Source organism: Candidatus Neomarinimicrobiota bacterium, assembly GCA_018651745.1.
Lineage (GTDB): Bacteria > Fidelibacterota > Marinisomatia > Marinisomatales > TCS55 > JAAZYX01.
The window spans coordinates 1-42,878 of the sequence record JABIDL010000002.1 but is presented as its reverse complement, the minus strand read 5'-3'; the positions used below and the strand labels follow the sequence as shown (position 1 = coordinate 42,878).

38 protein-coding genes are annotated in these 42,878 nt (G+C 39.3%); 1 reads left to right on the top strand and 37 read right to left on the bottom strand.

All coding sequences use genetic code 11. The features are described 5' to 3' along the window. Positions 1 to 363: hypothetical protein (locus HOD97_00305; protein MBT4280056.1), on the top strand; the 363-nt coding region annotated here is incomplete at its 5' end. Positions 364 to 593: 230 nt separating this feature from the next. Here the strand turns inward: HOD97_00305 and mutL are convergent. From mutL to HOD97_00120, 37 genes are all read right to left on the bottom strand, one after another. Next, complete coding sequence (mutL, locus tag HOD97_00300; protein MBT4280055.1) at positions 594 to 2,321, bottom strand: DNA mismatch repair endonuclease MutL; 1,728 nt, start codon at positions 2,319 to 2,321, stop codon at positions 594 to 596. A gap of 7 nt (positions 2,322 to 2,328) precedes the next feature. Beyond that, positions 2,329 to 4,029 (bottom strand): glutamate formimidoyltransferase, encoded by a 1,701-nt coding sequence (gene ftcD, locus HOD97_00295; protein MBT4280054.1) that lies wholly within the window; start codon positions 4,027 to 4,029, stop codon positions 2,329 to 2,331. A gap of 136 nt (positions 4,030 to 4,165) precedes the next feature. Further along, positions 4,166 to 4,816, bottom strand: a complete 651-nt coding sequence (locus tag HOD97_00290; protein ID MBT4280053.1) for a site-2 protease family protein — start codon at positions 4,814 to 4,816, stop codon at positions 4,166 to 4,168. Then, positions 4,817 to 5,680: a site-specific tyrosine recombinase XerD gene (gene xerD / locus HOD97_00285; GenBank protein ID MBT4280052.1), complete on the bottom strand. Its 864-nt coding sequence runs from the start codon at positions 5,678 to 5,680 to the stop codon at positions 4,817 to 4,819. It abuts the gene before it with no gap. A 37-nt stretch (positions 5,681 to 5,717) separates the two neighbouring features. After that, on the bottom strand, positions 5,718 to 6,296 hold the full coding sequence (locus HOD97_00280) for an SIS domain-containing protein (protein MBT4280051.1): 579 nt from the start codon (positions 6,294 to 6,296) through the stop codon (positions 5,718 to 5,720). 3 nt (positions 6,297 to 6,299) lie between these two features. Next, positions 6,300 to 7,052, bottom strand: coding sequence for a geranylgeranylglyceryl/heptaprenylglyceryl phosphate synthase (locus HOD97_00275; GenBank protein ID MBT4280050.1), 753 nt, complete (start codon positions 7,050 to 7,052; stop codon positions 6,300 to 6,302). A gap of 9 nt (positions 7,053 to 7,061) precedes the next feature. Next, on the bottom strand, positions 7,062 to 7,448 hold the full coding sequence (gene gcvH / locus HOD97_00270) for a glycine cleavage system protein GcvH (GenBank protein MBT4280049.1): 387 nt from the start codon (positions 7,446 to 7,448) through the stop codon (positions 7,062 to 7,064). A gap of 11 nt (positions 7,449 to 7,459) precedes the next feature. After that, positions 7,460 to 8,815, bottom strand: coding sequence for an acetyl-CoA carboxylase biotin carboxylase subunit (accC, locus tag HOD97_00265; protein ID MBT4280048.1), 1,356 nt, complete (start codon positions 8,813 to 8,815; stop codon positions 7,460 to 7,462). Between the two features lie 26 nt (positions 8,816 to 8,841). Beyond that, entirely contained in the window at positions 8,842 to 9,300 is a 459-nt protein-coding gene (gene accB, locus HOD97_00260) for an acetyl-CoA carboxylase biotin carboxyl carrier protein (protein MBT4280047.1), read from the bottom strand. A 28-nt stretch (positions 9,301 to 9,328) separates the two neighbouring features. After that, positions 9,329 to 9,892 (bottom strand): elongation factor P, encoded by a 564-nt coding sequence (gene efp, locus HOD97_00255; protein MBT4280046.1) that lies wholly within the window; start codon positions 9,890 to 9,892, stop codon positions 9,329 to 9,331. Positions 9,893 to 9,942: 50 nt separating this feature from the next. Further along, positions 9,943 to 10,893: a hypothetical protein gene (locus HOD97_00250; protein ID MBT4280045.1), complete on the bottom strand. Its 951-nt coding sequence runs from the start codon at positions 10,891 to 10,893 to the stop codon at positions 9,943 to 9,945. Positions 10,894 to 10,910: 17 nt separating this feature from the next. Then, on the bottom strand, positions 10,911 to 11,786 hold the full coding sequence (locus HOD97_00245) for a DUF58 domain-containing protein (GenBank protein MBT4280044.1): 876 nt from the start codon (positions 11,784 to 11,786) through the stop codon (positions 10,911 to 10,913). 12 nt (positions 11,787 to 11,798) lie between these two features. Further along, positions 11,799 to 12,794, bottom strand: a complete 996-nt coding sequence (locus HOD97_00240; protein ID MBT4280043.1) for a MoxR family ATPase — start codon at positions 12,792 to 12,794, stop codon at positions 11,799 to 11,801. A 16-nt stretch (positions 12,795 to 12,810) separates the two neighbouring features. Further along, entirely contained in the window at positions 12,811 to 13,302 is a 492-nt protein-coding gene (locus tag HOD97_00235; protein MBT4280042.1) for a tetratricopeptide repeat protein, read from the bottom strand. A 96-nt stretch (positions 13,303 to 13,398) separates the two neighbouring features. Beyond that, the gene (locus HOD97_00230; GenBank protein ID MBT4280041.1) at positions 13,399 to 15,216 is read right to left on the bottom strand and encodes a BamA/TamA family outer membrane protein; all 1,818 of its coding nucleotides are present in this window, start codon (positions 15,214 to 15,216) and stop codon (positions 13,399 to 13,401) included. A gap of 9 nt (positions 15,217 to 15,225) precedes the next feature. Continuing rightward, a complete protein-coding gene (locus HOD97_00225; GenBank protein ID MBT4280040.1) occupies positions 15,226 to 19,002 on the bottom strand; it encodes a hypothetical protein in 3,777 nt (1,258 codons plus the stop codon). A gap of 103 nt (positions 19,003 to 19,105) precedes the next feature. Continuing rightward, the gene (dnaK, locus tag HOD97_00220; GenBank protein MBT4280039.1) at positions 19,106 to 21,001 is read right to left on the bottom strand and encodes a molecular chaperone DnaK; all 1,896 of its coding nucleotides are present in this window, start codon (positions 20,999 to 21,001) and stop codon (positions 19,106 to 19,108) included. Positions 21,002 to 21,139: 138 nt separating this feature from the next. Further along, entirely contained in the window at positions 21,140 to 23,638 is a 2,499-nt protein-coding gene (locus HOD97_00215; GenBank protein ID MBT4280038.1) for an ATP-dependent Clp protease ATP-binding subunit, read from the bottom strand. 30 nt (positions 23,639 to 23,668) lie between these two features. Further along, positions 23,669 to 24,343, bottom strand: coding sequence for an ABC transporter ATP-binding protein (locus HOD97_00210; protein MBT4280037.1), 675 nt, complete (start codon positions 24,341 to 24,343; stop codon positions 23,669 to 23,671). Beyond that, complete coding sequence (locus HOD97_00205) at positions 24,343 to 25,536, bottom strand: FtsX-like permease family protein (protein MBT4280036.1); 1,194 nt, start codon at positions 25,534 to 25,536, stop codon at positions 24,343 to 24,345. Before HOD97_00205 ends, HOD97_00210 begins: the two co-directional genes overlap by 1 nt. Next, on the bottom strand, positions 25,533 to 26,747 hold the full coding sequence (locus tag HOD97_00200) for an ABC transporter permease (GenBank protein ID MBT4280035.1): 1,215 nt from the start codon (positions 26,745 to 26,747) through the stop codon (positions 25,533 to 25,535). The genes HOD97_00205 and HOD97_00200 overlap by 4 nt, the downstream gene beginning before the upstream one ends. Positions 26,748 to 26,785: 38 nt before the next feature. Continuing rightward, positions 26,786 to 28,282, bottom strand: coding sequence for a lysine--tRNA ligase (lysS, locus tag HOD97_00195; GenBank protein ID MBT4280034.1), 1,497 nt, complete (start codon positions 28,280 to 28,282; stop codon positions 26,786 to 26,788). Positions 28,283 to 28,286: 4 nt separating this feature from the next. Then, complete coding sequence (locus tag HOD97_00190) at positions 28,287 to 29,339, bottom strand: peptide chain release factor 2 (protein ID MBT4280033.1); 1,053 nt, start codon at positions 29,337 to 29,339, stop codon at positions 28,287 to 28,289. Between the two features lie 126 nt (positions 29,340 to 29,465). Continuing rightward, positions 29,466 to 30,245 carry a TIGR00159 family protein gene (locus HOD97_00185; protein MBT4280032.1) on the bottom strand — a complete coding sequence of 260 codons (780 nt, stop codon included), beginning with the start codon at positions 30,243 to 30,245 and terminating at the stop codon, positions 29,466 to 29,468. Next, positions 30,245 to 31,081 carry a dihydropteroate synthase gene (gene folP / locus HOD97_00180; protein ID MBT4280031.1) on the bottom strand — a complete coding sequence of 279 codons (837 nt, stop codon included), beginning with the start codon at positions 31,079 to 31,081 and terminating at the stop codon, positions 30,245 to 30,247. The genes HOD97_00185 and folP overlap by 1 nt, the downstream gene beginning before the upstream one ends. 84 nt (positions 31,082 to 31,165) lie before the next feature. Beyond that, positions 31,166 to 33,136 carry an ATP-dependent metallopeptidase FtsH/Yme1/Tma family protein gene (locus HOD97_00175; protein MBT4280030.1) on the bottom strand — a complete coding sequence of 657 codons (1,971 nt, stop codon included), beginning with the start codon at positions 33,134 to 33,136 and terminating at the stop codon, positions 31,166 to 31,168. Between the two features lie 57 nt (positions 33,137 to 33,193). Continuing rightward, positions 33,194 to 33,724: a hypoxanthine phosphoribosyltransferase gene (gene hpt / locus HOD97_00170; GenBank protein ID MBT4280029.1), complete on the bottom strand. Its 531-nt coding sequence runs from the start codon at positions 33,722 to 33,724 to the stop codon at positions 33,194 to 33,196. A gap of 10 nt (positions 33,725 to 33,734) precedes the next feature. Further along, on the bottom strand, positions 33,735 to 35,093 hold the full coding sequence (gene tilS, locus HOD97_00165) for a tRNA lysidine(34) synthetase TilS (protein MBT4280028.1): 1,359 nt from the start codon (positions 35,091 to 35,093) through the stop codon (positions 33,735 to 33,737). Between the two features lie 10 nt (positions 35,094 to 35,103). Next, positions 35,104 to 36,048 (bottom strand): methylenetetrahydrofolate reductase [NAD(P)H], encoded by a 945-nt coding sequence (locus HOD97_00160; protein MBT4280027.1) that lies wholly within the window; start codon positions 36,046 to 36,048, stop codon positions 35,104 to 35,106. 2 nt (positions 36,049 to 36,050) lie between these two features. After that, complete coding sequence (locus HOD97_00155) at positions 36,051 to 36,698, bottom strand: MBL fold metallo-hydrolase (GenBank protein MBT4280026.1); 648 nt, start codon at positions 36,696 to 36,698, stop codon at positions 36,051 to 36,053. Then, a complete protein-coding gene (locus HOD97_00150; GenBank protein MBT4280025.1) occupies positions 36,695 to 37,759 on the bottom strand; it encodes a hypothetical protein in 1,065 nt (354 codons plus the stop codon). The genes HOD97_00155 and HOD97_00150 overlap by 4 nt, the downstream gene beginning before the upstream one ends. A gap of 117 nt (positions 37,760 to 37,876) precedes the next feature. Beyond that, positions 37,877 to 38,551: a cytochrome c biogenesis protein CcsA gene (gene ccsA, locus HOD97_00145; GenBank protein ID MBT4280024.1), complete on the bottom strand. Its 675-nt coding sequence runs from the start codon at positions 38,549 to 38,551 to the stop codon at positions 37,877 to 37,879. Beyond that, on the bottom strand, positions 38,551 to 39,213 hold the full coding sequence (locus HOD97_00140) for an ABC transporter permease (protein MBT4280023.1): 663 nt from the start codon (positions 39,211 to 39,213) through the stop codon (positions 38,551 to 38,553). The genes ccsA and HOD97_00140 overlap by 1 nt, the downstream gene beginning before the upstream one ends. Beyond that, entirely contained in the window at positions 39,213 to 39,824 is a 612-nt protein-coding gene (locus HOD97_00135; GenBank protein ID MBT4280022.1) for an ABC transporter ATP-binding protein, read from the bottom strand. Before HOD97_00135 ends, HOD97_00140 begins: the two co-directional genes overlap by 1 nt. Positions 39,825 to 39,826: 2 nt before the next feature. Next, positions 39,827 to 40,105: a hypothetical protein gene (locus tag HOD97_00130; protein ID MBT4280021.1), complete on the bottom strand. Its 279-nt coding sequence runs from the start codon at positions 40,103 to 40,105 to the stop codon at positions 39,827 to 39,829. Then, entirely contained in the window at positions 40,102 to 42,069 is a 1,968-nt protein-coding gene (locus HOD97_00125) for a heme lyase CcmF/NrfE family subunit (GenBank protein MBT4280020.1), read from the bottom strand. The genes HOD97_00130 and HOD97_00125 overlap by 4 nt, the downstream gene beginning before the upstream one ends. Further along, a complete protein-coding gene (locus HOD97_00120; GenBank protein ID MBT4280019.1) occupies positions 42,066 to 42,500 on the bottom strand; it encodes a cytochrome c maturation protein CcmE in 435 nt (144 codons plus the stop codon). Before HOD97_00120 ends, HOD97_00125 begins: the two co-directional genes overlap by 4 nt. Between the last annotated feature and the right edge of the window lie 378 nt (positions 42,501 to 42,878).

The following is a 42,878-nucleotide window of genomic DNA, read 5'->3' as shown; positions in this document are numbered from 1 at the left end:
CATTTTGAATGGACTATAAGGAGAGCAATAATAGCATTGGGATATTCATCTAATAAGGAAATACGGATAAAACTATTTTGTTGTCACGGTTTAGATAACTATAAACAACTATGGAAGGATGAAGTGGTTAATCACCAAAATTTTCCTTTATTGTCTAAAATTATAAACAATTGGTCAAATTTTAAAACTGCATTTGAAGAAAGACATCGCTTGGTTCACGGTGTAAGTTCCTGTTCGGAAATATTTGCAACACCAAAAGTAGAATTAATTCTTTTGGGCGCAAATGATGTTAGAGAATTTTGTGAAGGCAATGGTATTGACCTGTATGAAAGAATACCAGTTCGTAAAGTAAATAGTGTATGACTAAAGAACGGGTAAATATAACCCCCAGTCAACCTGACACAAAAACTTGGCAGCGTGGTTTTGGAAATTAGAAAGATTTGATAATCATTATGTTCATCGGTCAACAAAAGTTCAGCCAAGTTTGTGCAGGTTACTTTTTCCGTTAGATAATATTTGGGTTACGGTGCTTAATCATTCACCAAGCCCATTACTAACGATACGAGCCATTCCAGCGTAATCTTTATTAGACTTTAGCTTCGTTCAAACCGCTGATCGAGTTCATCCAGAGAGAGTTGAATGATCACCGGGCGGCCATGCGGGCAATAGTAAGGATGTTCAGTTCCAAACAAACGATTCACAAGTGAAGACATTTCCTCATGGGTCAGTTGGTCGCCGGCTTTTACAGCGGCATGACAAGCAAAAGATGCAGCTAGTGCTTCCTGAAATGATGCATGTTTTTTTTGATATTCCTGATAATTATCAATCATTTCTTTGATGACAAGTCGTTCTGTTCCCCACGCCATTTCGGATGGAATAGCCTCAACCATAACCGATGTTTCACCAAATTCTTTCATCCGAAATCCCATTTTTTCTAAATAGGGCAAAATTTCTAAAAGAACAGAAAAATCATCCGGACTAAATTCTTCCACTTCCGGAAAAAGTAACGTTTGAGCAGCAAGTGCATCACCGTCAAAGGAAGCAAGCGCTTCTTCAAACAATACCCGCTCGTGTGCTACATGTTGATCAATAATTACCAACCCGCTTTGAATCTGCGACACGATATATTTTTTATGCACCTGCCACATTGATTCAAAATCAAACGATTCTTCCTGCGCCTCACCACCTGCCAGGTTCGAAGCATAGGATTTAGCGCGATCAAGTTGAGGTAATTCTATCGGGCTTCCAAACCCCATCGATGCCTGATTTTCATGTTCAGAAGCGGTTGGGTTTGCGAAAAATGAAATTCCGGGTTCTTGCGCAGAAAAATCCGGTATCGTGGATAAAATTGGTTCGAGTGCCTGTTCAGCGGCAGAGCGCACCACATGATACAGTCGCCATTCATCTTTAAAACGAACTTCGGTTTTCATTGGATGAACATTCACATCAACTTGGTCGAACGGCAGCGATAAATTGATAACAAAAAAGGGATATTCTCCTCGGTTTATGAGAGATCGAAAAGCATTGTACACTGCAGAATTCATCATCCTATTGTGGATAAACCGCCTATTCAAAAACAAAAACTGTTCACCCGGTTTTTTTCGTACAAGAGTCAAATTCCCAACGAACCCGGTCACTAGATAATCACCTTTCGCAAGGCTAACCGATAAAATATTATTTTTGTATAACGGATCTGTTACGGCTGAGATGCGATCTTCCAGCGATTCTGATTTGAGATCCAAAACGTTTCGATTTTCCGAAATAAGTTTAAATCCGTTTTCGGGATACATGAGAGAAAATCGTCGCACCATATCTACAATCTTTCGGAATTCGGTACGCGGTTTTTTCAGGAATTTTTTACGGGCAGGCGTATTGTAAAACAGGTTGCGAACCGTCACTTGGGTTCCCCTAACACCAGCAGCCGGTTCAATCGCGCCTGCTTGCCCGTTTTTTACTTTGATGGTATGCCCCTCTTCATTCGTACAAGATGCTAATTCTATTTCAGCCACGGCAGCAATACTTGCAAGTCCCTCTCCCCGGAATCCCAGAGTCTGGATATTAAATAAATCGTCTGCTTCTTCAATTTTGCTCGTAGTATATCGCTGGACTGCAAGCGTCAATTCCTCCGATGGAATTCCCGAACCATCGTCCGTTACCTGAATGAGTTTTTCTCCACCTTGTTCAACCACAATCGTAATAGTTTTCGCATTAGCATCAAGACTATTTTCTACCAATTCCTTTACAACAGATGCCGGACGTTCCACCACCTCGCCGGCGGCAATTTTATTTTGAAGATCTTCAGAAAGTGGCTTTATTTGCATAGGTCGATTAGGATGATTGAATAGTATTCATAGTCTTTGAATAAATTTCATCTTGCAGTGAATCTGCTTTGCGTATAAGTGTTTCAGATTTTTCGATCGCTTCCTTCACGAATTCCTGATCACCAATACCGGAAAGATTGATCCGTACATTCATAATTCCACCTCGAACTGCACCGTGTGCCATTTCGGCTGCTACTCCGGCATCGCTTACCGAATTCGGGTTTCCTTTTTCCACAAGTACAGCGGTCATTTCTAGAATTTTTAATGCTGATTCAGCCGTTTCCATCGGGATATTGACGCCGTTTTTTGCGGCTTTTTCCATTGCTGATTTTTTATCAGATTTTTCTGTTTCTGTTTTGCTTGGCAGTCGCCCGGCATCCATCATTTGATTAAAGGCTGACGTATCTTCATCCACAAGTGCAATGAACCGATCTTTTAAATGTTGCGCTTCAAGCCCAATGGATTCCATTTCATCTTTAGTCAGTTCGAATCCTTTTTTCTCATGGGTAAGCGCTGAGACCATTGCAGCGAGTCCCGCGGCCAAACTTCCTGCCAAAGCAGCGACACTACCACCACCCGGCGCAGGGCTATTGGTTGATAATTCCTCCACAAATTCGTTCATCGTTGAATTCATGAGATTTGCCTCCTCATTTTGAATAGCATATTCAATTATTTTTTCTTCCGGATCAAAGTGTGCAACATCGTGCAACCCCAACGACTGGATAGCCGTTTCAATAATTTCTGATTCAGGAACACCCGGTGTATGCCCCTGTTTTTTTAAATAATGGATCCCCGCTTCTTTTACCGCAGCCATCGGAATAAGCCCAACAAGTTCACTCCCCGTTACTCTAAGTCCCCTTTCATTTGCTAACGTACATGCAGCGTCAAATACTTCGTGCACAGGAGATTGTTTATAATTGGTAAAATTAATGGATATTTGAGCTCGGTGATACGATTCAATAATCCACCCGACAGCTTTTACATTCTTAAACATCCCGGGGATTTTTACAGGTTTCCCGTTATCTTTTCGAACGATTTCTCCATCCAATAAATTTTTTGAGAGAGGATTTGGAAACCGTTTGCTTCGTCCTTTTTCACGAAGTTCAAATGCAATATCCGTAGCAAGTCTCTTATCCTTAGTATTTAAATTGATATTGTATGCAATCAGGAATTCCCGCGCACCGACTGCTGTTGCCCCAGTTTTTGGGTTAAAGTCTGCAGGACCATAATCCGGTTTCCATTCAGGATTTTTTAACTTTTTTTCTAATCCTTCGTATTCCCCCTGACGGACGGTTGCTAAATTTCCTCGTTCCACTTTTTGGGCTGATTTCTCGTATAAATAAATTGGAATACCCAACTCGTTTCCAACACGAGCGCCAACGTGTTTGGAAACTTCAATACATTCATCCATGGTGACCTCAGAAATAGGAATAAATGGGCATACATCTGTAGCGCCCATACGTGCATGTGCACCGGTGTGAGACCTCATATCCAACACGTTTGCTGCCGATTGAATTCCAATAAATGCAGCTTCGGCGACAGCTTCCGGTTCCCCGACAATCGTAACAACGGTACGATTTGTATCTTCACCCGGATCCACATCTAAAACTGTAATACCCGCTACGTTTATAATTGCATCGGTAATAATTTTGATTTTATTAAGGTCACGCCCTTCGCTAAAATTGGGTACACATTCAATCAGTTTCATTTTTACCTGCCTAAACTGACGCCGTTCAGATACATGATTAAAAATAGAACAGCAAGTAAAACGATCACAGTCCATAATAGAGATCGGGACGTCTGATGCCGTTTTGGAATAATTCTCCTAAACAAATGTCCGGTCATTATAATAATCCCGCAGTAAATAAACTTGATAAAAGTCCAATTATCGGTCCCATAATCACCCAAATGACGCTGAAGCCCGTCATCCAACCAAATGCTATCAATCCAATTAAAACCATCGGTCCATAATGTTCCATTTTGTGCACAATGTGACGATGTTCAATTGGAATAAAACCTTCTAATATTCGTGATCCATCTAAAGGTGGAATTGGAAGGAAATTGAAAACGCCTAAGGATATATTGATGAATAGACCAACTTGTAGAACCTTCATGACAACTGTTGGTACTTCTGTTCCATTTGCCATCATTCTAAATAAAACTGAAAAACCAATACCGCAGATTAGTGCAAGTAAAAAATTGGAAGCAGGTCCGGCAAGTGCAACCCACGTGGCATCGCGTCTGGGATTGTTCAACTTTCCCACATCAACCGGGACAGGCTTTGCCCAACCAAATCCCATGAAATACAACGCCAAAGTTCCGAACATATCCAAATGGGCAATTGGATTGAGAGTTAAGCGTCCATATTGTTGCGCAGTCGGATCACCAAGCCGAAATGCTACCCAACCATGTGAAAATTCGTGAAATGAAAGTGAAAATAAAATCACAGGGATTAGAATAATTTGAACAGACGGATCTAGAGAAGCAATGCCCATTTACCACCTCGGATGGAATTTTTTATGAACTTCAGCTAAATATTGTCGGTCCAAATGCGTGTATAATTCGGTTGTGGTAATGCTCTCATGTCCAAGCATTTCCTGAATGGCGCGAAGATCTGCACCGCCTTCCAATAAATGCGTCGCAAACGAATGGCGGAATGTGTGGGGACTTATATTCTTTGTAATTCCCGCCTGGGCCGTCCATTTTTTTAGTATTTGCCAAACAGCGGCACGGGTAAGTGGGCGACCATTTAGGCTTAAAAATATTTTTCCTTTATCCAACTTTTTTTCACCCAATTTTTTTCTCAGGTTTTTTAGGTATTCTTCAAGCATATCTACGGCATTTCTTCCAATCGGAACCAAACGTTCCTTGTTTCCTTTTCCCTTTATACGAAGAACCCCGTAGTTATTCTGAATATCTACCAATTCAAGTTCGCATAATTCCGACACCCGTAACCCTGTAGAATAAAGCATTTCTAACATTGATTTATCACGGAGATACGACGACGAATCTTCCGTCACTGCATTGATGATGGATTCAATTTCATTTGCAGTTAAAACATCAGGAAGTTTTTTGGTCATTCGGGGGGGATCTAATAATTGTGCAGGATTATGCTTGGTTAGTTCGGACTCGACAAGAAAAGAATGGTACGAGCGGATAGCAGAAAAATTTCGGTGAAGCGTTGATGGAGCAAGTTTCAAATCGGAAAGAACTCTTATAAATGCTCTAATTTCATCATCCTTTACTCGCAAAATGGAAGTAACATTTTGTTCCTCTTCAAGAAACTTTAAATACCGACCAATATCTCTTTTGTATGCTTCCACTGTTTTGATTGCCAGGTTTTTTTCGACCTGGATCATGGTGATATAATCCTGGATATGTGTTTCCACGAATCGTTTATTGTATGAACTCCATCTCAACGAGTTCGCACATGATGTGTCCCGCGAGAATATGTCCCTCTTGAATACGCTGACAATCATCACTTGGAATTGAAATAACAACGTCTCCCATTGGTTTTAAGAATCCGCCGGAATTCCCTGTAAACACGATTACTTTCATACCGATGGTTTGTGCTTTTTTAACGGCTTCAATCACGTTTACAGAATTCCCACTGGTTGAAATGGCAACCAACACATCTCCAGCCATACCTAAAGCACCAACTTGCTGGGAAAATACTGAGTCAAATCCGACATCATTTGCCCATGCTGTAATAAAGGAAGAATCAACTGTAAGAGAAATGGATGGAGATCCTTTCCACGTGTGATCTCTAAGACCGCCAATAAGTTCTGTAGATAAATGCTGTGCTTGTCCGGCGCTACCACCATTTCCAACCCACAACACTTTATGTCCGTCTTTCAAGGCTGAAATTAAAAGAGTGGCGCTCATTTCTATAGAATCCGCACAAAGAGAAACCATTTCTTGTTTAACCTGAGCACTTGCTTCTAATTGCCGAATTATTTCTTCACGTTTGTTCATTGTTTACTCCTTTACATGAACAGCATTTGAAAAAGCTTGCATCAAATCTGATGAATCACTTTCTTCTACAGCTGTTCCGGTAACAATAAAGGTTGCACCTGCTTCAACTTTTCGACGTGCATCTTCAGGCGTTTTGATACCACCTCCAACAATAACTGGAACAGACACCTGACTGCATATGCGTTTAATGGTTTCATCCGGAACAGATTCATGCGCTCCGCTACCCGCTTCAAGATAAATTAATTTTTTGCCTAAATATTCTGATGCCAAAGCATGTGCAACCGCAATATCAGGACGATGCAGCGGTAAAGGTTGGGTGCCACTCATAAATTCAACGGTAGAATGTGCCCCTCCATCAAACAGTAAATAACTTGTCGGGATGACTTCCAATCCAAGATCTTTAACAATCGGCGCTGCAATCACTTGCTCTCCAATCAAGTAATGAGGATTCCTCCCGGATAAAACTGCTGTAAATAGGATGGCGTCAAAATGTTCATTCAACTGATTTGCGCCGCCCGGGAAAAAAATGACCGGTACGGTTGAAGATTCTTTAATCCGTTTGATCCGCTCATGATATTTACCATCCATCATCAAACTTCCACCGACAAAAATAGCATCTACGCCAGCGTCATGAGCCGCCTTCAATCTTGCTTCTAATGTATGTTCATTCTTCCTATCAGGATCAAGAAGGATAATGTAGCAAGCGCCGCGTTTTTCAGCAGTTTTTAATAAGGTTTTGAAAACAGATGAGTTCATTAAAATATCCTAAGAATCGTTCTTTAAATAGTTTTCGTAATCTGATGCGGACATAAGAAGGTTCCATTCAGATTCGTCCGGAATTTTTATTTTTACCAACCAACCGTCACCATAAGGATCGGAATTTACGAAATCAGGAGCATCCTCAATTTCATCATTTATGTTGATAATTTCGCCGGATAAAGGTGCGAAAAGATCTGCAACCGTTTTTACAGCCTCGATGGTTCCAAATGGTTCGTCTTTTGTTATGTGGTCATTTAATTCCGGAAATTCGACAAAAACGATATCTCCTAATTCTTTTTGTGCATAATCGGTTATGCCAACCGTAACAGATCCGTCGTGCATTTTAACCCATTCGTGATCTTTCGTGTACTTTAAATCGTTAGGTATAGTCATTAAATTTTCTTTTAATTGTTTGGAGGATTGTATTCAAATGTTTCTAAAAATCCGGTATCAAATTCGCCAGATTGAAATTGCTTATCTTTCATGATGGCTTGGTGGAATGGAATCGTGGTTTTTGGTCCTTCAATGATGCATTCTTCCAAGGCTCTTTGCATTCGGTTAATGGCTTTTCCCCGATCAGAAGCATGCACGATGAGTTTGCCAATCATAGAATCATAATAAGTCGGAATTTCATATCCAGCATATGCGTGGGTATCCACACGAACTCCTTTACCACCCGGGAGATGAAAACTAGAAATGGTCGCCGGAGATGGAATAAAATTCTTGGCAGGGTCTTCTGCATTAATCCTGCATTCGATAGCATGTCCACGAATTTGTAGATCATTTACATATTCCGGAAGAGGTTCGCCCCAATGCATACGAATTTGTTGTTTAATAAGGTCGGCGCCCATTACCATTTCCGTCACGGGATGCTCTACTTGAATACGAGTGTTCATTTCCATGAAATAAAAATCTTTATTTTTATCCATTAAAAATTCCATCGTTCCAACGCCAACATAATTAACGGCTTCTGTACCTTTAACGGCCAAGGCGCCCATCTTTGCTCGCATTTCTGTATCCACTGCAACTGAGGGAGATTCTTCAATCAATTTTTGATGACGCCGTTGAATCGTACATTCTCTTTCTCCCAAGTGAACAACATTTCCATTGGAATCTGCTAATATTTGAACTTCAATATGCCTTGGGTTAACAAGAAATTTTTCCAGATAAACATCGCCGTCTCCAAAAGAAACCAATGCTTCATTCTTTGCAGTATCAAATGCATTGTCAAATGCTGCTTCATTTTCTACAAACCTCATTCCCTTCCCACCACCGCCGGATGATGCTTTTATCATAACCGGGTAACCCATTTCACTCGCAAGTTTTTTTCCTTCCGAAACGTCTTTGATAATGCCGTCACTGCCTGGAATTACGGGAATGCCGGCAGCTTTCATGGTGTCTTTTGCATGAGATTTATTTCCCATTGCTAAAATCGTTTCAGGCGTTGGTCCGATAAATGTAAAATCGTTGTCCTCAGTGATACGAGAAAATTCAGCATTTTCCGAAAGAAATCCATATCCCGGGTGAATAGCATCCGCATTGGTAATTTCTCCCGCTGCTATAATTCGAGGGATATTAAGGTAACTGTCTTTGCTGGAAGGCGGTCCAATACAAACAGCTTCATCCGCAAATTTGACATGGAGAGATAATTCATCAGCTGTAGAATAAACTGCAACTGTTTTTATTCCCAACTCGTGACAAGCACGAATAATTCGCAAGGCGATTTCCCCGCGGTTGGCTATCAGGATTTTTTTAAACATGACAGTTCAGAAAATGTTAGATAATATCAAGATGGCTTGATCACGAAGAGAGGTTGATTAAACTCCACGGGATTTCCATCTTGTGCCGTTATTTTTTGGATGACACCATCCTGCTCCGCTTCAATTTCATTCATGATTTTCATCGCTTCAATAATACATAAAGTCTGACCCATTTTTACAATATCGCCCTCATTAATAAACGGGTCCGCTTCCGGCGTTGGTGAGCGATAAAATGTTCCGGGCATAGGCGATAAAATTGACTCTCCATCTATAGATTCCGCCGGAGATTCCGATTGTGGCACCAGTGGTTTATCCGATAAACCAGGCGACAATTCAATGGCATTTTCAACTGGGGGACCCGACATTTTGTAAGATCCTCCCGATTTGGATACGCGGATCCGTTTCCCCCAAAAAGTTATGTCGATTTCTTCAACATCACTATTCTCAAGGATATAAATAATTTCTTTAACTTTATCTTTCCACATTTGATTTCCTCAAATTACGACAAATCGTTTATAATTTCGCCCGTTCAACATACGCACCCGTTCGCGTGTCAACTTTTAATTTATCACCTTCATCCACAAATAACGGCACCTGAACCTCATAACCTGTTTCAAGCGTTGCCGGTTTGGTAGCGCCTGTTGCCGTATTTCCTCGGATGCCTGGTTCCGTGTGTGTTACCTCAAGAATTGCATGCGCAGGGAGGCGAATATCAAGAATTTCGCTCCCGTCGAACAATAGATCCGCTTCCTGACCGGCAATGAGATAATGCTTTGCCTCGCCAACAGTATTACCAGCAACCAAAAGTTGCTCATATGTGTGATTATCCATGAAGATAAAATCTTCACCATCAGCATATAAATATTGCATCGTTTTTGCATCTACTCGAATCAATTCAATTTTTGCGCTGGCGTTAAACGTTTCATCAAATATCTTTCCCGTCTGGATATCTTTCATTTTCGTACGAACAAATGCTCCACCCTTTCCAGGTTTTACGTGAAGGAATTCAATCACTTTCATTCTCTTCCCCTTGTGGAGTAAAACTGCACCCTTTTTAATTTCTGATGTGGTTGCCATAATATCTTTCTATTATTAAACAATAAACTTACGAAATTTTCATTTAAAATTTACGGAAGACTCGTATCGATTCGCTTCCAAAATATTGTCGTGTTTTTAATGAATTTTTGGGTAGAATCAATATCCAATTGGATTGTTTCAACGTCCGAGGTTTCTTTTGCATACTTCACGAGATCCGCTCGTTCAAGTATATTCTTCCACGCACCCTTTCCCGTAGATCCAAAGGGCAAATCGTCAGTATGCTTAACAATATCCTCCGTAGTCATTTCTAGGGTCTTAATAAAAAAACTAAATTCAATATATTCTCGGATGATGTGGGACAATGAAGTATAATATTCCTTTACCGTCCGTCCGTCTTGCTTGATCTGTTTACGAAGGTCTGTCAATTTTTTTAATGCTAACTCGTCCGGCGGCGGAATATCAAGCAATGGCTCCGAGAAACGGAAACGATCCGGAACACGACGAAACCATATACCAATTATCAAAACTAATAATATCAGGAATGTTGTTCCGAACAAAAGAGTCCGAAAGGGGAAACCTTTTTCAATGGAAACCGGATTTTTAGCCGGCTTTAAATTTATCGAACCAGCTGCGCGAAAAAGAGAATCCTCTGCAATGGAAGAAAAAACAAAAACCTGAAGGCTATCCATTGTCATCGTCTTTGCCAAAGTAGAATCACTGTTCAAAAGATTTACTTCGATTGGCGGTATATAGTGAAATCCCGTATCCCACAAAACCAATGTAAAATCAATGGAGTCTAATCTTGTTCCATCAGCATTCAACAATGTATGTCTAATTTCAAGGGGATCGTTATTTCGAATTTCAGAAAATTGAAGCATCTTATTTTTCGGCGCAGATGCTACAACTTTATAATGGAAAACATCTCCAATGCCGACACGATTTGTATCCAGCTTTGCAAATGCCTGGAAGGTTTTTTCTTGATCGGTTTCTGAACATCCATTCAGCAATAAAGAAATCGCAATTATATAGAAGAAAACCATTTGTAGTTGTGAATCCCTTAAAACCGCTTTTCTCTTAAACGGAAATAATTCATGAGCGGTTCTACATAATCATCCTGAGTAGAAATCGGAATTAAATCGAACCGATTCTTACGACATGTTTTCAGAAAATCATCCTTAGATTTTTGACGCAATTCTTTAATCGCTTGCCGATCCGAAGTTGAACTTGTATCTATCCAAAAAACTTCACTCGTCTCCGGATCTTTCACTTTTACCATTCCAAGGTTTGGAATATTATCCTCGGCGTGGTCGTGAATTTGAATTCCGATTAAATCATGTTTTCTATTAGCTATCTTTAATGATTTCCAATATCCTTCATTCATAAAATCCGATATCAGAAACACAACGGATCGCCGATGAGACGTGTGGAGAAGAAAATCTAATGCATTTTGCAAAGATGTCCCCTTTTTCTCTGGTTTAAAATAGAGAATTTCTCGAATGACACGTAATATATGTGATCGTCCTTTTTTGGGAGGAATGTATTTTTCAACATCATCGGTGAAAAAAATAACTCCGACTTTATCATTATTTTTTATAGCGGAGAAACCAAGAACAGATGCCAACTCTGCTGCAAGCTCAGTTTTAAGTCGAGATTTTGAACCGAATTGACCGGACCCGCTCATATCCACCATAAGAATTACTGAAAGTTCACGTTCCTCTTCAAAAATTTTAATAAAAGGTGCGCCGGTGCGGGCAGTAACATTCCAATCAATTAGCCTGATGTCGTCACCGGGGACATATTCTCGAACTTCGGAGAAAGCCATTCCCCTTCCTTTAAATACCGAATGATATTCTCCGCCGAAGAGATCATTCACCAAACCACGGGTTCGGATTTCAATTTGGCGAACTTTTTTGAGGATTTCCCGGGGTATCATGTTGCCCGAGAATTAAGGAATAATGACAGTTTCCAAGAGACGTTGAATAATATCTTCAGGGGTAAGTTCTTCCGCTTCGGCTTCAAAGTTAAGAATAATGCGATGGCGCAAAACATCCATTGCAATATATCTCACATCTTCAGGAGTAATATAACCGCGATGTTGAAGGAATGCCCTTGCTTTGGCACCAAGAACCAGATTAATCGTAGCACGCGGGGAAGCACCGTATTCAATTAATCCACCTAAGTCACCCATTCCGGAACCTTCCGGATCCCGTGTTGCGAAAATGAGATTTAAAACATATTCCTCAACTTTTTCATCTACATAAATTTCATTCAGTAAAGATTGCGCATCCAATATTTCATCCGAACTAATGACAGGTTTGACTAAATCGACAACGTGGGTTTTAGCGGATTTACGTAAAATGATTCGTTCCTCTTCTTTGGAAGGATAATCCACCTTTAGTTTCAGCATAAACCGATCGACTTGCGCTTCAGGAAGCGGGTAAGTCCCCTCTTGTTCAATTGGATTTTGTGTTGCTAAAACAAGAAAAGGTTGATCGAGAATGAATGATTCTTCTCCAATGGTAATTTGCCTTTCCTGCATGGCTTCTAATAAAGCACTTTGTACTTTTGAAGGTGCACGATTGATTTCATCTGCCAATATGATATTAGAAAAAATAGGCCCTTTTCGTATTTCAAAGGAGCTCGTTTTCTGGTTAAAAATGAGCGTTCCCAGCAAGTCTGCCGGTAACATATCTGGAGTAAATTGAATGCGCTGAAACTGAGTATCAATCAGCTGCGAAATTGTTTTTACAATCAGAGTTTTAGCTAACCCCGGAACGCCTTCCAATAAAATATGACCATTTGCCAACAAACTAATGATTATTTTTTCAACCAGTTCAGTTTGCCCAACAATAACCTGTCCAAGACCTTTTTTTAATTCATCTACAAATCCAGACCGGGCAGATATTTTTTCGTTTATTTCTGATAAACTAAAATCTGACATTCAAGAGAAACTTTTATTAGGATGCGATATTTTTTAACGCATCAATCTGATTGATATCCTTGCCAAGATATTGCAGTTCAAATTGTACATCATCATATAAATCATGATCTGGAAATTGATTCAAAAATTGATCATATTCTTTTTTGGCGCTATCAAGATTCTGAATATAATTGGCATAAATAAATCCAACCATAAATTGGGCATTAGCTTCTAAGCCACTTCCAGAATAAGATTCGACAACTTTTTTATAGGCCGTAATTGCTGCCTCGAAATCTTTAATATTGTTCATATAAATATCCCCAATGAAATACTGGGTTTTAGACGCAAGATCATGATCTGGATACAATTCCAATAATTTAGATAAATCTTCAATTGCACCGGAATTATTGCTCACGTTTCGTTTTGTTTCTGCCTGTGTAAACAAGGCCTCAGCTGTTAATGGTTTCCCACAATTCATTCCCACCAAAAGTAGCCCGCTAACTGCGATTATTATGTGTATGTTTTTCATAGTCCTCTCGAAAAAAGTTTGTGAATTTATTCGTTCCATCATCCTCTCGCAAGTGAGAATTGAACTTTATACATTAAGGAAGTTAACGGGTTCCGATTAAAATGCATATAATACTCCTAGATGAATGCGCCATTCGGATGGATCTTTTAATTGGGATGCATATTCCAACCGCACGGGTCCTAAAGGTGTTTTTAAGGTCGCGCCAAACCCGCCATCCCATTGAAAATCTGCGAGGGAATTCCATTTTTCCGCGACATCCAATTTTCCGCCATCCATAAAAATAACACCTCCAATCAATCCATAAATGGGAAATCGAATTTCTGAATTAATAAAAAACCGAAATGTTTCACCTTTTGGAGTATTGGTTGAATTTCCCAACGAATCTGTTACAACTGAAAATTCCAAAGGGTCCCATGCTCTTAAGTTTGTGCTCCCACCTAAATAAAATTTATCAAAAAGTATTTCTTCATATTGTTCATCCGAATTATCCCATCCCTGCAGAATTCCATAATTTCCACGAAGCGCCAAAATAGTTTTTCCAAAAATATTTATATATTTTCTAGCATCGAGTTCAAATTTTAAAAATTCCCTGTTACCACCTAAAAAACCACCAGTGCTATTAATCTTAATAGAAATAATGGATCCTTTAGAAGGGAAGAAAGGATTATTAGTTTGATCCAGTTTGTAATGAATGTCCACCTTTTTTTGCTCGATATTTTCCTTTAGTTCTTCCGGCTCTTCAAATTTCTCCCATTTAACTCCCATGCTGATATAAGACCGTTCGCCAAATTTGTGAATGGTGGTAATTTGCATTCCATATCGAAATATAAATGGCCCCTCAAGATCAGCGAAATTTTTAAACATGTGAAAAAAACTTTTGAATCGTGTTGGAATTCTGAGCGAGCCAATCCATTGATTTGAAAGATTTGCATCCACTCGAAGTCGAGGGTAATGGAATTGCTCTTCAATCGGAAGATCAGCAGATATTTTGGAACTTATTCTATTGGTTGATCCAAAAATACTTCTGTTTAGCCATTCCAAGTTTCCTCCAATTCCCGGAACGGGGAGCAACCCATCACTAATTTCAATTTTATCAAACCCACCATCAGACTGAATAACTCTTCGTTCCTTAAACGGTTTTACGTGGACACTTACTTCAACTGAAGAATCAGAAGGTGTTCCTAAGTCGGGGACAATGCTTACAAAAGAAAAAATACCAGTTTCAAGAATCCTTCGTTTTGAATTATCTATGGTTGATTTCTTGAGATTTTCACCTTCATTAATAAGTAATTCTCTACCGACCAAGTACTGTTCAGACGAATCAATATTGTCGATTGATATTTTATCCACCGTTAAATTCGGTCCTTCTTCTATTAGCAATAAAGCATTAACTGAATCCTTTATTTCTGGTAAGAAATCGAAAGAAACATAATATTTACCATGTTCTTGGTACGTTTCTTCCAACGTTTGCATTTGAGAATTAACCTTAATCGGATTAAACGGTTCATCAATTATTAATCCTAGAATTGAGGTGATTATTCCTGTGGGAATTGCCTTATTACCTTTTACATCTATTGACTGTAAAAAATATTGTTTCCCTTCATTGATTGTATAATTAAGAGTGGCTTTATCATCTATAATTGAAAAAGAATCATTTACAGTTGCTGATAAAAATCCGTTTGAAACGTAATATGTCCTGAGAGAAATGGCATCTAATTTTTGGATACGCGGGTCAAACTCTTTTTGGGAAAATATTCGTGGTTCATGCAATTCTATAACTGAATGCAACTGTTTTGCTTTAATTGAACCATTACCCAAAAATTGCACTTGCGAAACAAAAATTGACGACGGTTCGCTCCGCACGAAATTCGAAAATATCAGTAGAGTCACAGACCCTACGCTTAACCAACTCATTTGAAATCCTTAGTAAGAGTACCTTAAACGGTATTTAACACTCATGAAACCTTCCTCATCTACGCTGCCCACAAGTGAAAAATACGGATTTAATTTCAATTCTACACCCATCTTACTTTGATTAGGATTCACAAGAGAAAAAGATCTTTTATAAGAATAATTAAGCGATAAATTACCCGAAATTTTCCGTCCGGCTTTTATGGTAAATTCTTCATCACTATCCTGATCAATTAAACTTCCCACTCCGGAAACACTAACATCATCCACAAGACCCATATCTTCAATACCACTGATTTGAAATAAATTCTTTTCAAGCTGACTCTCAAGATAGGCGCTCAAAAGTGTTTGGGCTTGTGCACCAAAACCCTCAGATGAAATTTCCTGATCTTCGAACCTGCGGTGAAAGGTTAATAATTCTAAAATATCACTTTGGGAGAATCCACTTGCTGATTCTAGAAATAAATCTGGGTTTTCGAGTGGTCCAACAAGAGAAATGCTTATTACTTCTTTTCCTATAGTTGTTGATGCGGAAATATCCATCGTTGGATGAAAGCCTTTCCCATCAAAAACAAGCGGACCTTTTAATTCTTTAAAAACATCATGGTAATAATAAAACTTTCCATCACTTACCAAAAGCTCACCGGAAAAATCCATATCAGAATCGCCGAATTTTGAAATAAATATGTCGCCTGTAACTATCGCATCTACCTGGCTATTTTGAAGTAAAAAATCCTGCTCAATTGGGAATTGAATTTGATAAGATATTATGACCTTCCCGGGCTTATCTAAAGCTTTCCCAACGGCTGATGAAGTAAATTCTTTTCTCATTACTCCCTCCACTGGTGCAATATCACCTGCAATTACAATTGTGTCGCGCCCGGTGATAGATAAATTTAAATTGGCCGTTCCCTCAATATCTCCCAATAAAGTCTTGATGAAAACCTGCGATCCAGATAAATCAATTTGATATTTGGGTTTAAAAAATGAATCTAAATTTATTAAACCGGTTAAATTCACGTTTGAATTCATAAGATCCTTATCTGTCATTTCCGCAGAAAATGATAGAATATCAAACGAATTATTCTTGATATCCGCTTGAGAATTAACATGTATTACCGGGTCTCGAAGCAAGGTCGTATAAATGGAAGCGTCCTTGCTAACAATGTATCCATTTCGAATCAAATTATCAGGGATACCATCAATTAATAATTCAAAGTCAAAATTCCCTAATATCGAATCAACGGTACTCATATAAGGTGTTAAATAATGCAAGGAATTAAGCTCTCCCTGAGTAGCAATATGAATAGAATCCGTTTTATTGTAATGTCCAAAATTTTGAGAGCCAATATTTAAATCTAGGGGAAGAAACCCGATCCCTTTCATTTGATTTCCTCGATAACGGGAAGAATAATCGCTAAAGATCAACTTTTGGCCGGTATAAAATCCTTTCCCATTTACAATCCCAAGTGGAATTAAATCGTAAAAACTATCTGTTATATTCAAATCAAATTGAAATCTGGTATCTTTGGTATTACCCCCAAATTTCAATGTCCCCGTTGCCAATCCCTTCACCGGCAGATTCCCTAGCAGCAAAGTTGACATCAGTTGCATACTAATTTGATTTAGATCTGCAATTAAAGTAATCTCAAGAGGATCGTTTCGCTGTTCCGGCAATGGAAAATCTCCTTTTACTTCTAAAGAAGTCCGTCCATTCTCTTCCAATTTGAAACGTTCGATTGAAAATACATTATCCTTAAAAATTACGGATAAATCAAGATTATCATATGCATGATTAAAAAAGGTACCATTTTTCATCGATCCATCTAATTGAAAAACGACTTTTGAAGAATCCATGTTAAATACTGCATTCCCAAAAGCGTTTCCGGTAATGGGAAATTCATCCATACCCAGAATAGATTGAACAATATCAGCGTCAATATTGGAAAGGCTTAACCTACCAGCTAAAGAATCACCACGATAAAATTCACCCTTCATAATTCCATCATCAATATGAATCTTAAAGGGATCCAGTTTTATGTCATCTTCAATAAAATGAACCATCAACGGTTCTGTGCTAACCAGATAATGTCCTCTATAAGCAATTTGAATACGTTGTAGTTCCGCAAAGTCACCAATGGCTACAAATCCGCTCAACCCAAGGAAGTCATCCCCATCGTTAAACTCTAAACTCGTAATTTCCCAAATTTCTGGTTGAAATGAAACATCAACCGTACCATTATCAAAACCATACTCATTCCAAACTCCTTTACCTATTTTCATTTGAACCCACCCACTTGATAAATCTTGAATTTGATTGATTTGACACGCCATTTCAACATACTTTAAGTGAATATTTTGCAATCCAACATCCTTACAAATCAATTCTGCTTTCACAGTTGGAACATCCATAGGACCCTTTAGCTTTAGGGACCCTGTAGCAGTTCCGCTAGTGAGAGAATCTGACCAAAATTTATTAATAAGAAATACATCAGCATCTTTTAAATCAAGACTGATATCTACAAATTCTGATGCAAAATCTGCTTCGCCTTGCACTATAATAGAACTCGGGCCGATGGCAAGAGTTAAGGGGTGGGAAATAGAAATAAGATTATCATGAAATTGAATAGACCCAGACATGGTGATATCCTTTTCACTATATAATTCGGTCTCTTGAATCTCTGCAGTTAAATCAAGGTCACTTACTTGACCTGAATCGATCAATCCTTCAAAAAGTACAAATCCGGTTAAATCGGTATTTTGCTCTTGTAACATCCATTCACTTAAATCCAAATGAGTTAAGCTAACGGTGCCGTTAAAATGTCCAGCATATTCAAAAATTCCCTGCAGAGTAAGCTGAGCAGTTTCACTTTTCATATTGATTTGGTTAATGACGATATGGTCCGATTCATTACTAAGTGATATTTTTCCTTTCATATCAAGCCCAAGATCATTTCGTACAGAAACATCGCCATCCATTGTATGGAAATCAGAAGAGAGATGAACTTTAGTCTTTAAACTGGAAAATTTAGGTTGAAGGGGAAGTTTTTCGAAAAGTCTTTCAGGGATAATGTATTCGTCAAATTCTAAATCCAACTTTAAGGAAGGTATTTCATCAAACGTTGCATTAATAGACCCATTAAACCCAATGCCCATTACAATGCCATTTTCGGTAAACATGTGAAATCGAGATGAATCCAATTCTGCCAATACATTATAAACAGAAAAACCAACCGGTGTTTTACTTGAGCTTCCAGAAAATTCATCAATCTGGAGTAGAGCTTTTCCATCATCTTGACTGTAATCACCCTTAAAGAAAATTGAATAAAGGCGCATTTCATCCTTGATCGTTAACGGAACAGATCCATCTAATTCAAAATTCTTTAAATCAAATTTTATATCTGGTAGTTGAAAATTAGGAATTTGAAATTCGTCTGTTGGTTTTTTCAAAGAAATGTTACCTGGTTTTACCTGAAGTCCATTTATCATGATGCGATCCATATTGATCCCGCCAAAAAGAATCGATCGCCAGATATTGATATTGGTCTCCGTATAAGAAACAATCACCTGTGTACTATCACGATGTTCAAATTGAATATTGTGTGCGGATACGGTTGAAAGTAAATGCCCGTCTAAAGATCCAATGGTTGCTTTCCATCCACCTTGTTTAATGTTTCCGTTGAGGAATGCTTCAATGTTAGCTTCCCATAAACTGACTCTAGACAGAAAACCTCCGGCAATAACAATTGCTAGAATGAATAAAATAAATGTTGTTTTAGTTTTTTTCAATGAAATGTTAGGTTTTCCTTATTAACGAATATACTGAAGAGCAGTTCCAAATACAAAAAAAGCGTCCGGGTGGACGCTTTTTTATGTTTGGTCGAAATTGATGTTATTCTACGACTTCAAAGTCAGCATCTTCTATCTCTCCATCCTTCTTATCTTTCGATTTTTTATCAGGTTCTTCATCCTGCGAGGGAGATTCCTTTTTCGAATCATCATACATCTTGGTTGCAATCGCATTCCAAAGCTGATTCACTTCATCTATTGAGGATTTAATATCATCAAGATTCGAAGCTTTATGTGCATTTTTGAGCTTTTCAACAGCAGCTTTAAGAGGATCAGCTTCTGCATCATCAAGCTTTTCCTTGAATTCTTCAAGGTTTTTTTCCGTTTGGTAAATCAACTGTTCAGCCTGATTATGAACATCTACGTCCTCGCGTTTTTTCTGATCCTCTGATTCATTCTTTTTTGCATCTTGAACCATTTTATCAATTTCATTTTCAGAAAGCCCGCTGGATGCTTCAATCCGAATACTTTGTTCTTTACCAGTAGCCTTATCCTTTGCATTCACATTTAGAATTCCGTTTGCATCTATGTCAAACGATACTTCAATTTGTGGCACACCTCTTGGAGCAGAGGGAATTCCGTCCAAATGGAATCTTCCAATGGTTTTATTATCCAATGCCATCTCTCTTTCACCTTGAAGAACGTGAATTTCCACCGTAGTCTGACCATCTGCAGCTGTGCTGAAGACCTCTGACTTTTTTGATGGGATGGTAGTATTTCTTTCAATTAAAGACGTTCTTACGCCTCCAAGAGTTTCAATACCCAAAGTCAGTGGAGTGACATCCAACAACAAAATATCATCCACGTCACCTGCAAGCACGCCACCCTGAATGGCAGCACCAACAGCTACAACCTCGTCTGGGTTTACGCTTCGGTTAGGGTCTTTTCCAAAAATTTCTTTTACTTTTTCCTGAATTTTTGGGATGCGTGTGGATCCACCAACAAGAATGACTTCATCAATTTCCTTTGCGGAAAGACCAGCATCGCTAATCGCTTTGATGCAAGGATCAACTGTTCGATTTATTAAATCATCAACTAAATCTTCAAATTTCGCACGCGTCAAATTTAAATTTAAATGTTTCGGACCAGAAGCATCTGCAGTAACAAACGGTAAATTGATATCCGTTTGCTTCGAGCTTGACAATTCTTTCTTAGCATTTTCCGCTGATTCTCTTAATCTCTGGAGCGCCATTGGATCTTTTTTCAGATCAATTCCATCACTTTTTTTGAATTCATCTGCCATCCAGTTAATGATTCGTTGATCGAAATCATCGCCGCCCAAATGTGTATCGCCATTAGTAGATTTTACCTCACATACGCCATCGCCAAGCTCTAAAATGGAAATATCAAAGGTTCCACCACCTAAGTCAAACACGGCAATTTTTTCTTCTTTCTTGCTATCAATTCCGTATGCAAGCGATGCTGCTGTGGGTTCATTAATGATTCTACGAACATTGAGTCCGGCAATTTTTCCGGCATCTTTCGTAGCCTGCCTTTGAGTATCATTAAAGTAAGCCGGGACCGTAATAACGGCTTCTTCCACGCTGGTTCCCAAATGATCTTCAGCCATTTGTTTCAATTTTTGAAGCGTCATTGCACTAATTTCGGGTGGAGAATATTGGTTATCCCCAGCTTCAATTACCAAACCGCCACCAGCTTTTTGGGATACTTTATATGGAACTTCTTCGAGTTCCGTCCCGACTTCTTCAAAATTCCGACCCATAAATCGCTTAATTGAAAAAACGGTATTTTCAGGATTGGTAACCGCCTGACGTTTTGCAGGCTGACCAACCATTCGTTCTCCATCTTTCGTAAATGCGACGACGGACGGAGTGGTTCTCCCGCCTTCCGGGCTTGTAATTACTGTAGGCTCTCCGCCTTCTAATACAGCCACACAAGAGTTTGTTGTTCCTAAATCAATTCCTATAATTTTACCCATGTTTGTTCTCCAATCGTATTTGAATAATGTTTGTTGCTAATCATTACTCAATAAATATGCCAATTGTAATAGTTAACCTATATGGCAGAATGTGCTATAATTTAGTCGAATTATGCCTACATATGGCAGAATTTCCGGTTAAATCTTGGTTGTTTTAGTTTTGGGGTTTCGTTTTAAAACGGGACGAGATGATTTAGATGAAGGTTTTCTTTTTACATTTGAAAATGTCATTTCTGATTTTTTTACATCCACCTTTATGGCATCGCCATCCAAAAATGTACGTTCGAGCAATTTTTCTGAAAGTGGATCCTCAAGCAATGATTGGATTTCTCTGCGAAGTCGTCGGACGCCGTATTCGACGCTGTATCCTTTTTTCAATACAAGCTGCTTTGCTTTTTTTGTAATCGTTAAATGAATGGATTTTTTGTCAAGATTCTCCATTAAATCGTTTAGTTGAAGATCAATTATCTCTAACACATCTTTTTCAGAAAGGGGGTGAAAAACTACTGTTTCGTCAATTCTATTTAAAAATTCCGGATTAAAAGTGGTCTTCACTTGATCCAAAACACGTTCCTTGATTCCTTGATAATTATTATCCGCTGAATTTTCGATAAAACCATAAGTTCCACCACCTTGTATCTCTTTTGTCGCAAGATTAGAAGTCATAATAATAATAGCATTCTTAAAATCTACTTTTCTTCCTAACCCATCGGTTAGTATACCTTCATCAAAAAGCTGGAGTAACACATTAAAAATATCAGGATGGGCTTTTTCTATTTCATCAAATAAAATTACAGAATAAGGGTTTCGCCGAATTCTTTCAGTTAATTCGCCACCTTCTTCATACCCTACATAGCCGGGAGGCGCACCAATTAAGCGAGAAACCGAAAAGCGCTCACCATATTCCGACATATCTATTTTGACTAGGGAATCTGCATGATTAAAGAGATATTTTGCGAGCACTTTTGCCAATTCTGTTTTTCCCACTCCCGTTGGACCCAGAAATAGAAAAACGCCAATCGGACGATTTGGACTTTTCAATCCCGCACGTGTTCGCTGAATTGATTTCGTCACACTGCTAATGGCTTCCGCTTGACCTACAATTTCTAAACTGAGTTTATCCTTCATTTTTAATAATCTTTGGGATTCTGACTGGGCCACCTTATTGACCGGAATTCCCGTAATCATAGCCACTACATCCGCAATTTTTTCTTCGGTGATTACGACTGGATTCAACCGTTCTTGTTTTTGCCATTTTTTCTGATGAGAAGCTAAAATCGATAAAAGGCTTTTTTCTGTATCCCGTAATAATGCGGCTGCTTCAAAATCCTGATCAGCGACTCTTAATTCTTTTTCTGACCGAACTTTTTCAAGTTCTAGTTCTATATCTATTACTTCCTGCGGAACGTTCATATTCATCATGTGAGCCCTAGAGCCGGATTCATCCATAATATCAATTGCTTTGTCAGGCAAAAATTTATCTGAAATATACCGATTTGAAAGATGGACACAGGCGTCAATAGCAGTTTCATCGTACACCACATTGTGATGCTCTTCATATTTTTCTTTTAATCCATTTAATATCTGAATGGATTCTTCTACCGTAGGAGGATTAATCATTACCTTTTGGAAGCGGCGTTCAAGCGCACCATCTTTTTCGATATACTTTCGAAATTCATCTAGTGTTGTTGCTCCTATGCAATGAATATCTCCACGGGCAAGAGCAGGTTTAAACATATTTGAAGCATCCAACGATCCTGAAGCACCACCTGCACCAACCAATGTATGAACTTCATCAATGAACAAAATAACATTGTCCACCGTTTCTAATTCCACCATAATAGTTTTCATCCGTTCTTCGAATTGTCCACGATATTTCGTGCCCGCTACAACAGCCGCAAGATCGATTGCAAGAATTCGTTTATTATACAACAATCGAGGGATTTCTTTTTTATGGATGCGTTGCGCTAGTCCTTCAATGATGGCGGTTTTCCCAACACCGGGCTCACCAATAAGTACTGGATTATTTTTCTTTCGCCTGGTCAAAATTTGTGCGGCTCGCTCAATTTCATCGGTACGCCCGATAACCGGATCCAATTTCCCCTCTATCGCCATTTTAGTAATATTACGAGAAAAATGATCTAATGCCGGCGTCTTTGACTTTTTGGATTTTTTCAACTTTTCAGGAGCGATTGGCGCTGGTTCATTTCCTTCATCCTGAATGAGATCTCCTACACTATCATAATCGATATTAAACGAATTGAGGACTTCGAATGCAATTCCATCAGATTCCTTTAGCATGGCCAATAACAAATGTTCATCATCTGCCACCGATGAACCCATCGCCGCTGATTCGTTAAATGCATTTCGAAGTATTCGTTCTGCACGGCGGGTGAGCGGAAGATGTCCAAGCGTCATGGTGCCACCGGATGTTTTGATCATATCAATAATCATCGTACGCATATCATTTACATCGCAATTGTAAATATCAAATATTTTTGCAGCGACTCCGTCTTCATTTTTAAACAAACCCAAAAGCAAGTGCTCAGAACCCACATAACTATGCCCCAATCGAACCGCCTCTTCTTTGGCCGATTTCATAACTGCCTGAACTCGCTTGGAAAAATTTTCTTTCATTTTTGTTGGTTAATCTATTTTTTCTTCCCTCTAAATTACATCACTTTCAGAAAGTCGTCTATCTTTTAATACCAATTTGCGCGTTCCGATGTCCGCGACATTTGCATTATGCGTTGCAATCACAAATGCCTTATGTGTATCCTTGTGCAGCTTTTGAATCAGTTCTGTTAATTTTTTTGCGTTCTCCGCATCAAGGTTTCCTGTCGGTTCATCCGCAAACACGATTTCCGGATTATTGATGAGCGCACGCAACACCGCCACACGGGATCGTTCACCTCCGGAGAGTTCGGACGGATAATGATCTTTTCGATCCGAAAGTCCGACATAATCCAATAGTTCCAACGCTTTTTGTTTAGGTGAATCCTGTCTTGGGTTGATCTCAGCGGGGATTACAATATTTTCCAACGCGGTGAATTCAGGAAGTAAATGATGGAATTGAAATACAAATCCCATGGACGTATTCCTCACCGCTGCAAGGTCTGCGTCATTCAGGCCGTTTGTGTTTTTCCCGTGAATGGACACGGTCCCTGAATCCGGTGTATCCAGCGTACCAAGTACATTAAGCAAGGTAGATTTCCCAGCACCCGATGGACCCATTATTGTAATAAGATCACCGGCATCTACTACCAAATTAAGGTCCTGAAATACAGAAATTGTTTCCGATCCTTTTGAAAATGATTTGGATATGTTATCTGCGGATAAAATCATTTTTCGTATTGCAAAGATTCAAATAAGGGCATTCTGTTTGCTTTCCATGAGGTAATGATAATAAATCCAAGAATTAAAATCAACGAAATCGCTATAATCCAAAAAACGTCAGCCGACAACAATATCATAGGGACAGAATCTAGAAAATAGATATCGGACGGCAGCGGAATGAATCCGATGGCTTGCTGAGTCCATACCAAAATTAACCCAAAGGTGGACCCGGCAGCAATACCTACAAAACCGATCAGTATTCCCTGTGTAAATATGATCGAGCGAACATTTGCCTGCGGTAGCCCCATTGCTCTTAAGATGCCAAACTCTTTTGTCTTCCGGATGATAATGAGAAATAGAGTTGATGCCAGGTTAAACCCGGAAACAATGATAATAAGGCTGAGGACAACCAATGCGCCGATACGTTCCAGTTTCATGGCATTCAGTAAACTCGGATGCGCCGATTCCCATGTTGTAACAGAAAGCGATTGTGGAAAGATTTGCGTAAGAGCGAGTTGTACTTTTTTTACATTTTCACCGGAGGTCAAGCGGACGTCAATGCCATCCAAAAGTTGTTTTCTTGTAAACAGTTTCTTGCCGACGGCCAATGGAATAAACACGAGCCTGTCATCATAATCAAGCACATCAGTTTGGAAAATATTAGAAATCACAACTTTCTGTGATAGCGGAAGTCCGAACAATGCAGGTTGGTCCACGGGACTCAGCAAACTCAATTCTGAGCCGATGCCTGCATTGAGTCGTTGTGCGAGATGTTTTCCCACTGCAATTCCATAAGTTTCTTCTGCAATGGATATTGAAATACCGTAAACTGATTCTAACTGTGACATGTCTAGCGCCTTCATCGTGACCATTTTATGGTATTTTCCGTCAAACGTAATCAATCCTTTTCGTTCCATAAATCCAGCGAATGATTTGACAGATTTTTGTTGAGATAATACCGTAAAAGCGTTGGAAATTTCGCCTTCTGAATTAAATCCGGTGATGCGCAAATCGCCTTCGATGGATGCCAGTCGTTCGGTTACTTTTTCCTCAAATCCCCTCAGCACCGCCGTAGCAACAATCATGGAAAAACATCCAACCGAAAGACCAATTACGGCAATCCAAGCCGATAATTTCCCCGGCCTATTTTCTCTCTGGCTTAAAAGGAATCTTGATGCGAGTTTTAAATTTAGCTTCATTCGTAACGCAATACACTTGAGGGTTTTAAGTTTGAAGCGGATGAGGCCGGCCAAAAAGATGCCAGAGCAGAACCAAGTACAGCAAAACCGAGAATGATTGCGGTGGATTTCAGGCTGAAATCTATCGGAATCTTGTCCATGAAATAGACATCCTCCGGAATAGGAATGAGTCCAAATTCAGATTGTAAATAGCCGATTCCAAAGGCCAGTACGCATCCAATTATAGCGCCGCCAAATCCAATCAACATCCCTTTCATTAGGAATATCGCGCGTAATCCTTTTTTTGGAATGCCAAGAGCGAGCAAAACTCCCATATTGCTAATTTTCTCCAACACAACCATAGACAATGCCGATATGATATTTACTAAGCCAACCAAAGTAATCAGCCCAAACAAAATGTAAATAGGCCACTGCTGCACTTTAATCCACTGAAACAGTATATAATGTTTATCAATAAAGGACTGCGTAAAGTATGGGTACGGCAATTTTTCGTCCAGCGTAGCTACAATCGATTCTACTTGGTCCGGATTGGTACCGTGAGTCGTCCACCCGGATACATTATTATCGTACTTAAATAGCGCCCCCGCTGAAGATAAATTTGTGAATACTAGTGATTTATCATATTCCTGAAGCCCGGAGTGGAAGAACCCGGAAATGGTAAATGTTTTTGCGCGGCGGTAACCCAAAGATCCCGAAATAGAAGCCATATCAAATAACACAACTGATTGCCCAACGGATAAATCAAATTTGTCAGCAAGTGTTTTTCCTATAATAATTTCGGATTCAGATTGGATCCACGTGCCTTCAACCAGCAATTGTGCAGCTGTCGGCAGAGTACTTCCGGATTCGATCCCTTCCACCAAAACTCCTTCTGCTTTTTTCCCGATACGAAGCAGTGCGGGATTTTGGATGAATGCTCGCAATTCTGCGCGCGGGTCGCGATTCATTAATATAGTTTTCGCCATTTCCATTTCCGCGCTATTCCGGTTGAGTGGATGGTTTAAAAAATGTTGAATTCTTATATCTCCATCAAAATCGGATATTTTTTCGGATAATACTTTTTCAAATCCATTGAGAATGCCAGATGTCAGTAACAAAGAGGCAACGCCGATGGATAACCCAATCATAGCAAAAATCCCGGCAAAGGATGAAAAGGTTTTAATCCCGGGTGTTCTTAAATATCTAAGTGCTATCTTAAATGAAAATTGCATTTACAATTACTCCCGGAACCCATAAGCCGGGATTCGATTTAATCGTCTCCTGACGACCGCATAATTGGAAATAATATAACATCGCGAATCCACCGCTGATCGGTTAGCAGCATTACGAGGCGGTCCATACCGATGCCGACACCGCCGGTTGGCGGCATGCCGCATTCCATCGCTTGGATAAAATTTTCGTCTACCGGCTGGGCTTCTTCGTCTCCTTTTTCTTTCAGTTCGGCTTGCGCCTCCAACCTTTTCCGCTGGTCAACTGGATCATTCAATTCAGAAAATGCATTGGCAAATTCCGCGCCTCCAATAAACAACTCAAACCTCTCTACCATATTCGGGTCGCCATTTCTGTGCACTTTCGCAAGTGGCGAAATTGCCCGCGGGTAATCCGTTACAAATGTCGGCTGCAGTAGGTCTGGTTCAATGAGGCGTTTCATGAGCTCATCTAAAAGCTGGCCATAATTTGAATCTTCACTCACTTCAAGGCGTTGAGCTTTGCAAATAGTTTTAAGTTCATCTTCGTTAGCTTCGGAAATATCTTCCCCGAGTTTTTCCTGTAGCAATTCAAACATCGGTTTCCGGGTAAACGTTTTAGAAAGGTCAATTTCAATATCCTGCCAAGAAATCTTCAAAGGTCCAACAGCCACCGCCGCTGCGCGAAACATGGATTCCACCAGCGTCATATTGTCCTCATAATCGGCGTATGCTTGATAATATTCAAGCATCGTAAATTCCGGATTGTGGTTCCGGTCCATTCCTTCGTTCCTGAAATCTTTTGCAATTTCGTACACCTTTTCAAATCCACCGATAATGAGACGCTTCAAATAAAGTTCATCAGCGATCCGAAGATAAAGCTGTCGATCCAGCGCATTGTGATGTGTCGTAAACGGGCGAGCATTCGCACCACCATAGATGGGTTGAAGTACCGGCGTTTCTACTTCCAAAAATCCTTGCGCATCTAAAAATGACCGAACTGCCTGGATAATTTTCGTCCGTTTTACAAACACTTCTTTTGATTCCGGATTGACAATTAAATCCAAATGTCTATTTTTATACCGCAATTCTTTATCGGCAAATGCATCAAACACTTCGCCTTCTTTTTCTTTCACAACCGGAATGGGTCGGATGCTTTTTGCAAGTACAGTTAACGCAGCCGCATGAATGGATGTTTCTTCAGTTTTTGTTTTGAAGACTTTGCCGGTCACACCCGCAATATCTCCAATATCCAATAGTTTGAAATGAGCATACGAGTCTTCTCCAACTTCATCCTTTTTAATGTAAATCTGGATTCGCCCAACCCCATCTTGCACATTAAAAAAAGATGCTTTCCCCATTTTCCGCATAGACATTATTCGTCCTGCTACCGTAACAGTTTCGCCTTCATATTTTGAATAGTCCTCATGGATTTCACGACTATGATGTGTTGGTTCAAAATTATGCGGATAAGGGTCAACTCCGGCTTCTCTTAGGGAATTCAGTTTTTCCATTCGAAATTTCATAATTTCATTTAAACTTTTCTTTTCGTCACTCATTTTTTTATCCCGTTAATTTTTTCTGATGTTCTGAAACTTCACTCATTAAAAATGTTCTCATAAATCGGTCAAGGTCGCCGTCCATAACAGCCTGCGCATTCCCAGTTTCTTCCTTAGTTCGATGATCCTTTACCATCATATAAGGATGAAATACGTACGACCTGATTTGGCTTCCCCAGCCAATATCTTTTTTCTCGCCTTCCAATTCCTTCATTGCTTCTTTTTCTTTTTCCAATTCAAGTTGGTACAATCGTGACTTCAACACTTTCATCGCCTGCGATTTATTTTTATGCTGAGATCGTTCATTTTGGCACGTAGCCACGATGCCGGTTGGCACATGTGTAATCCTGACAGCGGAATCCGTCCTATTTACATGTTGTCCGCCCGCGCCGCTGGCACGATACGTGTCGATCCGGAGTTCGTTTGGATCAATGTCAATTTCAATTTCTTCATCTATAGATGGATACACAAATACCGATGCAAATGATGTATGTCGTTTATGATTCGAATCAAAGGGTGAAATACGAACAAGGCGGTGAATCCCTGCTTCGGATTTAAGTAACCCATACGCAAAATCACCTTTAACTTCAAATGTTACATCCTTAATACCTGCTTCGTCACCTGTTTGATAACTCAAGACATTTTTGGAGAAGTCTTTTTTCTCAATCCACCGCGTGTACATTCTGTAAAGCATGTCAGCCCAATCCTGACTTTCTGTTCCGCCGGCACCGGGATGAATGGTAACAATGGCATCTTTATCATCCTGCTCGCCGCTAAGCAACAGTCTTAGTTCAAGATCGTCTACGCGGGTAGTAAATTTTTTGAGTTCTGCGCTCACTTCTTCAGATGTTGATTCACCTGCATCTCCAAATTCGAACAAGACTTCAATATCATCATTCAATAGATTCAGGTTTTGCCAAAGTTCAATTTCTTTTTCAATTCGGGATATTTGTTTTAGTGTACCGGAAGCTTTGGCATTATTTGACCAAAAATCCGTTTTAAGAGATAATTCACGGTGTTTTTTTAAATTCGACTGCAAAGCATCCAAGTCAAAGATACCTCCTAAACTCTAGATAGCGTTCCCGGGTGTTTTGAAAAACTTCTTTTAGTTCTGATAAATCCATAGGACGAATCTACACCTCTTTTCGAATAACTGAAAAACCGATTAAAAGTTTATGGTTATTCAATCACCGGACGAAATGAACAGGCGTTCATTTAGGTATTTCCGGAAATCCATTTCATTCATATTAAGTTTTACGAATCGGCCTTCTTCGGCAACAGTCACATTTTTCTTTTCTTCGGATACAACAATCACTATTGCGTCTGTTTCTTCACTTAGTCCAAGGGCGGCACGGTGACGTGTTCCCATTTCCGGATCAATCATTTTACTTTCGGTAAGCGGTAAAATACAGGAGGCAGCTTCGATTATATTATTTTGAAGAATGATCGCACCATCGTGAAGCGGTGAAGTGGGATTAAAAATGGAAACAAGCAACGGTGCAGATACTTCTGCTTTCAACGGAGTACCCGCTTCTTTATAGGTTCTGAGCCCGGTTTCTCGCTGAACCACAATGAGGGCGCCCCAACCCTTTTTCATAAGGGACTGAGATGCCTCAACAAGAGATTCAATGGTACGACTTGACCCTACGCGGAAAATTTTCTGAAAAAACCGAGTTTGACCTACATAAATAAGAAGCCGCCGTAACTCCGGCTGGAACAATATTACAAACGCAACTACCCAAACTGTTTGAAATTGATTAACAAGCCATGATGATGCGCTTAATCCAAATGCATTAAACAAAAACGATATGATAAGCAAAATAATCAAACCTACCAGCATCTGACCTGCACGAGTCCCGTGAAAATATAGGTACACTTTGTAAAAAAGCCAGCTAACGAGCGCAAGGTCAATCACATCCATAAATGTGACTGATAAAAAACCGATGTTAAATATTTCTATCATTAGGCAATGCCCCGTATATGATCTGCAATTGTGGCAACCCGTTTCATTTCTTTTACATCATGAACTCGCACAATATTGGCGCCATTCAAAATGCCGGCGGTTACTGCAGCAGACGTACCCTCCATCCGATTTTGCTCGGAAAGATCTAATGCAATCCCAAGAAATGATTTACGTGAAGGACCGACGAGAATGGGTTTTCCTAGAGATAAAAAAGTGTTTAACCGTCTCAGTAGTTTAAAATTATCATCGGGTGTTTTCCCAAAGCCTATACCCGGATCAACAATTATCATATCTGAACTTACACCATCTTGTACGGCGGCATCAATTTGGTTTTGTAAAAATGATGCAATATCGTTAATCATATTACGATAGGTTGGGTCAATTTGCATTGTTTTGGGTGAACCTTTCATGTGCATAATTACAACAGGTACGGATCTTTCTGCCACCACTTTCCTCATCTCCCCCGACCTTAACCCATTCACATCATTTACCATTCCTGATCCGGCATTTAATGCAGCTGAAACAACTTCATGTTTCATGGAATCAATTGAAATAAGACAATTTGATTTTTTCCTGATTCCCTTAATAACAGGAATGACACGATTTAATTCCTCTTCCACCAAAACAATATCCGAACCAGGACGCGTAGATTCACCACCAATATCAAGAATGTCGGCGCCCTCTTCGATGAGGGACAATCCGTGGGCAACTGCTTTTTCAGGCTCGATGTATTTCCCGCCGTCGCTAAATGAATCCGGGGTAACATTCACAATCCCCATTACAAGAGAAGGTTTATTGTCCAATTGGATCCATGATTTAAATTGAGTTTCGTTCATGTTTAAAATTACGAGCGTAAACAGGAATTATTTTGCCTCAAAAAAGATCAATGAAGCTGAAGAAAATAAATAAAAATTGGACTATTATGTTTTTTTAGGGGATTTTTTAACCGAAGGATTTTTCCGCTTACCCGTTTTGGGTTTAGCCGAACCATTTTTAGAACGGCGAATCGATTTACCATCCAATATTTTCTCAATATCAGATGCATCAAGCGTTTCATGCTTCAGGAGTTCTTTTGCCATCGAATGTAGCATGTCCAAATTTTTCAATAAAATCTGATCTGCATTTGATTCTGCTTTTCGAATAATTTTCACAACTTCCTCATCAATCAACGTTGCAGTTTCATCGCTATAATTATGTTGAGAATGAAAATCTCGACCTAAAAATACTTCTTCATTTTTCTTTCCAAAGGTCATGGGGCCTAGTTTTCCACTCATTCCCCATTCGCAAACCATTTTTCGGGCAATGTTGGTTGCTTTCTCAATATCATCTCCTGCGCCGGTAGTCATTTCTTTAAAAATTATCATTTCAGCGGCACGACCACCCATCATAACATTTAACATCCCCTCAATATATTTTTTTCTGTAGGTATGTTGCTCGTTGATAGGAAGCTGCATCGTGAGTCCAAGCGCTTGTCCGCGAGGTATAATCGTCACCTTATGAACAGGATCGGCGCCGGGTGTTTTCATGGCAACCAAAGCGTGTCCAGACTCATGATATGCTGTTAGCTCTTTTTCTTTTTCTGACAAAATAACGCTTTTCCTTTGGACTCCCATCATAACCTTGTCTTTCGCTTCATCAAAATCAGACATATCCACAGATTTCTTCCGCTTTCGTGCAGCCAAAAGTGCTGCTTCATTTACGATATTTGCAAGATCGGCGCCCACTAATCCGGGAGTTCCTTTTGCGAGATCCATTAATTTAACTTTTCTCTTATTTAATACTATTTTTTTTGCGTGGACTTTTAATATACCCAATCGACCCTGCGCATCCGGAACATCAACAACAACTTGCCTGTCAAATCTACCCGGCCGCAGTAATGCGTGGTCTAATACATCAGGACGGTTGGTCGCAGCCATTATTATGATATTTTGATGGGGTTCAAATCCATCCATTTCAACCAGCAATTGATTTAATGTTTGCTCCCGTTCATCATGTCCTCCACCGAGACCAGCACCTCGTTGACGGCCAACAGCGTCTAGTTCATCAATAAAAATAATACAAGGAGCAGTTTTTTTGCCTTCTTCAAAAAGATCCCGAACACGAGACGCACCAACACCAACAAACATCTCCACAAAATCTGCGCCACTTAAACTGTAAAACGGAACACCTGCTTCTCCGGCAACAGCGCGGGCAAGCAATGTCTTTCCTGTCCCCGGGCGGCCGACTAAAAGAACACCTTTAGGAATAGTAGCCCCCAATTTCTGAAAACGGTTTGGTTTCTTCAAAAAATCTATAACTTCATTCAATTCTTCTTTGGCTTCCACACATCCGGCAACATCGTCAAAAGTGACTTTTGGTTTATCAGACGTCCAAATCTTGGCTCTACTTTTGCCAAAATTAAAGATACTTTTCATTCCGCCGCCGCCACCTTGCATCCGTCTCATGAGGAAAATCCAAAATCCTATTATAAGTAGCCATGGTAGGATATTTAAAAAATAGCCTGTCCAGTCAAGGCTTTGTTCCTTAAAAGTGTACTCTACACCATACCCTTCCCATTCTGCCATTACCTCTTTATCTACAAAGGGAAGAATGACTTCAAATTGTGAAATTTCTTTTGATATTCCACTTTCAGTCGTAATTGATTGAGGAGGTGCCAACTCTCCGGTAATGATCTTATCCACTACAGCAACATTTACAATTTTCCTATCTTCAAGAAATTCGCGGTACTGCTTGTAGGTAATTGCAGATTTATTTTGTCCTTCATTGGTAAAAAGATTGGACATAAATAATGCAGCGCTGAATATAAAAACCCAAATCAAAGATGTCCGAGCTGCTCTTTTCCATTGAAACTCGTTTTTTGAATTTTTATTGTGATCCTTCCCGGGCTTCATTGACCCGTTAGGATTGGAATTGTTTTTCTTTTGTTTATTGTCCATTATTGCTTGTCCCTAAATATCTTCTAACCCTTCCTTCAAACGATATATTCCATCGAAGTTCCTATATTTCTGTTCATAATCCAACCCGTAACCTACAACAAATTCAGGAGATATTTCAAACCCGACTATATCTATAGGGAAATCGAGTTTTGCAAGGTCCGGCTTGAGTAAAAATGTAACTAGTGTAAGAGAAGCAGGGTCTGCCTTAGACATCCTTTCTTTTATAAATCCTATCGTCAAGCCCGAATCCACAATATCCTCAACAATAACAACATGTTTCCCGGTAATGTCAGCTGAAATATCTTTTAACAATCTCACTGTACCACTGGATTTCGAACCATGATAGCTAGATAATTTGATAAAATCCAATTCACAATCAATAGAAATCTGACGAATTAAATCAGCCATAAACATGAAACTTCCATTCAAAACTCCTATAAAAATAGGCGTTTCATCCTTGAATTTTTCATCCAATTCGGTGGCAATTTCCTGCACCTTTTCAGCAATTTTATCCGAAGAAATTAGTAGTTCAAATTGATCCATTTCATCTCTCTCACACTTCTGAAAATCCCATTGTTAGTGATACAAATGCTTGTGACTGACGTGTTACCTTCACCTGATTGCTAATTCTCAATCCACAAACCCAAATAATGTCATTCCCCACTTCAAGGACAAGCTGGTTTTCTTTATCAAATCGGTTTATTTTTTCATCCGTCAAAAAATCACTTAATTTTTTAGAATGCTTCATTCCGTATGGCTGAAATCGGTCGCCCGATCTCCAATGTCTTAAAATGGCAGCATTATCTTTGAGCAGGCTTCCATCAATAATCTCAGTCATCGGATTTTTTGAAAATTCCCTTTTAGCAGACGTCCAGTCCCATTCAAAACAAACATCATTTACCTGAATAGATTCTCCCGGATTCATCAGAGTTTTTCCGAAAGAAAATTTTTGGTTTGATAAAATCCAATTGTCTCTATCTCTAAGAAGTCTGAATCCGGACTGCAATGTAAGTATATCTCCAGTGCCAGCGGAAATTAAAAATCTTGAGAGGTCTTTCCATTGGTACTTTCGCCAAGGAGTAACCGAATATCCTGCTAGAGTTTTGATGACTCTTGATTGAATCAGATCCGGCAACGACGAAAGGGAGTTGCACTGAATAACATAATTGCCAGCATTTTGGCAACGAACATTTGAGCTAATAAACTCCGATGTAATCTGGTTCATAAAACGAACCAATTGATCTGATTCTTGGCTGATTGTTACTAAAGAGTCAATGAAATAGGGATCTTTTTCGTCCCACGGTTTTAGGATTTGGTGGCGGATAAAGTTGCGTGGGAAAGATGTGTCAACGTTTGTTTCATCTTCTACATATGGAATAGAATTTTCACGAATATAAGAATCAATTTCGTTCCTATTAAACCGAAGCAACGGTCGAATAATTTCCCCCTGCTTCTCATGAATGCCTCTTAAACCATCTAATCCAGATTTTTGCTGAAGTCTGAACAAAATAGTTTCAGCTTGATCGTTCGCATGATGCGCTGTAACGATGCAATCTCCATTCACAGTCTTGAGTAAATCTCTCAATACTTTATATCGCTCTTCTCTAGCCCATGCTTCTGGACTTTTTTTTCTAACTTTGGTAGAGGGATCAAGTTTCATTCCATGAAAAGGAATTCCCCATTGTACACATTGACTTTCGACAAATTTTGCATCAGCATCGGATAAACCTCGTAAACCATGGTTTACATGTCCGACGTGTAGGGAAAAATGAAACTGTTCTTGTACTAAATTAAGTAAATACAATAATGCCATAGAATCGCGCCCACCGGAAACAGCGACAAGGATCGTGGACCCTGTTCGAATCAAGTTTGATTCTTGAAGATGTTTAAAAAACGAATGATTCAAATCCATACAAATTTTCTTAGAATTGGGATACAATCTCTGTCACTGCTTTTGCAGATGACATGATATAAAAATGAACGCAAGGTACGTTTGCATCAACGAGTTCTTGCACTTGTTGCATAGCCCAGTCAATGCCGGCAGAGGCAATTTCATTTTTTGATTTACCTCGAATCTTCGACTGCAATACTTCCGGAATATCAATATGAAAAATGTCCGGAATAATTTCAAGATGGTTTTCCAGGGTAATAATTTTTATTCCCGGAATGATGGGAACATTTATTCCCGCACTACGAGCACGATCTACAAAATCAAAATAAACTTGATTATCATAAAACATTTGTGTCACAATATAGTCGGCACCCTGATCCACTTTGAGTTTAGTGTACCTTAAATCCGATTCGGGATCAGGAGAATCAAAATGGCATTCCGGATATCCGCTAATACCAATACAAAAATTTGTAGGACTCGAATCATCCAAATCTTCAAGGTATTTTCCTTGATTCAATTTTACAATTTGTTCTACCAAATCTGAGGCATATTTATTTCTACTTCTTTTGTCTGATTTTTTCGGAACTTTCCGAAGATCATCTCCACGGACTGCAAGTACATTGTCAATGCCTAAATAATTTAATTCAATGAGTGCATCTTCAGTTTCTTCTTTCGTAAATCCATTGCAAAGAATGTGCGGAACTGCTTCTACATTATATCTATTTTTAATAGCAGCGCTTAATCCGATAGTGCCTGGGCGCTTCCGTTTAACATGTTTTATTGGATTACTATTCGATCGATTTTCGTAATACACTTCCGCCGACCGGCTTGTCAAATCAATAAATGGTGGATTGTAAGGCATAAGCTGATCAACAAGCGAAAATATCTTTTCTGCACTTCCACCTCGCATGGGCGGCATGATTTCAAAACTGAACAAAGTATTATTCGCATCCTTTAAATATTTGGTCACCTTCATAATCAGGAATCTACATGGCTTAGGATAGGAATTAAAAAGGGGTTTTGTTGCATTTCTAATTTTATAGTTGTCTCCGGACCATGCCCCGAATGCACAACCGTTTCTTGTGAAAAAGTTTTCATTATTTTTATTAAAGACATATTTAATTCATCCCAATCACCACCCGGCAAATCCGTTCTTCCTACAGATCCCGCAAAAAGTGTATCGCCTGAAAATAAGTGTCCCATTATTTCAAAGCAGGTACTTCCTGGCGTATGCCCAGGTGAATGTAGAACTTTCAGAGGAAGATCATTAAAGATGAGATCATTGTCGGAAGTAATCCACTCATCGATATCCGGCTTAGGTTTTGGGTTCAAACCAAAAAAAGAACAGGATTCTTCATATGAGTCTAAAACCGACTTATCGTTCTCATGGAGGTATACCGGGCAATCATAGATTTTTTTAAGATCATACACTGCGCCGATATGATCTAAATGAGCATGGGTGCACACAATAGCAAGCAGTTTTCCAAAGGAATCGATTTCTTTTTGAAGGATATTCGGCTCGTCGCCCGGATCAATAATGATACATTCATTTGACTGTTCCAAGCCAACTAAATACGAATTTTCCTGAAAAGGTCCCGTTGTAACGGGTTGAATAATTAAACTCAAATATTCTGATAAATGAGATGAGAAAGGCACTGGATTTTATCTTCGTACTCATCCGGATAAAGAAACCATTCCGTAGCAGAAATAGAGCTTAAAAGAGAATTTCCATCCTGAGGAGTAAAGCAAAAACCTGTAATTTCGTGATTATTTTTTACATTCATAGTTTGTTCCACAACAACAGTTTCATTCAATATCCTTCCAAAATGTCCATGGTCTCGTCCAAAAGAAAAAACAGTACCAGTCATATCTTTCGACGTAAGCGCAACCAATGGATTTGCTTCCAGTTTATCCATGATTTCATTTAAAGTAGTTGCCTCTTTAACTTTTAAATTGAACCATAAAATATGCATATACTGACTGGGAATTTTCATCGCAGATGAGAATAAGTTTAAATCCAAATCCAATGTCCGAAAAAGAGCCGCTGCATCCTTGGCATGGTGAGAACCATACACTTCATCATTATGTTCATTTACCTGCGGTGATGCAATGGAAGTTTTTTGGCTAATATCTGTTGCTCGCCGGATACATACATAACGCCCTTCAATTAAATTACCTGGGTCTTGTCCATTTAACACTAAAGTGTTCGTGATACAGGATACATTATGCGTGTTACAAGATACAATTTGAATAAACTGATCTTCTCCCTTTACCAAAGATGAATCATTGATTCCCCGTGCATATTTCTTGCCAAACCCATCTTCGCTTCCTTGAGCGATAAACCCTTTACCATCCTTAAACTTTTCATAATATTTGGCCTTATTTTTATGACCAAATCCGCCAGGGGTGCAATCGATTACAACGGAAGCACGCTGAATGGCTTCTTCTGTCTCAAGTTCAGGATGCATTCCTAATTCTGTAAACCTGTCTTTTCGATCATCCAAAACAGCCAGCTTTGCACCCCGACTAACGAGGTCATTCACCTTAGATCTATCCTCACGAAGGGGTGTGTATTTTTGAAAGGTCACTTCATCAATTCCAAGACCTTCCCGATAATCGGTTAAAAGACCGGTTAGCGGTTCGCCAATGGTTCCTGTTCCAACAACATGTACAATTTTTTTACCCATTAATGCTACTCCGATTTATTGTTTATTATATTTTTCTCTTTGATCAATTGGAATATGAACCAACCTAAAATTGTTCCAATCACAATGACTAAAACACTACTAAAATATGGTAGGAATTTATAGATCATTTTTCTCTCGAATACTTTTCAGTGATAAAATATGAATTCTATACCGCAACATAAGGAAATACATTGCAGTGAAACAAAACATTGAAAATAAAAACGGAAGTAAAATGCCGGAAGGTTGGCTAGACATTTCTACCTGAGGATGGGATTGAATGTCTGGAATCCAAAATTTTACAGAAAGAAAAATAATAGGGACATCAACAAATGCAATGATTCCTAGGACTGCCCCCGTTCGAGCGGATCGCTCGGGATAATCTCCAAATGATCGGATCATAAAATATCCCATATATATAAGAAATAAGACCAGCGTAGTGGTTAATCGAGGTTCCCAAATCCAGGCACGTCCCCAAATCGGTTTGGCCCAAATAGGACCGGTAATTAATACAAGGATTAAAAACAAAGTTCCAATTTCTGCTGCAGCGAGCCCCACTCTGTCCCATTTATGATCTTTCTTGGATAAGAATAAAATACCGGCAATCATGACAATAAAATAAGAAAAGAATCCAACCCAAGCGGATGGTACATGAAGATAAAATATCTTCTGAGCCCATTCCTGATCCGGGACCATTGGAGTTCCCCAAATGATTGAATAAAAATTGACAACCATTAGCAAAAAAACTGATCCAGTCCATAGTTGGTTCGATCGGTTTGAAAAGAAAAAATTCATTATTCTTCAGTTATGTGATTAAATAAAGTGTAACCTAGCAAGCCGAATATGATAATAAATGAGGATAAGACAAAGATCCATGTTTCCCATGTGGAGAAAGAAAGCCCTCTCATCCAACCGCTTGTAGATTTTACCGATGCAATCACAACCGGTGATAAAAGAGGGAAAAGTAAAATGGGTACGAGCACATTACTCAGTCGAGATCTCATTGCCAATCCTGAAACAAAACTTCCTAAACACATGATGGACGCATTCCCCAATAAAATAATTCCGATGCCAACTAGAGGATTTGTAGGAATTGTGAATCGTAAAAAAAGAGTAAATGGAATTAATGCAATCAGTACAATTAAGGTCAATACAATCCACCCGCTGATCCATTTTGCAAGGAAAATTAATCCTCGGTCAACAGGTGCCGACAAAAGCATCGAAAAAGCATCAAATTCGCTCTCATATGCAAAAGATCTTTGAAGGCCAAGTACGGACGTAAATAAAACCATAACCCAAAAAAGTCCTGGAGTCATTTCAACAAACCGTCCACTACTTACATTAAATGAAAAAGAGAAACTGACAATCACAACCATACTAAACGCAGCCATTGTTAAAAAGGACTCTTTTGCACGGAATTCCATCAGCAATTCTTTTTTAACTAGGAATGCCAACATTAGGCTTGATTTTCCTTCTGAATATGTCCTCCGCTTAAAATGATCTGCCGCGAAGATAATTCATGTGATCGTGCTTTGTTATGATCAACAAATAAAATAGTTTTCCGTTTTGCAACCCATTCTTTGATTAATGTTTTTGCTAAGGATTGTCCGTCCTCATCAAGGGCATTGAATGGTTCATCAAACAAAAGAAAATCCCAATGTAAAAGGGAACCGATGACAAGTTTTAGGCGCTGCAGCATTCCTTGCGATAATACCCGTGTTGGTTTATGGCTATGATTTCCCAATCCAAAATTTGAAAATGTTTTTTCCATGATGTTTGGATCCAAAGGTTGTTGATGAAGACCCGCAAAAAGTTTCACATTTTCTCGGAGGGACAAACCGGCATATAAGCCGGGCGCATGTCCCATATACAATAAAGGTTTAAAAGAACAGTTTATATCCCCGGCATCCGAGGAAGCAATCCCGGCAATAATTCTGAGTAAGGTCGTTTTACCGGCGCCATTTGGTCCAGCCAATGCAACCGATTCCCCTTTTTGAATTGTAAATGAAATTTCATCTAAAATTGGTTTGTGAAAAAATGATTTTTTAAGATTCCTAACTTCAAGCATCGTTATTTTTTAGGATTCAATTCCGTCATAATATTTGCAACATGCTGTTTTAATTCTTGGCGCATTGCAGAATATTCATCTTCCGGAATCAATCCAAGACCATATTCTAATTCCAGCTCTTTAATTTGCTGATACAAAACCTGTTTTTTTCTCTCATTGGCTTCAAAGGTATTTTGATCTTCCGAAATCATATCTAGCTTTGGAGCAAAAAGTGGCTGAAGGGCAAAACCCACAGGAATCCCAAAAATTATGACAAGTACAATTAAACTAAGTATGGTCATAATAATTGTTTCCCCGGCCATAACGAAATTAATGTTCCGAACACAAGAATGAATCCGCCAATCCAAACCAGCCGGACAAGTGGGTTGATCATAATTTTAAGGAATGCAGTTTCCGTATCTGGATCAACTGCAGAAAACACCGAATAAATATCCTGCTTAATCGTTGAATAAATATCAAGCTCACTATGAGGCTGACGGCGGTCAGGATTTGGATTGTTGTGAAAATATATTCGCTTTTCTGGTTTAAGGCGCGTAATCGTTTTACCTGCTTCATCCTTTACCGTTAAATCCGCTATCCATGCATAATGGTTTGGTCTTTCAGCTTCAGTAATTTTATTCATTCGAAAATGAAATCCCGCAAGATGTTTTTCATCTCCGGCATTCATACTCCATTCGCTTTCCTGATCAAAAGTCTTCCCCGCAAAACCGATAAACATAACCACAATGCCAAGATGGGCAATGTAGCCACCGTATCGACTTCTGTTTCGGATAATAATCTTCGATAACGCAGAAAAAATGGATTCCCTGAGTTTTGCTCGGCGGATGGAAATTGCCCGCCAAAATTCAAGTAGTATTGCAACCGAAACAAACAAGGACAAAGATCCTGTCATTACGTTTGTACCGGATAATCCTAAACCAATTAAAATTATGCCAAATATAAGAGCTGATAAAACCGGAATTGTAAAATTGCGAATAAAACTTTGTTTCGAAGTGCGCCGCCACGCAAGGAGTGGACCAATGCCTGTAAGTAACAAAAGTGCGAGCCCGATTGGAGTGGTAATTTGAATAAAGAAAGGTGGCCCAACCGTTATTTTGGTTCCTTTTACGGCTTCGGTAAGTACAGGAAACATGGTTCCCCAAAATACTGCGAAGCATAAAATAACGAATATGACATTGTTGAATACAAACCCACTTTCCCTGGAAGTAATTGAACCAATTTTCCGATCAGATTTCAAAAGAGAAAAGCGTTTAGCAAATAAGAGAAAAGAGGCAATTAAAATAAAAAATACGAATCCTAAAAATAGTGGTCCCAAAGAAGATTGCGCAAAAGAATGCACAGATGACATAACTCCACTTCGTGTTAAAAATGTTCCAAAAATGACTAGAGCAAACGTGATAATAATCAGAACCATATTCCATGCTTTGAGCATATCTCTTTTTTCCTGGATCAAAATGGAATGAATAAAAGCGGTCCCGGTAAGCCATGGCATAAAAGATGCATTCTCTACAGGATCCCACGCCCAGTATCCACCCCAGCCAAGTTCTTGATATGCCCACCAGCCACCTAAAATAATTCCGATTCCCAAAAACATCCATGTAACCAATGCCCACCTTCTGGAAGCTCTAATCCAAACTGAACCTGTTTCTCCGGTTGCCATGGCAGCAATCGCAAATGCGAAAGGAATCGTAAATCCGATATATCCCAAATACAGCGTGGGTGGATGAATAGCCATTGTGATATTTTGCAATAATGGATTCAGCCCGTTCCCATTTGCTATAATAAAATTTGCTTCGGTCGGTGCAAATGGATTAGATACAAAATTTGTGAGAATTAGAAAAAATCCTTGGACAATACTAAGAACCAGAATAACCCATGGCATCATGGTTTGGTGGCGGTACCGATTTTGGATAATGACAACTCCGGTATACAACGATAAGATAAACAACCAAAAAAGTAGTGAACCTTCCTGTCCGGCCCAAAGCGCTGATATTTTATAAATGTTTGGAGTCTCTAAACTTGTATAATGTGCCACATAGTTGACATCAAAATCGCTGTTTAATAACAGGACTGAAAGAGCAACGGTAGAAAATACTACAAAAAGGCATGTCCCTAACGCTAGCCTCTGCGCCGTCAGGAAAAGACGGTAATCTTTCGTTTTTTCGTAAAAAAGAATTGCGATGCACGAAAGGCAAGCAAACCCCAAAGCGAGGTTTAGAGAAAATCCACCTACGACCGCTGTCATATGTCTAGTTCGTCTAGCTGGTAACTAGATTCATCTCGCAGATCACCTTCATAGCGTGAAGCACACTTTGTCTGAAGATCATCTGCTTCAAAAATATCACCATCAAGCACACCGGTAACTATAACCTCCGCACCATCATCAAAAAGGTCCGGACGAGTTTGAGTATAGTGGACACGAACAATATCTTCACCCTGTGCCAAAGTAAAACGACAGTCTAGTAGATTCTTTTTTCCGATTTGAATTGAACCGGGCTCCACGATTCCACCTAACCGAACTCGGTTTAATCCGGCATCTTCAATATCTTCTAATGAAAGAAATTCAATCATTAGGGATTCCTGAGGATCTGATGCCGTTGATGCACGGTAAATCCAAAATAATGATACTAAAACAATTCCGGTAACAGCCAGAACGATTTTTTTTGATTGGGTCATAATTTTCTCTCTTTATTTAAGATTTTATCAAATGAGCACGACTCACTTACGAGCTATGATTATGTAAATTGGGTTTAAAGTAATCTTAAATATATCAATGTTTTTGCCCTATAAAAAATACTCTTGTGAAATATTTTATTTGGGATATTTAAGTGGTATTGAGGAGTCCGCCGAGGAAGTGCTTGAATTCTAGAATCATTTACCGTAAAATTATTGAGCGAAACAACTGATTTTTGATATGATTTTGATTCCGGTCTAAAAACCGAGCACCCAGGAAACAATAGCAATCATGTGGGCATAACTGCCCCTTGATTACGCTCCTCTGTTTTCTGGGGTTAAATCAAATCGGTTGTTTCGCGATTACCACTTGAGGCGTTT

Coding starts and splice junctions, on each gene's coding strand:
- mutL (MBT4280055.1), bottom strand. CDS start 2,321: ATGCAAATAAAGCCACTTTCTGAAGATCTTCAAAATAAAATTGCCGCC.
- ftcD (MBT4280054.1), bottom strand. CDS start 4,029: ATGAAACTGATTGAATGTGTACCCAATTTTAGCGAAGGGCGTGACCTT.
- HOD97_00290 (MBT4280053.1), bottom strand. CDS start 4,816: ATGGGCATTGCTTCTCTAGATCCGTCTGTTCAAATTATTCTAATCCCT.
- xerD (MBT4280052.1), bottom strand. CDS start 5,680: ATGATCCAGGTCGAAAAAAACCTGGCAATCAAAACAGTGGAAGCATAC.
- HOD97_00280 (MBT4280051.1), bottom strand. CDS start 6,296: ATGAACAAACGTGAAGAAATAATTCGGCAATTAGAAGCAAGTGCTCAG.
- HOD97_00275 (MBT4280050.1), bottom strand. CDS start 7,052: ATGAACTCATCTGTTTTCAAAACCTTATTAAAAACTGCTGAAAAACGC.
- gcvH (MBT4280049.1), bottom strand. CDS start 7,448: ATGACTATACCTAACGATTTAAAGTACACGAAAGATCACGAATGGGTT.
- accC (MBT4280048.1), bottom strand. CDS start 8,815: ATGTTTAAAAAAATCCTGATAGCCAACCGCGGGGAAATCGCCTTGCGA.
- accB (MBT4280047.1), bottom strand. CDS start 9,300: ATGTGGAAAGATAAAGTTAAAGAAATTATTTATATCCTTGAGAATAGT.
- efp (MBT4280046.1), bottom strand. CDS start 9,892: ATGGCAACCACATCAGAAATTAAAAAGGGTGCAGTTTTACTCCACAAG.
- HOD97_00250 (MBT4280045.1), bottom strand. CDS start 10,893: ATGGTTTTCTTCTATATAATTGCGATTTCTTTATTGCTGAATGGATGT.
- HOD97_00245 (MBT4280044.1), bottom strand. CDS start 11,786: ATGATACCCCGGGAAATCCTCAAAAAAGTTCGCCAAATTGAAATCCGA.
- HOD97_00240 (MBT4280043.1), bottom strand. CDS start 12,794: ATGTCAGATTTTAGTTTATCAGAAATAAACGAAAAAATATCTGCCCGG.
- HOD97_00235 (MBT4280042.1), bottom strand. CDS start 13,302: ATGAAAAACATACACATAATAATCGCAGTTAGCGGGCTACTTTTGGTG.
- HOD97_00230 (MBT4280041.1), bottom strand. CDS start 15,216: ATGAGTTGGTTAAGCGTAGGGTCTGTGACTCTACTGATATTTTCGAAT.
- dnaK (MBT4280039.1), bottom strand. CDS start 21,001: ATGGGTAAAATTATAGGAATTGATTTAGGAACAACAAACTCTTGTGTG.
- HOD97_00215 (MBT4280038.1), bottom strand. CDS start 23,638: ATGAAAGAAAATTTTTCCAAGCGAGTTCAGGCAGTTATGAAATCGGCC.
- HOD97_00205 (MBT4280036.1), bottom strand. CDS start 25,536: ATGAAGCTAAATTTAAAACTCGCATCAAGATTCCTTTTAAGCCAGAGA.
- HOD97_00200 (MBT4280035.1), bottom strand. CDS start 26,747: ATGCAATTTTCATTTAAGATAGCACTTAGATATTTAAGAACACCCGGG.
- lysS (MBT4280034.1), bottom strand. CDS start 28,282: ATGAGTGACGAAAAGAAAAGTTTAAATGAAATTATGAAATTTCGAATG.
- HOD97_00185 (MBT4280032.1), bottom strand. CDS start 30,245: ATGATAGAAATATTTAACATCGGTTTTTTATCAGTCACATTTATGGAT.
- folP (MBT4280031.1), bottom strand. CDS start 31,081: ATGAACGAAACTCAATTTAAATCATGGATCCAATTGGACAATAAACCT.
- HOD97_00175 (MBT4280030.1), bottom strand. CDS start 33,136: ATGAAGCCCGGGAAGGATCACAATAAAAATTCAAAAAACGAGTTTCAA.
- hpt (MBT4280029.1), bottom strand. CDS start 33,724: ATGGATCAATTTGAACTACTAATTTCTTCGGATAAAATTGCTGAAAAG.
- tilS (MBT4280028.1), bottom strand. CDS start 35,093: ATGGATTTGAATCATTCGTTTTTTAAACATCTTCAAGAATCAAACTTG.
- HOD97_00160 (MBT4280027.1), bottom strand. CDS start 36,048: ATGAAGGTGACCAAATATTTAAAGGATGCGAATAATACTTTGTTCAGT.
- HOD97_00150 (MBT4280025.1), bottom strand. CDS start 37,759: ATGGGTAAAAAAATTGTACATGTTGTTGGAACAGGAACCATTGGCGAA.
- ccsA (MBT4280024.1), bottom strand. CDS start 38,551: ATGAATTTTTTCTTTTCAAACCGATCGAACCAACTATGGACTGGATCA.
- HOD97_00140 (MBT4280023.1), bottom strand. CDS start 39,213: ATGTTGGCATTCCTAGTTAAAAAAGAATTGCTGATGGAATTCCGTGCA.
- HOD97_00135 (MBT4280022.1), bottom strand. CDS start 39,824: ATGCTTGAAGTTAGGAATCTTAAAAAATCATTTTTTCACAAACCAATT.
- HOD97_00130 (MBT4280021.1), bottom strand. CDS start 40,105: ATGACCATACTTAGTTTAATTGTACTTGTCATAATTTTTGGGATTCCT.
- HOD97_00125 (MBT4280020.1), bottom strand. CDS start 42,069: ATGACAGCGGTCGTAGGTGGATTTTCTCTAAACCTCGCTTTGGGGTTT.
- HOD97_00120 (MBT4280019.1), bottom strand. CDS start 42,500: ATGACCCAATCAAAAAAAATCGTTCTGGCTGTTACCGGAATTGTTTTA.